Below are 57,671 nucleotides of genomic sequence, written 5' to 3' on the forward strand. Positions count from 1 at the left end.
TCGAGGTAACAGGAGAAAGCTACAGAAAGAAAACGTCGAAAGCAGTAACCCAGCAGTCAGTTAAGAAGTAACTGAAAGGCGGCCAGAATAGTTGACGCGTACCGGCCTGAGTAGTTGACGTCTAATAGCCAGCAGGTAAAGTGCGTGGCGATCAAGGATGAGATGGCAAATTCTGCGCTGGTTATGGCCCATCTGCGCAGCAGCGAACCCACCAAGCCGAGCAAACTCTTTATGGCCTACTGCCGCACCGCCGAACTATTTCCGACGGCTGAGAGCGGAGACTGACGCGCCGGCACGGCAACACGCCATCCGCGCGCCAGACGTTGGATGGCCGTCGCTATGCAGCCGCAGGGGAGACGCGTCGGTCATCCTCAGGATTTTATGCTTAGATGCTCGTTTTATAATATTTTACCTGCTGTTAACCATTTAATAACCTGCGTTCTACGACGTGCTTGCTGGTCCGTCGCCGAATATCATTCGAAGGATGCAGACATGACAACAGAAATAACCGAAATCGATACCCTGGTGGTCGGGGCCGGACAGGCGGGTATCGCGATGAGCGAGCACCTGACGAAGCAAGGTATTGCGCATCTTGTTCTGGAAAAAAGCCGCATTGCCGAAGCATGGCGCACCGGGCGCTGGGATTCACTGGTCGCCAACGGCCCGGCATGGCACGACCGCTTTCCCGGACTGGCGTTTCCCGGTCGGGATCCTGACAGCTTCGTGCCGAAAGATGAAATCGCCCACTATTTTGAAGCCTACGCAGAAAAATTCGCCGCGCCGGTGCGCACCGGCGTTGAAGTTAAAAGCGTGGTGCGCAATGTCGGTCGTCCGGGGTTTACCGTAGAAACCACCATTGGCGTGTTCAATGCTCAGCAGGTGGTTGCGGCAACCGGCCCCTTCCAGAAGCCGGTGATCCCGCCGATTGCGCCGCAGAATGAGCGCATCCATCAGATCCATTCAGCGCAGTATTTTAACCCACAGCAGCTGCCGCAGGGCGCGGTGCTGGTGGTCGGCGCCGGCTCTTCCGGCGTGCAGATTGCCGACGAATTGCAGCGCGCCGGACGCCAGGTTTATCTGTCTGTCGGACCGCACGACAGGCCGCCGCGCGCTTACCGTAATCGCGATTTTTGCTGGTGGCTGGGGGTGCTGGGGCTGTGGGATGCGCCTGCCAGCGCGCCGGGCAAAGAGCATGTCACCATCGCCGTCAGCGGCGCGCGCGGCGGGCATACCGTGGATTTTCGCGCCCTCGCCCGTCAGGGCATTACGCTGGTTGGCCTGACAAAAGACTTTAGCGCCGGCCAGGTGACCTTTCAGCCAGACCTGAGGGACAATATCCGCCGGGGTGATGAAAACTATCTGTCGCTGCTTGATGCTGCCGACCAGTACATCAAGGCAAACGGCCTGAACCTGCCGGAGGAGCCAGAGGCGCGCAGCTTCCTGCCGGACCCGGAATGCATGATCGATCCGCTGTTGTCACTGGATCTTAACGAGGCTGGCATCACCGCCATTATCTGGGCCACTGGCTACGCGGTAGATTACAGCTGGCTTAACGTCAACGCTTTTGACGAGCGCGGCCGGCCGCAGCATCAGCGCGGTGTATCCAGCGAACCAGGCATCTACTTTTTAGGCCTGCCGTGGTTATCCCGCCGTGGCTCGACCTTTATCTGGGGGGTATGGCATGACGCGAAACACATCGCCGACCACATTGCGACCCAGCGTAAATACAGCCAGTACAAAGATGCCAGCGAGCGCTAACTTACGCCCGCCGCAGATAATCAGTAAACGTGAATAACAGGACTAAACCGATGCCAACCCATACCCGCATTCGCATGTTTAACACTAAAGTCACTTACCCCAATCAGACACTGGATAACGATTTATGCCAGGCAGTACGGGCTGGCAATACCGTTTACGTCCGCGGGCAGGTGGGAACCGATTTTGACGGTAATCTGGTTGGGCTGGGCGACCCGCAGGCCCAGGCCGAACAGGCGATGAAGAACGTCAAGCAGCTGCTGGAAGAGGCGGGCAGCGATTTATCGCATATTGTGAAAACCACCACTTACATTATCGACCCGCGCTACCGCGAGCCGGTATACCGCGAAGTTGGCAAATGGCTTAAAGGGGTGTTTCCCATCTCCACCGGACTGGTCGTCTCAGCGCTGGCGCAGCCACAGTGGCTGATGGAAATTGATGTCATTGCGGTTATCCCTGACGAACTGAATAAATAAGGAGGCGGAATGACTTTTTCCGTGACAGCCCGCTGCGCTGAAACCGGCCAGCTCGGCATAGCGCTAAGCTCATCAAGCATCGCCGTCGGTTCACGCTGTCCCTGGCTGCTGGCCGGCGTCGGCGCCGTGTCCAGCCAGAATATCACCCTGCCCGCTCTCGGTCAGATTACCCTTGCGCATCTGGAGGGTGGCTCGTTGCCGGAGGCCGCGCTGTGCAAGGCGTTGGCCGAGGATAATTTTAGTCAGTATCGCCAGGTGACGGTGATCGATGCCAGCGGCAGAACCGCGTCGTTCAGCGGTGAAAAAACGCTGGGCACCCACCACGTAGCCGAAGGACGGGACTGCATCGCCGCCGGCAATATGCTGGCCAGTCGCGAAGTGGTAAGCGCCATGGTGGCAACGTTTGAGCGAAGTGAAGGCGAGCTGGCAGCCAGACTGGTCGCGGCGCTGCAAGCCGGGTTACAGGCGGGCGGCGAGGCGGGGCCGGTTCACTCAGCGGCGGTCAAGGTGGTCGATGATTATTCCTGGCCGGTGGTGGATCTGCGCATCGACTGGAGCGAAACCGATCCCATCGGCGAACTGGAAACCCTGTGGCAGGCCTGGGAGCCGCAAATGCAGGCCTATCTGGTGCGCGCGCTGGACCCGCGTGAGGCGCCGGGCTATGGCGTACCCGGCGATGAGTGAGCGCGTCGAATCGATTCTGGCAACGCTGCTGGCGTTTGATACCACCAGCCGAGAATCCAATCTGGCGCTGATTGACTACCTTGATAGCTATCTGCAGGATCTCGGTATCAGCACCCGGCGGTTTTACGATGCGGAGGGTAAAAAAGCCAACCTGTATGCTCACTCAGGCCCGGCGCGCAGCGGCGGCGTGATGCTTTCCGGCCATACCGACGTGGTGCCGGTAGACGGGCAACAGTGGACGGTTGCCCCTTTCCAGCTAACCCATAAAAACGGACGCTATTACGGTCGGGGCAGCGCGGATATGAAAGGTTTTATTGCCTGCGTGCTGGCATCGATGCCTGAATTTCTGGCGCGCCCGCTAAACCAGCCGCTGCATCTTGCGTTTTCTTATGATGAAGAGGTGGGTTGCCTGGGCGTTCGCAGCCTGGTCGACCACCTGAAGACCTCCGCGTTTAAGCCTTCACTGTGCATCATCGGGGAGCCGACGGAGATGCGCCCGGTATACGGCCACAAGGGCAAACTGGCGATGCGCTGCGATATCCACGGCCATGCTTGTCATTCAGCCTATGCGCCGCAGGGAGTGAACGCGATTGAGTACGCCGCCAGGGTTATCAGCAAGCTCGGCGCGCTGGGCGAGCGGCTGGCTGAAACCCAGGATCCCCGCTTTGACCCGCCGTACAGTACTCTGCAGGTCGGGGTGATCAACGGCGGTACGGCGCTGAATATCGTGCCTGAGCACTGCCAGTTTGATTTTGAAATTCGCCATCTGCCGGATGTCGAACTGGATACAACCCTGGCTGAGCTGACGCAATATGTTGACCACGAGCTGCTAAGCGCAATGCGCACGAAAGCGGCGCACAGCGATATCCGTTTCCGCCAGCTCAGTCAGTATCCGGGTTTATTAACCGATCCACAGTCGGAGTTTGCCGGCTGGCTGGCGCAGTGGTCAGAGAACGATGCATTTTCAACCGTGGCGTTTGGTACCGAAGGCGGTCTGTTTGATCAGGCTGGCGTCGCGACGCTTATTTGCGGACCGGGCAGCATGGAGCAGGGGCACAAGGCCGATGAATACGTCAGCGCTGAACAAATTCAGCGCTGTATGGCAATGCTTAACAAGCTGGCACAGTGGATGGCAGGGTGAGGTAAGTAGCGGCATTCACCTCCAGTAGGTATTCCGTTCGCCTGCCATACTTTGCCCTCAGAAATTATCGTGATGCATTATACGATAACGCCTTTTGGGAGAGGCTCTTAGCCTGTTAGCTCTGTTATTAGCCTCTGGGGAGCACTACGCCTTTTTATTTGCAGATGATGTGGGTTTAAGATCGCAGCAGGTTGCTGTTGCTCCTGGTAAAAAACCGGGCGCTGGTTTACCCTCGCCCGATTTACTTTTTCTACCGAACTGCGTTAGAAGCTGAAGCGATAGCCTCCATTGATCTGCCGCTGGTTGAAGCGCTTACCCGTAATACTGTCAGCTTCAAGGTAAAGCGTATGCGTATTGTTCAGGCTGGCACTTACCCCCAAACCATTGCTCCATGCGTTGCCTTTAAAGCTATGTGCTTCACGAGCGTTGTTAAGTGTATAAGCGGTATTACCCTTAAACTCTCTTATCAATCCGGTCTTCAGGTACGCATTGATTTTACTGCTGTCCATTTCAGCTTCATAGCCAAACAGCACACTGCTACGGCCAATCATTGACTCATAGCGGCTCAGATTAATGTTAAGGCCGTTGCTGGCTTTAAACCTGGCAGCATTCTGATGGGCATAACTAAGCTGCGCCTGAGGTTCAATGTACAGGCGGTTGCTGAGGGCAAACTTCTGTCCCATTTCCAGAGAGAAGCCGACTCCGGAAGTTTTACCCTGGCCTGAGACTCGATTCTCCTGGCTGTCGTGAACACTGAAGCTATTTTTCAGCCAGGAGACTTTAGCCACGCCATCCACATAGAAACCGCTTCTACCCATCCAGGTCGTATAAAGGCCCATATGATGCGACTGAACGGTACCATTGCCGCTGCGATAACCGGGCGACCCTTGGGTTAAGCCTAAAAAAGTCCCGACATAGAATGGAATTTCCGGGGTGATGCGCTTATCAAAACCGAATTGGGTGCCGCTGTAATCGAGATTAAAACCACTGAGTTTTCCACTAGCAAATGAGTCGAATCGACCACTAAACCCTCTTATCCAGGCATTACCCTGCTCGCTGCTTTGACGTAAATCGCCCATACGCTGCATTAACGTCTGGGTTTCGGCGAAATTGAGCAGATAGCCAACATTGAGGAAGTTGCCCCCCGCATCTGCCACCGGCGTTATTGGCGGTGTGGGTGTTGGGTCCGGCGCGCTTCCTGCGGAGTAAAGCTCCCAGTTGTTACCATTCTGCCGCACATCATAGAGATAACCTCCCAGCTCGACCTGAGAGGTCGCGGTAAACCGTGTGCCACGTGCTTTACCGTCTGCAGTTTCAACCACTGTCAGGACTTCATGTCCGGTTGTATTGAGGTCGCCGCGATTGAGCACCGTTAATAAATGGTTTCCTGAACTGGCTCCTGTCACCACCAGTTTGTCACCGGCGTTATTAACGCCGTTACCTTCACCGACGATATCGGTACGTAAAACAAAAGTACCCGCCCCACTGAGTGTACCCACCTGTAGAGTATAATAATCATCAGTCAGCGCGGCGCTCGAAAAATCAACGGTACTGTTGTTAAGCGCCAGATTGTCCAGGTTAGAAGCGCTCACTACATTCCACCGGCTGTTATTCATCGAGAGATTTAGTGCGCCGCCATTAACATTGTCGCTAAAGGCGTTTCCTGTCCACACCGAGCCTGAGGCCATATCGATATTGATAAGCCCCCCTTTTGACTCAATACCACCGTTTATCACCATCTTTCCGCTGGCATTAATGCGGCTTACCGCAGATCCCTCTCTGTGTTCGGTCGCGATAGCGGTCTGCCTGACGTCGGCCATGACTATCGCAAGCGTGCCGGTCAGGTCGACCTGACTTCCCGTCTCGGCATAAATACCTCGAGTGCCCTGCGCGCCATTGACCGTAATATTCTCACCGGCAATCATGGCTGAACTCTGTGCCCATAGCGCGGTCGATAATTTCCCCTGGCTGTCGACGGTAATATCGGTGTTTTTGAGGTTGATGTTGGCGCCTTTCCCTCTGGCCAAAGCCCCCCATGCTCCCCCGGAAAAGAGGCTATTGCGATTATCCTGCGTGCCGAAATAGTTAAGGGTGACGTTAGTCAAAGGATTACCGGCACCCGACGACCCCGTATTGGCAACCAGGGCACCTGCCAATTCTGAGCCGACGTGACTCCCGGCACCGATACGGGCGGTTCCTTCCAGAATTTCAATCCCGTGGGAACCTTTACCCCGGGTGAATACAGTCAATGCATCGGCGCTGACATCGCCAGAGCTCCAGATGCCAAATGCATATTCACCGTCCGTTGTTATCTGGCTGCCCTGGCCCAAATCGACGATGGAGTTTTCCTGGATATTCATGCCATAAGCACTGTTTCCCTGAGTATCAATGGTTAACCGATCGGACGTAAAAACTGCCGGACCGTAGGCGCTGTTACCGTTGAGTCCCGCCACATAAACGCCATAGCTGATGCGCCCGTTCGTTTTAATCGTACTGCCGCTGCCCAAATTAGCCTGACTGCCGTAGTCATCTATCTTCAGGCCTATACCATTTTCACCCTGTGTCTCTATCGAGAGGCGATCGGCACGTAATGTGGACCCTGTACGGAGTTGAATGCCGGCCGCTCGTCCTAAATACGACTCACCGGTTCCTGTCACCTTAATCTGGCTGCCGCTCCCCAAGTCAGCCTGTACCTTATCTCCAGATAACAACAGGCCAACAGCCCCTTCACCCTCAGCGTTAACTGCGAGACGATTAGCCGTTAATTTGCTTTCATCACTGAGAATAAGTACGCCTCGTACGTTACCTGTCGGGGCAGCGGCGGTCACCGTGACGTCATTACCCAGATCCACTGTTCCGGTATTAAAATAAGGATTCAGCACGCCATACAAAATACCATTGGCGTCGGTAGCATCAGCGATGATGTGATCGCCATTGTTAACCTTGATGGCATTTCCTTGTTGACTGCCCAGGTCAGCAGCCAGAACAGGCTGTAGAAAACAGACTGCGCTGAGCCCCAGAATACCGGCTTGCTTAAATACACGCTTTATTGGATTAAAAAGAAAATATCCCTGAGATCCCTGATTATAAAAATTAATATCCATAATTCCCTTTAATACTGCGGTCTGCTGTTCAGAAAACCGTAATTTCTATTTATGCCACGCCAGACAAAATACCATTGGCGTCGGTAGTATCAGCGATGATGTGATCGCCATTGTTAACCTTGATGGCATTCCCTTGTTGACTGCCAGGTTAGCAGCCAGAACAGGCTGCGCTGAGCCCTAAAATACCTCCTTGCTGAAATACACGCTTTATTGGATTAAAAAGAAAATATCCCTGAGTTCCCTGATTATAAAAATTAATACCCATAATTCCCTTTAATATTCCTGTCTACTGCCCAGAAAACCGTATTTTTTATTTATGCCACGCCGATAAAAATGCTATTTGCGTCGTAGTATCAGCGATGATGTGATCGGCCATTGTTAACCTTGATGACATTCCCTTGTTGACTGCCAGGTTAGCAGCCAGAACAGGCTACGCTGAGCCTCAGAATACCTGCTTGCTAAAATACACGCTTTATTGGATTAAAAAAATCTCTCTGAGATCCCTGATTATAAAAATTAATATCCATAATTCCCTTTAATACTCCTGTCTGCTGCCCAGAAAACCGTAATTTCTATTTATGCCACACCGATCAAAATGCCATTAGCGTCGGTAGTATCAGCGATCACCCGGCGCAGAAAAGCCAGGCAACGCAGGTTTGCAGCAACGTGGAAACGGCCTAGCTGGCTGGCTGGCTGGCTGGCTGGCTGGCTGGCTGGCTGGCTGGCTGGCGAAGGCTATGTTGCCAGTACTCTGTCCGGCACAGACCGGGTTTTATCTTTTTACTCACAGCGATGAAGACGTTTACAAGGGAGGAGAAGGCCCGGCTGATTTCAGCAGACTCGCGGCCAGGGATGGCCGCGCGTCAGGCCACACGGATGTGCTCGTGCCGGTGCGAAAAGCAGCCGGGCCTTCTGTGAACCGGGGGTGAGGCTGACAGCAATGAAGCATGCTCAGCCCGGCTATCAGACCACCGGTTTTGTGATCTTCGCCAGCGATAGCAGGCAACATTATTGCTACATTCATCGAGCAAACACTTTCGAATGAAAGTTAATCAATTTCATTTGAAGAAAAAACACTAATGGAGCTCGCTATGAATACCTTCACCTCGACGGTTTTACCGGCAGACTACAAGAAAAATATCGTAAATATGAAGCGCGAGCTGCGCGCGCAGATTGGCGATGTAGCGGGCTTATTCCGCCAGGTATGCGCCAAAATCGACGACGAAATTGCAGCAGCGCGCAAAGAAGAAGCCGCCAGTGGTAGCGCATGGCCGATTGTTGACTGGCAAACGCTGGCTGAATCAGAACTAAGCGCACAGCAGATTACGCACATAAAACGGCGCGGCTGCCTGGTGGTGCGCCAGACGTTTCAGCACGATGACGCCTTGGCGATGGACAAATCGATGCTTAACTATCTGGACAACAACAATTTCGATGAAGTGTATCGCGGCCCCGGCGATAATTTTTTCGGCTCGCTGGAAGCCTCCAGGCCAGAAATCTATCCCATCTACTGGTCTCAGGCACAAATGGCGGCAAGGCAAAGCCGGCAGATAAACGTAGTGCAATCGTTTCTTAACCGCCTGTGGAAGTATAAAGATGGCGACAATCGCTGGTTCGATCCGGACGTCAACATCATTTACCCCGACAGAATCCGCCGCCGCTTGCCTGGCACCACATCGAAAGGGCTTGGTGCCCATACCGATTCAGGCGCGCTTGAACGCTGGCTGCTGCCAGCCTGGCAACAGGTCTTTCATAACATTTTCACTAACCGCTTTGATGAGTACGATCCCTGGGACGCCGCCCACAGGCCGGAAATACATGAATATGACGTCGCCAACACCACAAAATGCTCGGCGTTCCGTACCTTCCAGGGATGGACAGCGCTGTCGGATATGTATGCCGGTCAGGGCATGTTACAGGTAGTGCCAGTGCCGGAAGCTATGGCTTATATTCTGCTACGTCCGCTGCTGGATGACGTGCCAGAAGACGAGTTGTGCGGTGTCGCACCGGGGCGGGTACTGCCAGTATCAGAAAAATGGCATCCACATCTGATCAACGGCCTGTGCTCCATTCCACCGCTGCAGGCCGGGGATTCCGTCTGGTGGCACTGTGACGTAATCCACTCGGTTGCCCCGGTAGAAAACCAGCAGGGCTGGAGCAACGTGATGTACATTCCCGCCGCACCGGCCTGCCAAAAAAATCTGGCCTATGCCGAAAAGGTTCGTCAGGCTTTCAACAAAGGTGAATCACCCACCGACTTCCCACCGGAACATTACGAGCAGAACTGGTCGGATCGCTTTCAGCCGGACGACCTGAATGAAAACGGCCGCCGGGCTCTGGGAATCGAACCATGATCCTTGCGTTTTAAAAGATGAACACCTCGCCCGTGCATCCTGGCAAGGCAATATGCGCTAACGTTGAAAGTTGCTAGAATCGGGCGACAGGTACAAATAACGAGACGTTTAATGAATGCAAGGCAACTACAAATAGTCGAGCTGGTCAATCAACGCGGTACCATCAGCGTCGCCGAGTTGTCACAGCTGGCCGGCGTTTCCGAAGTGACCGTGCGTCAGGATTTAAACGTTCTGGAAAAAGGCAGTTATCTGAAGCGGATACACGGTGCAGCCATCGCCACCGCAGGCGATGACGTTGGCGTGCGCATGAAAACCCGCTTTCCGCTAAAACAGCGCCTCGCCGCCTATGCAGCGTCGTTAGTTAGCAACGGCGAGTCGGTATTTATCGAAGGCGGTAGCGCCAACGCCCTGCTTGCCAGAAGCCTTGCGCAAAATGGCGATATCACCATCGTTACCGTCAGCCATTATATCGCCGGCCTGCTGAAAGAGGCCGCCTGTGAAGTCATTGTTCTCGGCGGTCTTTATCAAAAAAGCAGCGAGTCAGTGGTCGGCCCGCTCACCCGCAGCGGTATCGGGCAGGTGCATTTCCAGAAAGCCTTTATCGGCATTGATGGCTGGCATGCGGATACCGGTTTTACCGGAAGAAACATGCTGCGCTGTGATGTCGTTAACGCGGTGCTCGCCAAAGGCGTTGAAACCTGGGCACTGACCGATTCCAGCAAATTTGGCCAGATACATCCCTACGCTATTGCCAGCGGCGGCAGCCATCTACAGCGCGTTATTACCGATGATGGTATCGGCGAGGAATATCAGACCCAACTTGCGCAACGCAATATCACGCTTCGCCTCATTAACGAGGCTGACTAATCCCGGGTCTGAGGCCCGGGTCAGGAATGGACAGCGAGCGCACCGTTCGCCGTCAGGGACGCTATGCATTCAGTAAAGGAGAACACCTGCCATGAAACTAAACCTGAAACGCCGCTATATTACCTCTCTGGCGTTGGCGTTGCTGTCAGCCGGATGCCAGCAGCTGCATCCACCAGCAGCGCCGCCCCCTTATGTTGGTACGCCGGTTGAAGTGCTCCCCTGGCAAACAAAAGGGCTGCGCTTCGTCACGACGGTCACCTTTAACGGCATGTTTGCCGAGCAGCAAATTTGCGATTACGCCGCCAGTCATCACTACCGTTACTATGTTATTACCCTGAGAAAACCGGCAATGAATCATGGCGTCGATAAAACCAGCGCCATGATCTACCGTTAGTCAAAAGGTCGGAACACGGTTAACGGCTAATCGCCTGCAGGTAAACTTCAGGGTGGGCGGAAAAGCCATCGTGTACCCGCCGGGTTATCTCATCGGCCAGCACTTCGCTGGCACCTTGCTCCAGCCCCTGAAAAGTCGCGTTAACCACATCCAGCGGTGCCGCTTTGGGCACCTCCAGCTGACGCGTCAGATCGGTATCAATAAAGCCAACGTGCAAGGCAAGTACCTGGGTTTTCTGCTCAAGCAGCGCCTGACGCAGGCCGTTAGTCAGCGACCATGCCGCCGCTTTGCTGATACCGTAAGTTGCCAGAATAGGGCTGTTGATCCAGCTGGCGACCGACAGCACATTGATGATCGCCCCGCCGCCGTTGGCGCCAAGCACCGGTGCAAATGCCCGGCTAACGCGCAGTGGACCAAACAGATTAACCTCCATTTCCGCCGTGAGCGCGGCTTCAGCCTCCATTGAGAGCAGCGGGCGCGAGTCGGCGATGCCGGCGTTATTAATCAGCAAGGTCGCGTCATGACACTGCGCAGCAGCGGCGGCAATGTCCTCAGGCCGGGTGACATCCAGCCGTACCGGGATCACGCCAGGAATAGCAATCCGCTGCGGATCGCGGGCGGCGGCATAGACCTTCTTTGCGCCCAGCTCCAACGCACGCAGCGCGAACTGACGGCCAAGCCCCCGGTTTGCGCCGGTCACAAATACCACGGCATCTTTGAGTTTCATCGCTTCACCTTTATATGATAACCATCATATTTAATTGTAAAAAAATTAGCCGTGAACGTAAGCAGCAATCAGCTCACTGGCCGTTTGCTGCAGATATTCATCGGCATCGTTTCTGTCATTTAACGCTCTCGCCAGTAACAGCGCGCCGGTCAGAGTGCTATGTAGCTGAAACGCCTGCTTTTCGCTCAACCGGTACTGGCTTAACGCGCGTAAATGACGCTGAAAATTTTTAACGCTACCAGCGGCAATACCCATCGCTTCAGGCGGAAAATGTATGAAGGTGGCGCACTGTGCGGCAATGATACAACCCTCGCCGCTGTCCATCGCGGCAAGGTGTCGCAGCGAGAGATAGCCGGTAATAAATGCCTCGAGCGGTGCCATGCCCGATCGCGTCAGCGTGGTTACCTGCCGATCCTGCCGCTCGCCTGCCTTTTCCAGCGCATGGCTCAGCGCTTCTGCTATCAGCCTGTCCCGGTCGGGGAAATGGGCGTAAAAGCCGCCGTGAGTAAGTCCACAGGCTTTCATGACTTTAGCGACTGAAACCCGGTCCAGCCCATCGCGGCTCAGCTGGCTGGCCGCGACGTCCAGAATGCGCTGATGGGTAATCGCTTTTTTGGACAAAGGTTGTTTTACAGACATAGGTCGAGTTTAAATATGATAACCATAATATTTAAACTTAACTTTTTTACCCACAGTGTCAAGCTTTTTAATTCGTCGGGTAGCGCAGCTTTAAGGCGGCAACGGCAATCATCGCAAAACCCGCCGACAGCAGCGTGAAGGCAGTATACAGATTGGTGTAGTGCGCCACCCAGCCCAGCAGGGCCGGCCCACCGAGCACGCCGAAATAGCCAAGCGTGGTCACTACGGCAACCGACATGTTAACCGGCATACCTTTTTCCTGTCCGGCCAGAGTAACCAGTATCGGTACGATATTGGCGGCACCGATGCCGATAAGCGCAAAACCACCCAGCGACAGCAGCCAGTCGGGTGCCAGCACGACTAACAGATAGCCGGCCATCGCCAGCAGCCCGCCGCCGACCAGGACCGTTTTGCGTCCCAGACGCTTCACGACAGCATCACCGGTCAGGCGCAGCACGGACATCGCAATCGAGAATACCGCGAAACTCCAGCCGGCATTGCGTACGTCAAGGCCACGTTCGGTGGTCATAAAGATGCCGCTCCAGTCGATAACCGCGCCTTCGGCCATAAAGGAAAGCATGGTCATCAGCGCCAGCAAAATCAGGGTGAACCCCGGACGAAAGCGGCCGGCAGACTTTTCCGCCGCGCTGCTTTCATGGTTGCCAAACCTTAGCAGCCCAGGCGACACCAGCAGCAGCACCAGCGCGGTAATAATAATTGCCAGCACGGTGCTGGTAAGCGTTGAGAGGCCGAAGCGGAACAAAAGCGCGCCGCCGGCTGAACCGGCAATACCACCAATGCTCCACAGGCAGTGAAATCCTGACATCAGGGGCTTACCCGACATCTGTTCGACGATCGCCCCCTGTACGTTCATCGCCACGTCCGTCAGCCCGATGCCCATGCCGAAAACAAACAGCGCGAGGCCGAGCAGCCACAGCTCGTCCGCCGTTGCCAGCACCGGCAGCAGCAGACAGTAGAGCAACGTGGCAGCAAGAATGACCGCCCGGCAGCCAAAGCGTCCGATAAGCGGCCCGGAGCCGGACATAGAAACCAGCGAGCCGGCGCCGAGACACAGCAGCAGCGCACCAAGCTGATTAGCCTCTGCCCCCGTCCGCTGCTGGGCAAAGGGCACCAGCGCCGCCCACAGGCCGATCGCCGTACCGGTAATAAAAAACACGGCGCGCGTCGCCAGCGCGCCGGATATCGTTCTTTCGCCAGAGATTACTTTACTCACCGGACCCTCTCTCAAAACAGGTGAATCACTTTTTAAAACACTTTTAATAAGTAGAAATTATCATCCCTGGCGGGCAAGGTTCAAGAGAAGCAACAAAAATTAATCATCTTGCAAACGCTGCATGCTGAAACTGTGTTGCGTCAGCTCGGCAATACCGCACAGATAATCTTTATGCATGCTGGCACGATGGACCAGCGTTGGCAGATGGCGCTGCGCAATGCGCTGCGCGCACAGCACCCGGGCAGCTTCTATCGCCTCTTGCGTCAGTGCGCCGCCGGTCAGCGCCACCGTGGCAGGATTAATAATCGCTATCAGCGCGGTGAGAATGTCAGCCAGGTTTTCAGCTACCGGGATTTGCGGATAAACCGGATTAGGCAGTTTATCCACCTCGCCGGCAAAATAGCTGGCGCCCTGCAACAGCTGACCATTGACGACCAGGCCGCAGCCGGTGCATACATCGCCGGGAAAATTAATAAACGCCACCGGATCGGAGCCTGGCGGGCAATGGCGGCGGTACAATCCCCAGGCCGCAAAGTTCATATCATTGTCTGCGCGAACATAGCAGCCCGTTTGCTGGCGCAGCCTCTGCTCAATTTCAACGCCGATAAAAGAGGAAATATCACAGGTCAGCACCGCGCCGTCAGCGACTACCCCCGGCAAACCGACGCCGATGGCGCGGATATTCGGCCAGCGCTCAAGGGCTGACGCAACGCTGGCGTAAAACGTTTCCGGTCGCAGCGGCAGGAAGTCCGTTTTGTCTTCGACCAGCAGCTCGCCGGTCGCCGAGAACAAAGCGCGCACGATGCTGGCGCCGGCATCGCTGCCTTCGGCATAAATGCACAGCAGGGAGTAGCAGTCGGGATTACAGGCGTAGCGCAGTGCCGGGCGACCGCCGCGGGAGGCTTCCAGCGTCAGGGTCATGACGTCCTGACGGGCGCAAAGCGCGTTCAGGACGCTGCCGCAGGTGGCGATGCTCAGACCGGTATGCGCCGCCAGCTCCGCCTTGGTCGCAGAGCCCAATCTGCGCAGCGTTTCGATAATTTCCAGCACGTTGTGGCGCTTCATGTCACGCGTGGTGCGCGTCAGCGGTATCTGCATGAATATGTCACGTCGACGATAAAAAGTAGCTTAGTTTACCATAGCATGCGACTTAAATGATCTGATGCCAAAGGCGCTCGCAGGGATGAAATAACGCCGCTAAAGGCACAAACGCGGAAGTCTAATCAATCTTGTTTTTCTGACGGGTACCTTTTGCTTGCAGACCGCAAGATTATTCGCATTTCCTGAACACACTTAACATAATTAATGCTTTATTAAATGATTAGCTTGTTTATAATTAATTAAGCATACAAAAATGATATTTTATTGATGGATAATTAAGTTAACAAGGTCAACAAACGAAGTTAATTTCATTATGTTATGAGGAATAATGTATAAACCACTTTTTATCATACTTACTTAATGCATTGAGAATAATTTCATAGCAGAACCTGTAATAATCTTGCTACAGACTGGTTTCAAGATACTTGCTAATAGCGCCTGAAACTGCCGGATTAACGCCGCGGGCCAACAATATATTAAGAGGATTCCATGATAAAAGCTAAGAATCTCTATCTGGCCACAGATGATAGTCATATCATTAGCAAAAAAATTCATGCTATCTCTGATTTATCTCTTTGATTTTTAGAAAAATCAGCATTAAACACTCCATTGCACTATCCCCCAGTTTTATAAAATAGATATTTTTCGCGATTGCTCTTTTCATGCCACAGAAAAATCATAGAGAAACAGATCCTTTTCATAAACGCTTAAGAATCGGAACCAACCAATCTGACATCGTTATTTTATAAGCTATCTTAATACGTTAAATAAGGATAAGAAAATGACAAAAATCCAAACCTACGATATAGATTCTGCCAAGCGTCGTTTGCTGACGCCGCAAAACCTATTAGAACTGGGAATAACCGAGGACGTAATCAATAAGATTTTGGCCTCAAAGCCAGATGCGCTCAAGGCAATTGTCGCTCAAGATCCTTCAAAATCCCGCTGGCCAGATGGCCTATCGATTAACGAAAAAATATTTGGCAAGTATTCAGGACCTACCGCAGCAAATTTAGGCTGGATGGCCTACCTGGAGATTGGCGCCGCGTTAGTCGAGGAACGCACCGAGATTATCCAACCGCAAGCAGACGTCTTGTCTACGCGAGCTTATGAGAACCGAGCGGCGCTGGGTGAGCATCAATTTTCGGACACAATAACATTTACCATCGAAAATACAATTAGCTGGTCTTTGGAAGGCACTTCTCAATTAACGTTTGAGGGCCATATTAGCGGGGAATTACAATCGCAGCTGGAAAAGCGTCTGGAACAAAGTTTCGCGGAAAGTGAAAAACAATCAAAATCTGGTACGGATATCAACCATAATCATAAAGATCAAATGGGCTCCGAGAAACGGGAGCAAACCTCAAACAGCAAAACTGACCAGGAAACAAGTAAAGAGACATATAGCGGGAGAGGAACCGCTTCCGGAACGGGTGAATTATCTGCGCAGTTAATGCTTAATATCACAGGGTCCGTTAGCGGAACGCTAACAACCTCGTGGGGCTCAAGTTCTACGGTCTCAGGTACCCTACCTCCAGGTAATCGGGTAGAAACAATGGCGACACAGCGTCGACAAGTTAAGCAATATACTTATGAACTTCCGATCACATTTGGAGGGTACGTTGCTCTGCATTACGATAAGCCGGTTATTTTAGTGCCGCAAAGCACTGAACCGGATAATCCGCAGCCGGTTTCATCCTCTCCTGCCACGGTGGTCTCCCGAGGAATAGACTCTCTTGGTCTGATTGAAAAAGGAAAGACTTTCCGTCCCCAAGGGATAGCCGAGACGGTATCAACGCTCAATGTGGAACACATTATTTTTGATAGCAAGCCTATTACGGTAGATCAAACTCAAACCCTGGGTACAGTCCGACCACACAAATTCTGACCACAACGCGGTAATGATAAGGAAGCAATATTATGCTATTTGACAGTATATTCAACCTATCCCGAAGCTCTGCCGACGCAGTAAAATCGACAACGAGTACCCTGGCTGATTACATCCCCAAAAAGCCTGATGATGATATATGTACCGGGCCTCACGATCCGTGGAAAAATGAGTCGAAAGCCAAAATGCAGGATCCAAAAATAGTTCGCGAGACATCGCCGCAAGCACAGGATGTCTTTGAACTAGTAGATTTTCTGGCTGGAGATATGAAAAATTTTACTGATAAATCTGAAAAAGAAATAAAAAATCCGGCGTCTATCGTGGATGCAGCCAAATCTATCATGGCATCCGCTCAAAAAAGCAATCATGAATCTACAGACAACATGCCTTCCCCGTCCCCAAAAAAATAGTTTCACCCTGAAGCACTAACACAACAAGAGCACAGAAAGGGAGTAGGCAAATTGTCATTTCAACGCTATTCCCACCATTATTAACGAATAGTAACGCCAAGCATGAGCTATCCATCTTAATAAATAAAAAATTGGTGGCATAGAGAAAAGGCTCGCCGACAGCGGCGAGCCTTCATATTAAATGATAATTATTTTACGACATGATAAAGCAGAGACGGCCGCCATTATTTTTAATAGTCGAATTTTACCTTCGCCTTTTCGACATCGCCTTTAAATGAATGACATACGGCAAAATAGGTTTGTACCGCCGATAGCTCTGCGCCGGATGTCGGCTGGCCGCGCTTAATATCCAGGTCTATGCCGTCATAAGCGGGTTTCGTTTTTGAACATGTCAGGAGGGATTCAGCTCCGTCATGCCACACGGTAGGCTTAACGTTTTCCTCTGCCGCTGAAAAATAAAAGTTTTTCACTTTTACAGAAACAGTATCTTTATCCACAGATGAAACATCAATTGATTTAATCTTTGTCCAGGTACACATTCCCATTCTACATTCCGGGCCGATGTCCAGAGACTCCCCCTGATTAATCGGGGTGAAACCATTATTATCATTACACCCAGTCATGACGATTGAACACGCAGCAAGAAACAGAAAAGTATAAGACTTCATTTTTAAACCCGGTTAAGAATTGATTTACATAGCACGGTTACAAACATGCGAAAGGGAAAATGCTCCCATCCTTTGAAGCAAATTTGCAGGCGTTACAGATTTTATGAGGACATACTGGGTACTGACGTACCCAGTATATTTATGGTGCTTAGCGGAAACTGTACTTAATGCCCAGCATCGCGGTGGTATTGCTATAACCTTTATCACCCATTTGCTGACCAACGTTACCCCAAAGCTGCACGGATTTGCTGATCTGCCCTTCAACGCCCGCTTTAAGTTCGCCGATATCTTTCGCGCCGTTCTGCGAGATATTCACGCCATCCATATTGACTGCGAACTGTTTGGTGTTGTGGATCCAGTTCAGCTCGACAAACGGCTGGAAGCTGCGCTCCTTACCATTGTCGATTTTATTGTGCCCTTTGATAAAGAAACGCGTACCGACGCGAGTCTGCAGATTACCCTCATCGGCGCCCTGTGTACGGGTACCGTTATACTCCTGAAGATCATCCCGTCTTACATCCATCCATACGCCCTGAATATTAGGCTCGATGTAGTAATAAGTTGGGTTCTCTCCGCCACCAGAATGGCCCAGGTTAAAGGTATAGCCGGTTTCCATTGAGGCGGTAAAGCCGCTGGATTTATAACTTTCGCTGGAAAGCTGATCGCCATTGACATGGTTATTAAACCAGCCGTACTGCAGCCAGGTATCAACATAAGGCCCGGTCTGATCGATGTCGTTCGCCAGCCAGGTTGCGTAGGCGCCGACGCTGTAGCCGGTTACCGATCCCTTCGCTTTATAACCTGTGGTTTTCGCGATGGTATTGTTGTGGCTTTCGCCGTATCCGCCCATCACGCCCAGGTGCCAGCTATCACGACCGTCGGTGCTGCCGCTCGCCAGTTCGCCACCCAACTGCGCCACGTAGGTATTGCTCTGGGTTTTCAACTGATTACCCGGCCCTGAATTGAACGTGTTATGGCTTCCCACCTGACGCAGCCACAGGGTAGTCATCTCTGTCTGTCCGGTAACGGGGTTGGTATAGCGGCTTTCACCCATGCGATCGCGCAGGCGAGTAATAAACATGGTGTTAGCCGCCGCCTGGTTGGCAATATAGCTACCCGCTTCCGGGCGGTACAGCGGCGTATGGCTTATCACGAGGTCATAGGGAGACCTTTGCAGCTCGCTGGCCAGATACCACTGTTTGTTATCCGCGCTGTGCTGCAGATTGTAGTCATAAGCACCGGCGACAATACGTCCTTGCTGCTGGAAATTGCCGTTCCCGCTACCGTTAACCTGAATTAACGGAATGCCGTTCTGCGTCTGAGCGCCTTTCCCCCCCAGGTTGTTGACAGCCACCTTGCTGGTACCTGCGCTGTTACCCTGGATAATCAGCTTATCCGTCGGGCTGTCATCGCCCGCCAGCACGCTGTTAAACACCAGGGTGCCATCCTGGCCGGTATAATTGTTAACCGTTAAGCTACCGCGCGTGGCGTTATTACCCTCTGAAAGCACCACGGTACCGGCGTTGTTCAGATCGCCAGCCACCACCGATGAGCCGGTTGAGTTCCAGCTGGTGCCGGAAGCCAGAGAAACCGAACTGACATTTTGCGCGCGGCCACTCCAGACAGCACCGTTATTTAGCGCCAGCTGCGTATTGCCGCCGTTGTTAATCACGTCGCCACGGATATTGCTGCCATCAATATTAACGCTGGTGGTACTGCCGCTATCGGTCACTAATGCAGTGCCATTACTGCTGCTAACCTGACTGTTTAATAGCTTAATGGCCGCTTTGCCGTTTGCAGCGACATGCATTACTTCGGCGGTGCTACTTATCTGGCTGTTGGTTAGCGACAGGATATTTCCCAGCGAAGTAGCTTCGTCGGAGGTTGCAGCATAAATACCGTATTTTCCACCGGAGATATTGGAATTAATGAGGTTAACCTCAGTATTTCCCCTTGCGAGCACCGCAGCGCTGTTACTGCCCTGCGCGCTAATTTGCGCCCCATTAATCGTTGCAACCGGATGGCTACCCGGCGTGTGATTAACATTGGTAGATACCTGCAAGGCTGCATTGGTTACGTCATCAACCAGCGGGTCGTTTTGCCCTTCTCCGGTAGAGACGATTTGACCACCGTTAACATTGGCTCGCGAACCATCATTAACATACAGACCTATATATTCCGACTGAATGCGTGCGTTTGTCGTGTCCAGTTGAGACTGTCTAACCGTTACAACGCCAACGCGGGAACCTTCAATCGTTGCACCGTTAACCACCAGATGAGAAGTCTGATCAATCGTAACGCCGCTTAGCCGGCCAACCGTGCTAAATCCCTTGCCGGAGATAAGCGCATTTTGCGTGACCGTCGCAGTGCTGTTATCGTGAAGCGACAGCGCGCTGGCGCCATTTCCCCCGCCGGCAGAAGAAATAGTGGCATTATCAATAACCGCATTGCTCGAGCCTTCCAGCAGAAGATACTGCATACTGGCACGATGTGTCGGATCGGTTCCGACAGATAAACGCGAGCTATCCTGCATATCGAAAATAGCGCCAACGGTGCCATTAACAATCGCCTGCCCCTGGCCGGTAAGCCCGACAGATGTATCAGTATCCGGCGCCATGCCAAGCTTACCGCCATTGTCTATCCGTAGAATCCCGGAACCCAGATAGGTGTCTTGAGAATGATCGACACTCCCGTCAATCACCTGATCGCCGCTAAGAACTGCGCTAACTGCGGGCAGGCTGTAAAAGCCGGCGCTGCCAATAGCAACAGAGACCATCATAGCCAACAGATTCGGCCGGGTCAGTTTCTCTTCAGGTATTACGTTCATTCTTTAGTGTCCTTCTTTTACTGAGGCGCTTAGTAAAGGTTGTTTGTCGCTTGCCAGCAATCTGACAAGTACGAAAAACAACCTCCCTGTCATGGGTGATAGAGTTTGAATGGCGCATTACCGTTAGAGTTTTTATCAAAATTCACTTCCACTACCGGCGGCAGATCCTCACTGGCAACGCCGGTAAGGGTGCTATATTTTTTCTGCCATCTGATGGCCGGATCCGGGGAATTTCCACGCTGATAAAAGAAAGCTTCAATTGGCAGTTTGGCGACCTCAGCCGGCGTTTGATTCGGATAAGAGCGAATCATCAGTTCATTCCAGTTCAGGTAGTAATGCAGCGTACTGGCTTTTATAGCAGCAAGAAATTCATTGGCGTTTTTGGTACTGAATGAACAGCGATAGTGACCATCAATGTTGTCCCGCTGCGTATCACGCCAGGCGGCAAAAAGCGCATCAGCAGATGCCGTAGTAACATCGTTAACGCGTTGAGTCATACGGATGGAATAGCGGCAGGAACTGGGATCGCTGCCAGGCTGCATCTCCGGTTTATAATATCTAGCAATATCGCCCGGATTACGATTAGGATTAGGCTGGCACAGTGCCGCAGCCTTGTTAAATACAGGAATTTGGTCACCAATTCCCAAATTGGTATCAACATCGCTGGGATAAAGACAGGCAATATCTACGTTCTGCCGATCAATGTTTTGTTGTTCGACCGTTTTAAATATCATTCCCCACGGACCGGCCCAGCTAACGTGGAAATCATTTCCTACCGCATCGGAGCGATAATAGAAGAATGAAATGCCGGCATTGTTGCGCCGGGGAGGATAATCCCAGGGAAAAAATTGATCGTTATTCGCAGCGTGCATAATGATGCCGCTGCAATAAAGCGCAGGTTTATTACCCTGGCAGGCAGCAACCTGAGAGCGAAAACGCTCGTTCAGGCTATTTACGATATCCTCAGGCGTGTTTAATTTAACCGGTGGGTTATCGTTTACCTGATAGACAAAGGTCTTTTTATCATGGTCGAATGCCAGGATCGGCACGGTGAGATGGAAATGCCGGAACAAACCGACGCGCGCTTTCTGCACCTGACCCAGCTTTGTGCTATCACCAGCCGGATAAACTAACGCCATATTGCTGGCCTGGGGAAAAGCGCTGTCATCAATCGGACGCAGGAAGAGATAAAATAACTCGCCGGTTTTTTTATTAACGTCCATTGCCAGTTTAAAAGAAGCGCCGTGGTAAGCGCTAAAACTACAGGCGCTGTTGCGATGCTGCTTCCACTGGCTCAGCCATGAATCCACGGTTTGTGTACTGACACAGGAACTTGGGTCAGTGTCATCCCGGTGGCTATCCTGCCCTGTTGGCCTGCAGCCATATGCTGAGCGTTCACTCAGGTCAACCTGCCCGGGTGATGCACACGCCGGCGTTACCGGCGAGGGCGTCCCCTCTTTCTCCAGGGCAACAACTAATGCACCGCCGTCGCCGAGACTAAGAAATTCCAGTGGATCCCGAAGGTCCTGACGAAAATAAAATGCCCGCACGCCCTGCTGGCTGTAAAGGCTGCTGTTGCCCATGGCGACCAATCCTGAACACCATGGCGCTGCAGCTGCACCGCTGCATTCGGTCACCGTGTTCTGATATTGGCTTTGAAAAACTTTCGCTATCGCCTCACCGTTTAATGCAGCACTCGCATTTATGGCAGAAAACAACCCGGTAAATAATGCGGTAAGGCAAAAAAAAACCGATAGATAACGCTTCATGATAGATTCTCCACTGCCTGTTACTGATCTTATTTTTACAACAAGAAAACGCTTAGCCATATTGCGTCGGGACAATTTCTCAGAGACGATATTTTCACGCTGCATCAGCAGATAAACCTATAACGCTGCGCCAATCTTCTGGCGCAGCGGTTTTATCGTAATTTATTATCATCTCCGTTAGTGGCTACTAATAAGTTGCAATGGCAGATCGTCAGCCGGTTTTACAAATTTAGTGGCATCACCTTTATCGGACTGATCGATTTCAAAGGTAATTTGGTTTGTACCGTCTTCTGGCGTAAACTTCTTACCGGGAACTATCTCAAGTGCTATCCCTGATTTATCCAGAGTGGCAATTCCTCGCTCATCAGCTTTTACCACGACTGTTAAACCAGCGTCACTAATCTTAATAAGGGGATCTGGAGAAGCTGTTTTAACTACAAAATGCACAGTACCCGCGTTTTTGCTCGACAGTTCCAGTTTGAATTTAATATAAGAATAAGCAGCCGATACGACAGGTGATGAATTATCGTCCAGGGTTTCATGCCCCTTGGCCGTAATTTTAGTTGTATTGACAGATTTGATAATACTCACAGCCGAATCCCCACCTGTTTCCAGTGGGCGATGGAAAATAGTCGTAGGAATGGCGACAATTAAAACGTCAACATTGGGGCCATTCTTCGTGCCAGACTTAGTAGTAATAGTCGCCGTACCAATTTTCTTACCTGCTGTGACATCCGGCAGTGGCTGGCCGCTATTGACAGTTTTCGCAGCTAAATCAACGTGGCTGGTACCATCTTTAGCGTCAATATCAATCGGCTTGTTATTGCTGGAGGTAAGTGTGGTCGTCGGAGTAATTTTTTTACCCTGACGGATGATAAGTTTATCTGATGGTTTAATAATAATAGTTCCACCAGAGGTAATATTCAAAATATAAGAGGCGGATTTTTTACCTGTTATCGTTCTGGCCTCTGCCAGCAGTAAAACGCTACCTTCATCCGGCCCGGCTTTAAACTTAACGCTTTTCGTATTCGTCTCGCCAGAGCTAGCTGGAACCGTTACCAGCGCCCGATTTTTATTATCAAATTTCGCCGTCGCTGTGCCGGTTTTAGTGGCCGTTTGTAGCCTTGCCTCGGTAGCTTTATCATGGCGGGTTTTAGTCCCGGCTTTATAGGTAACCAACGGCACGCTGTCTATATCCGCATCCGCTTCATAATCACCACTGGGTTTAGTGAACTCCAGGTCAATGTCCTGAATTTTAAACGCGTCATCAACGGTAAGAATCACAGCCTGCGGGTGTCCGTTATCTGCCAGCACCAACTTATTCCCCGTACTGAGCATAGCCATCCCTATAATTGAAAGATCTCCACTATCCGGCCCGCCATCTGCGCTCACAGTATAATCCCTCACCAGATTACCTAACGCCGTGTAGCAGTACAGTTTATTATTTTTATTGGCGGTCCATATATATCCGGCATTGTCAACAATCAGGCGATAAGTCGTGCCCTCATCAGTTTCGGTTAATGGCTTTACTGTCCCGGGTAATGAGGTGTTATCCAGCTTATATAACTTCCCGGTTTTACTCCCGACGATAATATATTTATTCGTCGGGTCAGCAGTCATGCCGTTTGCGCCATTGATGACAAACTTTTGATCGAAACGCAACGTCCCATTATCTTCAATATTAAAATTCAACACCAGGCAATTATCTGGTTTACTATCATAAAGATAAAGCCAGATTTTTTTATCCAGAACCGCAATATCACAAAATTGCTCAGGTTTATGCCCCAGCATGTCTAGCGAAAGGCTGTGGGAGAAATCATTTATCGTATTATGCGTAGCTGCATTTGTTGGCAGCGCGCCGTCCAGGTCATCCATTTCAATACTGTAGAGAGACAGTTTATCTGCATTTCGGGAACCATCCACCACTATAACTTTTGCTTTATTACTGCCATTCTTAGGTTGCAAACCAATATCATACCATTGATAAAGCTGCTCATTACCATCATTTTTTACTGGTTTAAAAAATACAATTTCAGCGGTTGCATCCGGAGCTTCTTTTTTAAAGCGATAAATAGCACCGGTATTGAAATCTGGAACCCACACATATTTTACGCTGAGGCGCAAAAAATTAGGCTGAGCGACTACATCAACATGGATATCGGTGTCCGGATTATACGATGAGTTATCTTTACTAATTTTTGGTAGCGCAATCGTTGCCTTTAATGTTGACTTATCTTCACCATCCTTTATCTCATAGCAATATACATGACCTTCGGTAGCATCAACGTCGTCCACCATATGGTCGGCGACCCAAAAGGTAGTGACTTTTTTACTGGCATCATATTCAGATGCCGCAGCGCGGGCATTCTGTTGATGTGGTTCAGATGCCGCTAAATTTGGCACAGGCGCTGCTTTAATGGTTTGAGCTATTTCCGTCATATAAACCTCACAATTTGTAATAAACGACATTGTTTTTGCCTTCATTGCGACAAAAACGTTACTCAGTCAGTTATGATTTAATTCTTAAAACTATTATTCTTAAGTTTAAATTAATGACTGATAGATAGAGGAAAACTAGCCTTTAGTTTCTCCGCACTGCCAGCAACCGTAACGGAATAAGACAAAGTACCAGAGGAATCAGATGGCGCATTTCGTTTGAAATGAACGCCAACAGGCGGTAACTCCCCTTTTTCGCTGAGATTACCTTTGTAGGGAAACGTCATCGGCTGAATTTCAACCGGTCCGCTGAGCATGGGTTGTTGTATCACGACTGTCGCATATGGCCATGCCTGGCCAGGGTTACTGGCCGTGACCAGTCTTGCTATGCATGGCTTAGGATTTACTGCCGGCACGTCTGGCCAGGTATCTACCGGCAGTGATACTAATTTCAACCTTGCGACTTCAGGCAGCAGCGCCAGATGAAACGTAACGGAATGATTATTACAGGTTGCAGTAACGGTAAAAACGCCGGGCCGGGTTCCGCGCCGCACGCCTGCCGCCGCATGGGCTTCGGGAGAAGACGTCACGCCCTCGTTTACCGGCGTAATTTCACATCCGGTGGCGCCAAAACCCGCCACAGGCTCAGCTGCGCCAAACTTAACCACCACGCCCGGCACCGGGACGTTGTTACTCAGTGCCTGAACCACCAGTGGGACAAAATCGTCACCGCCGCTAATTAGGATGCCTTGCTTATCGCCGCTGACAATTTTCAGGTCGGTTACTTTATCCTCATCCGGATTGGTTGAGCTTTTAAGCTTCACCTGCATGACAAAAAGGTTGGTGCCACGCTCCTCCTGCGGCTCATCCCGCAGCTTAACGTACAGGTAGATATCCTGCTTTAGCTTCACGGGCAAATGAAGGTGGAAAGCAGCGAAGCCGTCTTTATCTAATGGACGAAGCGTATCGCTTTCCTCTGGATCACCCGCTTTTTCCGGCAGAATGGTGGGCGCGCCCGGTTCATCTGCCAATTTACCATTCTCATGCTGAAACCTGACTTCAATGTTTCTGTTGGTGAGAGCCTGCCCCTGCTGGTTAGTCGCCCCCACCTTCAATACCGGTTTACCTGATGTCAACGTGATGGAATTGCCATCGGCGCTAACCACCACGTCCTTTCCCTGGACAATTGAGATCCGATTAGTCACGGCCATTTTTCTACTCCTGTTAGCAGAGCTATCTTTAGTCAGGAATATTTATTCAACCGACACGGTTACCGAAGGCGAAGTATGCACATCATTACCCGACGCAATGACAGTAAATGTGTATTTACCAACGCCTTTTAAATAAATTTTCGGACATTTAGCATGGCCAGTTGTATTATTTACGGCCACCGTCTTCGTCTTGACATTCGGATCCGTATCGCTGAATGAAACGCTGCCTTGCAAGGTAAAGGTGATTTTCCCGGATTTAACGATATGCCCACCACCAGAGGTGTACTGAGCGTAGATGTTACTATCCCAACCCTCCTGATTATCCCCACTGGAAATGGGCTCTATTGTCGCAGGATGAATTTCAATTTTATCTGGCTTAACCGCTGCGCTAACTTTAAAGCTCAGTGCTTTTTCCAGATATTTATTGCCGCCTGGTAACATTGCTCTCAAATAAAAAGTACCGAGCGAATTACTTGTGGTCGTCATTTCGGGCACTTTAGCTCTGCCGTTTTCGCCATGAACTGTCTCCACCTTTTTATTACCGTCAATGAAATGTGCTGAGATACCGTCTCTGGCGTCATCAATATGCAGCTCCAGAATAAAATTAGGTATCTGTTTTCCTTGTTTATCATATGCTCTGACGTAAATATTCAGATTGGTGTCCTCACCGGCAGTAAGTTCCACCGGCTCAGAAGTGGTGCTCCAGTCAACATGGTCTACCAGAACGACATGAACCGTCAGAGTCGCCTCAGCATAGCCCCCTGTATCCCCTTCAACATAGAAGCGGATGTTTGCATCGCCGTTAGCATCAGCATCAACCTCAATTTCCGGTTGTATAATCCAGGTGCCGTTCTGTCGTGTCGCCTGTAATTTTCCTTTGGAACGTTTTTCATTATTGATATCCCGGATAGTTAACTTATCACCAACGCTACCGGTAATTTCAAACGTTACTATCGGCGGCGAACCGCTATCAATATCCGGTTCGAAAGTAACTTCTACATCTTTGGTTGATTTTGCTCCCGGCGCCAGGCTTATTTCTCCTGGCGTCACGATAAGCCTCCGCTGACCGATATTGTCTGAATTTATATTAATTACCTTCGGTTCAGTATCATCTGCAGTCAGGGTGATAGTACCCTGCCCACCATTAACTGTGGTTTGTACATAAACCAGCTTGTAGGGAGACGCCGATTTAAATTTTTTATACTGGGCTTCCAGATCTTTCAGCCCAGGGCCGGAAACAGCCATGTTGATGTCTATTCCGCTGATGACCTGTCCGGTCGAATCAACCAGTTTTACATACATCTGCTCTTGCTTATCTTCTTTCCAGTGAATGACACCGTCGGGTAATGGATGCTGAAGATAATCTTCCACAATAAAATGATAACGATAGCTTTGTGCAGACGTTTTAATGTCGTGTTGATAAGTCTGACCGCTAAGTTTATGGGACAACTTAACGGTGGTGGTGCCGTTAACGCCGGTTTTGGGCGCCAGATGCAGGGTAATCTTACCTTCACCGTTGGTTTTATCCTGCAATAACTGCGCGGTGAGATAGGTATCAGGAGTGAACGTCAAGCTGATAGTTTCGCCGGGGGCTGGCTTGCCATTTTTTGATAGGGTGAACTCGAAATCCTGCGCTTTTTGCAGTGTGTCAGGCAGTGAACCTGTTAGCGTCCATTTATTCTCGCCATCCGAATCTTGTTTTATATGAATGATATAGGGTGACTCTTTTTTAAATTCATCGTTATTAAGGAAACCAGTATTAGTAATTTCCTGATAAGCCTCATTATCACCTTTAATATAAACGTGAAGATTGCGCGTGGTGTTAGTGAGATTATGGGCGACAATGCTACCGGCCTGGATCATCACAGTCGACTCGCCCTCATCTTTAGTGATTTTCCAGTACGTTGTCGGCGGGTTAAACTGAATGCCATCGCCGCCATCCAGCTTAAAGTAAAGGGCGGTTTCGCTTTGATCCGCGACCCATTGTCCGTCAGTCAAATGATAAAGCGTGAACGTCCAGTCTTTGTCTGTCACAACATGTTCACTGTCGCTGTCATTATTTAATTTCAGCGTGGCGGGAACGCAGGTGATACGCAGCTTACTGACGTCTTTGTTATCTACGTCTTCCGCATTAAGTGCGCTAATAATCGCACCCCGGTCCCTGGTCGTATCGACATGAGAAGGCCCCTGGAACGATATAAAATAAACACCATCCACAGTTGGCTGAAAAGTGATTGTTTTTTTATCCCAGTACACGTTCAACGCTCTCTGGGGATAAGACTGGCCATAGACGGAGGTATTATCACTGACAGGTTCGCTTCCCCGTCCACCGTTGCCGGGGTCTTCTTTGTTTAAATCAATATGAACGGTATAATCCTGATTAATGAAGTAAGTCTTATGGTCATCTCCGACATAGGGGTCCGCTAAGTCATACCAGCTGAAAGTATACTTGTGTCCCTTCTTCAGTGACATACTATGCCAGATATTGCCACGTACTTTCTTATAAACAAGCCTGACAGCCGTTTGAACATTTTTTATTTTGCTTGAAGGATTGCTATTTGCTTCACTTATTGCCTGATTCGTTGGTGCAAGAATACCGACGGCATGTCCAACTTTCCATCCCTGCACGAATGTACCGTCAGCACCCCGGTACTCGTCATGTTCATAATTTGGTAGTCCACCAAGAGGGATATTATTAAGACTGTTTTTTTCAAAACCGGGAATGTTTGACATGAAGGCGCTCCACCAGGTAATAAATTATGCGAAGGTTTACCGTCTCACCGCCTTAATTCAGGCTCGTTTAAAACAGGCATAACCTTCAATGATAAAAAATTCGCTATTGCTAAAAGAGATGAAATTAGAAATTTTCAGATTTTGTAATGATAATAATTAAATAAAGGTCATCATGTTCAGGGCAAGCGCGCTGAGCGAATTCATTTTCATTACCTTATAGGTTTATTTTCAATCAACCTATATATAATGCTTAATAGAATAGTTCCCCACGTAATTACGTGTTTTTTAAACGCCACACCAATTAATCATCAAAAAATAACACTGATGAGGATTCGGTGTTCTAAAGATATTTTTTACATAAGCTGCCTGCTATTTATCATAAATAGTCAACACAACTGTTCAATTTATTTTAGCGACAAACTTTCAACTTAATTACAGTCTAGCCCCGTTCTTTATTAAATAAAGCCAAATTCCTGATAACTGTGTACAGAAAATCCGAACAATGCTACAAAAAATTACCAATAGATTCCAAATATTATTTATGTTGCTGATTTTTTTTGTGGCGTGTCGTTCTGTAGATAGATGAATGAACAAACGCAGCTCTGGCTGGCTGCGGAGCAAGCAGTCAAAAAATAATTGCTGAGTTTTAAACGAAAAATCCTCGGAGAAATAGCAGAATAAATTGGATCTTATCAGCACTAACGACACCACGTTCGTCTGATTATTTAATCAACGCCCGTCACATTTTAAGTCTGTAAAGGATGGCTTACAATGTGATCCAGCGCATGACTTTAGTTAAAAATTTCTAATCTGACTTCAAAATATTACTTTTCGTTTCTCAATAATGTCATCCATTAATCCTCTCGTTAATGCGGGTAGTAAATAGCAAAACTGAATATTTAAAGTTATTTTCTAGCAATATTGGAAACTAACTCCTGCCATTTTCACCATAAACTAGCGAAATGACATTATATATATGCTTGTTCATTTAAAAACGGTGGTGCGATATTCTACTTTCCCGCGTTCAGGGTTTCGTTGGAATTTCTCGCTACCGGCTATTCAGCTATTACAACGCCTGCGCGCACGCCCAGGCCGAACTCCATGCCCACTGGAAATTGTAGCCGCCCAGCCAGCCGGTGACGTCGACCACCTCACCGATAAAATACAGGCCAGGGACGCTAATCGCTTCCATGGTTTTTGAGGAAAGCCCCCTGGTATCCACCCCGCCGAGGGTCACTTCCGCCGTGCGGTAGCCTTCGGTGCCGTTAGGCTGGATGCGCCACTGATGCAGCGTTTCCGTCAGCGCTGCCTGCTGCTTGCTATTAAGCTGCTTCAGGCTCACATCCGGCACAATTTCCAGCTGCTGTAGCACTTCGACCAGACGCCTCGGCAACGCTTTCGCCAGGCAGTTTTTCAGGCTGAGATTGCGCTGCGTCAGACGTTCGCTATCAATCAGTTCGTCCAGGGACAGCTGGGGGCAGAGGTCGATGCTGATATGCTCGCCCGGCTGCCAGTAGCTGGAAAGCTGGAGTATGGCGGGCCCGGAAAGACCGCGATGGGTAAATAGCAGCGCTTCGTTGAACACCGTGCCGTCTTCTGCCGTCAGGCGCGACGGCAGCGAAACGCCGGACAGCGTTTGCAACTGCTCCAGCAGCGGTTTATGCAGGGTAAAAGGCACCAGCGCGGCGCGCGTGGGTAGCACGTTCAGGCCGAACTGTTCCGCCAGGCGGTAGCCGAACGGCGAAGCGCCCAGACCAGGCATCGACAGGCCGCCGCAGGCAACCACCAGCTGCGGCGCACAGACCTGGCCGCCGTTCAGCGTCAGCTCAAAGCCCCCGGCGGTTTTCGCCACGGCGGAAATCTCGCTGCGCAGGCGCAGAGTCACCTGGCCGGTTGCGCATTCGCTCAGCAGCAGATCGACAATTTGCTGCGCTGAGTCATCACAGAACAGCTGACCGAGGGTTTTTTCATGCCATGGGATCTGGTAGCGATTAACCAGATCGATAAAATCCCACTGGGTATAGCGCGCCAGCGCCGATTTGCAGAAATGCGGGTTAGCGGAGAGGTAGGCGCCAGGCTGCGCATGCAGATTGGTGAAATTACAGCGGCCGCCGCCGGACATCAGGATCTTGCGTCCGGCCTTCTTGCCGTTATCGAGGAGCAAAACGCGCAATCCTTTCTGCCCCGCCTGCGCGGCACAAAACAGACCTGCGGCGCCTGCTCCGATAATAATGACATCAAACTTCTGCACGCAATCATCTGCCCGACGGTAAAAAGAGGCTGATTGTAAGGGGTTGAGGCTGCGGTTACCAGCCATAATGATGTCATTCCCGGACCGACGAAATAATATTCTGTTTCATAACCGCTTTATGGCGCCTGGACGATATAAATATCAAAACATGACAAAAATAAGTCCACATTTTCCTTTCCCAATGGGGCTTTGTCACCGATAATGCGCCGCGTTCATGTCCTCCAAAATGGCTTAACGTTATGCTTCATCTTTTTGCTGGTCTTGATTTTCATACTGGTCTGTTGCTGGTACTTGCCCTACTTTTTGTCCTCATGTACGAAGCAATCAACGGCTTCCATGATACGGCTAACGCAGTTGCGACGGTGATTTACACCCGTGCCATGCGCGCGCGACTGGCGGTCGGCATGGCCGGGTTGTTTAACTTCCTCGGCGTGCTGCTCGGCGGTTTGAGCGTTGCCTACGCCATCGTGCACTTACTGCCAACCGATTTGCTGTTGAACGTCAGTTCGGCGCAGGGGCTGGCAATGGTGTTCTCGATGTTGTTGGCGGCGATTATCTGGAACCTCAGTACCTGGTATCTTGGTCTGCCCGCCTCCAGTTCTCATACGCTGATCGGTTCAATCATCGGTATTGGCCTCACCAATGCCTTCGTTAGCCACAGTTCGATCATTGATGCGTTGAACATCCCCAAAATGATTGAAATCTTTCTGGCGCTGGTCATTTCACCGATAGTGGGTCTGGTGATCGCGGGTTTGCTGATCTTCCTGCTGCGGCGCTACTGGAGCGGTACCAAAAAACGCGCGCGTATCCATATGACGCCAGCGGACCGCGAAAAGATTGATGGTAAAAAGAAACCGCCGTTCTGGACGCGTATCGCGCTGATCGTTTCGGCGATTGGCGTCAGCTACTCCCATGGCGCCAATGACGGGCAGAAAGGGATTGGCTTGATCATGCTGGTGCTGATCGGCGTTGCGCCGGCGGGCTTCGTGGTTAATATGAACGCCTCAGGCTACGACATCATGCGTACCCGGGATGCGGTAAACCATCTGCAGCAGTTTTATCTGCAAAACGATAACGTGCTGAAGCAGCTGGTAGCGCTAACGCCGCCTGCGGTTCCGACGCCGGAAGAGACCCCAACCGGCCCGCACAGTTTTCACTGCAACACGGCTAACGCCATGCACTCCATTGAGCGCGCTCAGCAGCTGCTCACTAATCTGAAAAACTTTGATCAGCTTAACGTCGATCAGCGTAGCCAGATGCGTCGCATCATGATGTGTATTTCCGATGCTACCGAGAAAACCACCAAGCTGTCCGGCCTCGACAGCGATGATGTGCGCTATCTGAAGAAGCTGAAGGGCGATCTGCTCAACACCGTTGAATACGCACCGGTATGGATTATCGTCGCCGTTGCCCTGGCGCTCTCCCTCGGTACGCTGATCGGTTGGCGCCGGGTAGCGACCACCATTGGTGAAAAAATCGGTAAGAACGGCATGACCTATGCGCAAGGTATGTCGGCGCAGATGACGTCCGCGCTGTCGATAGGCATCGCCAGCTATACCGGCATGCCGGTGTCCACCACCCACGTGCTTTCCTCTTCTGTGGCGGGAACCATGCTGGTAGATGGCGGGGGTTTGCAGGGCAAAACGGTAAAAAATATCCTGATGGCCTGGATACTGACCCTGCCGGCCTGCATCGTGCTGTCAAGCGTGCTTTACTGGCTGGCTCTCAAGCTGGTGTAATACGCAGGCCGGGTCTTACCCGGCCTCGCTTTTTTAGCGGTATCAGTGCCATATCGCCAGCGCAATGGCGCTGACCATAATCAGGCCACAGAGCGCACTGGTCAGGATGAACTGCCCGCGAACCCGCTCACAGCGCCGGATGAATTCTTCATCATGGTGGTCACGATAGCGCTGCAGCCAGATGTAGCGCACCAACCGTACCTGCTTGCCCGGCTGGCCGTGGGCGGTGAAGAAACCACCGCCGTCTACGTACTGATACAGCAGCGGATCGCAACCGCGTAATACGATAAGCAACGCTCGCAAAGAAGAGAAGTACCGCGCCATATTCACCAGACAAACCACACACAAAGCCCAGAACAGTGCGATAGTGCTGATCATATATCCCTCCCGGCTGAAGACCGCAGAGGCGGATGCAGCGCAGCAGCGCCAGATACGCCCTACAGGTGTAGCCAACCACCAGATAGCCATAAATTGTTTTTGTTAATGCAGAAGAGAAAGGCGCCTGCCGTCAGTTACAAGCGTCTTTAAATAGTGTAGGAGATCTGAACTAAAATTTTCCACCAATGTTTTCTGCATGACATCGTCATGGAAAAAAAACCGGGAAAACGCCCATAAAAAAGTTAAACAATGCGTTGCACCACAGTGCACAAGTCATTGAAGGTCTATACTGTTTGTCATTAAAATAATTGTCATGCCGGACGGCGAATCATCAGGCCGGTAACAAAGAAATTCATACATTGCGCCGGGTTTTAAAACGCTGTTAGTTAATTGTGGTGCAACCGAGGATTATATATTCGCGACTGACCCCGCGTGTCTTATGGAAGGAGTTTTATCATGGCTTACAAACACATCCTGATAGCAGTAGACCTTTCTCCCGAAAGCAAAGTGTTGGTAGAAAAGGCGATTTCTATCGCTCAGCCGCATAACGCTAAAGTTTCCCTGATCCATGTAGATGTAAACTATTCCGACCTTTATACCGGCCTGATTGACGTTAATCTCGGCGATATGCAACAGCGTCTTTCTGAAGAAACGCAGAATGCCCTGACCGAACTCTCCACCAATGCCGGCTACCCGATTACCGAGACGCTGAGCGGCAGCGGCGATTTAGGACAGGTGCTGGTTGATGCCATCAGAAAGTACGATGCCGACCTCGTGGTCTGTGGTCATCATCAGGACTTCTGGAGCAAGCTGATGTCCTCGGCACGCCAGCTGATCAACACCGTTCACGTTGATATGCTGATCGTCCCGCTGCGGGACGAAGAAGAAGAGTAAAAAGATAAAGGCTCTGCGCAAGCAGGGCCTTTTTATCAGGACGTTAGCGGTGGATAAATATCAAAGCGATGGCTTTTAGTGACCACCGCTGAACGGGTTGCGACTTCCGCCAGTGGCGGCGCGTAGTCAGGACGCTTCACCACCACCCTTTTCGTCGCCAGTCGTCGCGCCGGCAGCAGCAGGCCATCGGCGTCCAGATCTGCGCCGACTAAGGTCTGAAAAACGCGCATCTCTTTCTTGACCAGCGCGCTTTTCTGGCGATAGGGATACATCGGATCGAGATAAACCACTGCCGGACGCGGACTCAGCTCGTCGAGGGCCGCCAGGCTTGAGGCGTGCAGCAGCGTCAGGCGTTCGCGCAGCCAGACGCCGATTTCCGCGTCCTGATAGCCGCGCTGCAGGCCGTCATCCAACAGCGCCGCCACCACCGGATGGCGTTCCAGCATTCTGACCCGGCAGCCGATGGCGGCCAGTACAAACGCATCGCGTCCCAACCCGGCGGTGGCATCGACCACATCAGGCAAATAACTGCCTTTAACGCCCACCGCTTTGGCTACGGCCTCGCCCCGGCCGCCGCCAAAACGGCGTCGGTGGGCGAGCGCGCCGGCGACAAAGTCGACGCGGATCCCGCCGAGCTTCGGCTCATCCTGCTTACGCAACTCAAGGCCAGCGGGCGTCATCGCCAGCGCCATCAGCCGGTTTTCATCCTGCTCCAGCCCCCAGCGCGCGGCCAAAACAGACAGGGCGCCGTCACCGGCGCCCATTTCATCGATCAGGCAGATTTTCACGCCGCGGAGGCTTCCTGAATGCCGTAGTGTTTCAACATGGCGTCAAGCTGCGGCTCGCGGCCACGGAAGCGTTTAAACAGCGCCATCGGCTCTTCGGAACCACCGCGAGTCAGGATGCTATCGAGGAACGCCTGGCCGGTAGCGCGGTTGAAAATACCGTCTTCTTCAAAGCGCGAATACGCATCCGCAGCCAGCACGTCGGCCCACAGATAGCTGTAATATCCCGCTGCGTAGCCGCCGGCGAAGATATGGCTGAAAGCGTGTGGGAAACGGCCCCAGGACGGGCCTGGCACCACGGCCACCTGCTTTTTAATCTCGGCCAGGGTCTCGAGAATGCGCGCGCCGTTTGCCGGGTTGAACTCGGCATGCAAACGGAAATCGAACATGCCGAACTCCAGCTGGCGCAGGATAAACAAGGCCGCCTGATAGTTCTTCGCCGCCAGCATCTTATCCAGCAGCGACTTCGGCAGCGGTTCGCCGGTTTCATAGTGACCGGAGATAAACGCCAGCGCTTCAGGCTCCCAGCACCAGTTTTCCATAAACTGGCTTGGCAATTCGACGGCGTCCCACGGCACACCGCTAATACCGGAAACGCCCGGCACGTCTATCTTCGTCAGCATGTGATGCAGACCATGGCCGAACTCATGGAACAGCGTGGTCACTTCATCATGGGTGAACAGCGCTGGTTTGCCACTGACCGGGCGGTTAAAGTTGCAGGTCAGGTAGGCAACGGGCTTCTGGAGCGAACCGTCCGCTTTACGCATCTGGCCAACACAATCATCCATCCAGGCGCCGCCGCGCTTATGTTCGCGGGCATAAAGATCCAGATAAAAGCTGCCGCGCAGCTCGCCGCTTTCATCAAACAGATCGAAAAAGCGCACGTCAGGATGATACACATCGACGTCTTTGCGCTCTTTCGCGCTGATGCCGTAAATACGTTTTACCACTTCAAACAGACCGTTAACCGCGCGCTCTTCCGGGAAATAAGGCCGCAGCTGCTCGTCGCTGATGGTATACAAATGCTGCTTTTGCTTCTCGCCGTAATAGGTCAGATCCCAGGGTTGCAGCTCATCAACGCCGAACTGTTTTTTGGCAAACGCACGTAGCTGCGCCAGCTCCTTTTCCGCCTGCGGACGGGCGCGTTTCGCCAGATCGCCGAGAAATTCCAGCACCTGCGCCGGACTTTGCGCCATTTTGGTCGCCAGCGATTTATCTGCATAGGAGTCAAAGCCCAACAGCTGGGCCAGCTCGTGACGCAGCGCCAGCTCTTCGGCCATCACCTCGCTGTTATCCCACTTACCGGCGTTCGGCCCCTGATCGGAGGCGCGGGTAGAATAGGCGCGGTACATTTCTTCGCGCAGCGCGGCGTTATCGCAGTAAGTCATCACGGGCAGATAGCTGGGGATATCCAGCGTCAACAGCCAGCCCGGCTGCTGTTTGGCCTCAGCCTGCGCTTTGGCGGCCGCTAATGCGCTTTCCGGCATGCCTGCCAGCGCGCTTTCGTCGCTAATCAGCTTGCTCCAGCCCATGGTGGCATCAAGCACGTTGTTGCTGTACTTCGATCCCAGCTCGGAGAGGCGGGCGGCAATTTCGCCGTAGCGCTTTTGTTTCTCTTTAGAGAGGCCGATACCGGACAGCTCAAAATCACGCAGGGCGTTATCCACCGCTTTCTTTTGCGCCAGCGTCAGCGAATCGTAGCTACCGTTGTCTTTCAGATTACGATAAGCCTGATACAGGCCTTCATGCTGGCCGACCCAGGTGCCATATTCTGACAGCAGCGGCAGCACCTGTTCGTAGACTTCGCGCAGTTCGGGGCTGTTTTTAACCGAATTCAGGTGACTGACCGGCGAAAACAGCCGGCTGAGACGGTCGTCCACTTCCGCCAGCGGCTGTACCAGATTATCCCAGCTCCAGGGCGCGCCCTGCGCTACCGCTTTTTCAACTGCGGCGCGGCAGTCGTCCAGTGCCTGCTGCACGGCGGGAACCACGTGTTCAGGCTTAATGGCGGAGAAAGGCGGAAGGGTGAAATTACTCAGAAGCGGATTCGTCATAGCACGGTCCTTTTTATCGTGTATGGGAGGCAGCTGTGCTGCGCGCGATAACCAGTAACATGGGGCCAAACGTAATAGAAATCAATGCCTGTCACCGCCGGCAGGGCATTTCCGCGGCTAACAGGTTATACTGACGCCAACCTTGTCGCAGAAACGGAGTGATGACGGCCTACGGGTACGTTGTCATCAATCTTATCAACGCGGCATTCACGCTTTTCCCATCGGATAAATCTTCAGACATGCTTAGCTATCGCCACAGTTTTCACGCCGGCAACCACGCCGATGTCCTCAAGCACACCGTTCAGAGCCTGATAATCGAAGGGCTAAAAGAGAAAGAGAAACCGTTTCTCTATCTTGATACCCACGCGGGAGCCGGACGTTACCAGCTGAGCGGTGAGCACGCCGAGCGTACCGGAGAATATCTTGAGGGCATTGCCCGCATCTGGCAGCAGGATGACTTGCCGGAGCTGCTGAAGCCTTACATCGGTGCGGTACGCGCCTTTAATCAGGGCAGCACGCTGCGTTTTTACCCCGGTTCGCCGCTGATCGCCCGCCACCTGCTGCGTAGCGACGATAAGCTACATCTGACCGAACTGCACTCCAGCGATTTCCCGCTGCTGCGCAATGAGTTTCAGAAAGAGAGCCGCGCCCGGGTTGAGCGGGCCGACGGCTACCAGCAGCTAAAATCCCGCTTGCCGCCGCCGTCGCGTCGCGGGCTGATCCTCATTGACCCGCCCTATGAGCTGAAAAGCGATTATCACGCCGTGGTCAGCGGCATTCACGAAGGCTACAAGCGTTTTGCCACCGGGGTATTCGCCCTTTGGTATCCGGTGGTGTTGCGTCAGCAGGTGAAAAGGATGTGCAACGAGCTGCAAGCTACCGGTATTCGCCGCATTTTGCAGATAGAGCTGGCGGTTCGCCCCGACAGCGATCAGCGTGGCATGACCGCTTCCGGCATGCTGGTGGTCAATCCGCCCTGGCGGCTGGAACAGCAGATGAAATCGCTGTTACCCTGGCTGCATGAAAAGCTGGTACCTGCCGGCATCGGTCACACCAGCGTCAGCTGGCTGGTGCCGGAGTGATCACAGATTAAACAGCGAAAAATCATGGGCCATCTCCGTTGCCGGAAAAATGGCCCGGCACTCCGCCAGCAGGCGCGGGCACGCTTCGCGCTGATAGCGTGAGCTGAGATGGGTAATAATCAGCCGCCGCGCGCCAGCCTGCTGCGCGACGCGCGCCGCCTGCACGGTAGAGGAGTGACCGCGGCTATTCGCCTTTTGCTCCATTGCCGCCTCCAGCGTGGCCTCATGCACCATCAGATCCGCCTCCTTCGCTAGCATTAACCCTGCATCGGTGGGCGAGGTATCGCCGAAAATCGTCAGCGTTTTGCCCTTTATTGCCGGCTGCACGTAATCCCAGCCGTTAATAATCCGTCCGTCCGCCAGAGTAACCTGCCGCCCCTGTTTGAGATCGTAAAACCAGGGACCGCGCGGCACGCCATCGGCAGTAAGCCGGTCAGCGTCCAGTGCGCCGGGCTTATCTTTTTGTTCAATGCGATAGCCATAGCATTCAACAGGATGGTTCATCGGTGCGGCGATAACCCGGTGGCTGTGGTCCTCGCAAACCGTTCCGGCGCCGACCTCAACAATCTCCATGGGAAAAGAGACCCATGAACCGCTAAGCGAGAGTGTCGTTTCAACAAAGTGCCGGATCCCTGGGGGGCCGTACAGGGTTAAAGGGCCTTTGCTATCGCTCATTGAGCGGCTGGTAAGAAAGCCAGGCAGGCCAAAAATATGATCGCCGTGTAAATGGGTAATAAAGATCTTCTCGATCCGTCCGGGTTTGATCGCGGTGCGCAGGATCTGATGCTGGGTGCCCTCGCCGCAATCAAACAACCAGCTAACCGGTCGCTCCGACAGGTTCAGGGCGATGCTGGTGACGTTACGCTCCCGGCTGGGCATGCCCGCGCCGGTGCCAAGAAATTGAAGTTGCATGCCATCTCCCAGGTTGCCAACTGCGCTGAGTGTAACGTTTTTACCGGCCTTTGCCACAGGCGGAAATGCCGCTGCCCTTCCCCTATTGCAATCATTGGTGCAAACTTTACGGAATCGCCGACGCAGGCGTTACACTTAGGGCCATTATTATCAGGCCAACCTCATTTACCAGATGGAACGCTTTAATGACCAGACATTATGATTATCTCGCCATTGGTGGCGGCAGCGGAGGAATCGCATCGATTAACCGTGCCGCCATGTACGGACAGAAATGCGCGCTGATTGAAGCAAAAGATCTTGGCGGCACCTGCGTAAACGTTGGCTGCGTGCCGAAAAAAGTGATGTGGCACGCTGCGCAAATCGCCGAGGCTATTAAAAATTACGGGCCGGATTATGGCTTTGACGCCACCGTTAATCAGTTTAACTGGGATACGCTGGTTAAAAACCGCAGCGCCTATATTGACCGCATCCACACCTCGTATGACAACGTACTGGGTAAAAATAACGTGGACGTTATTCGCGGCTTCGCGCGCTTTGTCGATGCCCATACCGTCGAGGTCAACGGCGAGAAAATTAGCGCCGACCATATTTTGATCGCCACCGGCGGACGACCGACGCACCCGACTATCCCAGGCGCGGAGTATGGTATTGATTCCGATGGTTTCTTTGAACTGAATGCGCTGCCGAAGCGTTCGGCTGTGGTCGGTGCCGGCTATATCGCCGTGGAAATTGCCGGGGTGCTTAACGCGCTGGGTTCAGAAACGCACCTGTTTGTACGCAAGCATTCGCCGCTGCGCAGCTTCGACCCGCTGCTGTCAGAAACGCTGGTTGAAGTGATGAACGCTGAAGGCCCGACGCTGCACACCAACGCGGTGCCGAAAGCGGTGAGCAAAAACGCCGATGGCAGCCTGACGCTGACGCTGGAAAACGGCCAGCAGCAGACCGTTGACTGCCTGATCTGGGCCATCGGCCGTGAGCCGTCTACCGATAACCTGAATATTGAAGCCGCCGGCGTCGCCCGCGATGAAAAAGGCTACATCCCGGTCGATAAGTTCCAGAATACTAACGTTGCTGGCATCTACGCCGTTGGCGATAACACCGGTAACGTCGAGCTGACGCCGGTCGCCGTCGCCGCCGGCCGTCGCCTCTCCGAGCGCCTGTTTAACAACAAGCCGGATGAGCATCTGGATTACAGTAACGTACCAACCGTGGTGTTTAGCCATCCGCCAATCGGCACCGTCGGCCTGACCGAACCGCAGGCGCGCGAAAAGTACGGCGACCAGAATGTGAAGGTGTATAAATCCGCGTTTACCGCCATGTACACCGCCGTTACCCAGCATCGCCAGCCCTGCCGTATGAAGTTGGTATGCGCAGGTGAAGAGGAAAAAATCGTCGGCATTCACGGCATTGGTTACGGCATGGACGAAATGCTACAGGGCTTCGCCGTCGCGTTAAAAATGGGCGCCACTAAGCAGGACTTTGATAACACCGTCGCCATTCACCCGACCGGTTCGGAAGAGTTTGTTACCATGAGGTAACGCTGAAGACGCCAGCGTGACAGATAAACGGCCCTGAGGGCCGTTTTTTTTGCGACGATTGCGCCTGAACCTGTATTTTCCTGGTTATGCCGCGCCAATCGGTCCGCGTTGGTTCAGGCTACGGCCTGAAGCCAGCACCTGCCGGTGGTGGTGGAGGCAACGGAATGCCGTTAGCATCACGCGGTAAGTTAGCGGCTGCCCTGGCGCTCTTCTCAGCCTGGGAGCGCGCTTCGGCGGCGGCCTGTGCTTTTTCATCTGCTTCCGCTTTGCGTGCTGTCGCGACCCTCAACGCTTCTTTTTCTTCCGCCGCCTGGCGTAAGGGCGCTGAGCTGACGTACTCGGCCTGTGCTTTGCGCAGGGCCTGCTGCCACGGTTTCAGCTCTTCATCAGCACGGTGATTATTCATCGCCCGGTTGGCTAATTGCTCCCGTTTAGACAGGATGTCAGCGAAAATACTCGCAGGCAGCTTGATAGTTACCAGGCTATCGCTCTTCCTGGTCTCTACGGCGACAGTCTGGCTGGCAGCATCCCGATAGCTTTTTAGCGTACCCGGCGGCGGTGGAGGCGGGGGCGGCATTGGAATACCGCTTTTATCCAGCGTTAAATTAGCGACGGCGGCGGCAGCGTTTTCGGCTATCTCTTTCGCTGCCGCCGCCAGTCGTGCCGCAGCCTGCGCTTCAGCGGCACAGGCTGCGGCAACCCTTTCATTCTCTTTTTTTTCCGCAGCGATTCGCGCCGGCTCCGCGAGTTTGAATGCCTCTCGCTGGCGGGCAAGCTCCTGTTGCCAGGGCTTGAGGGGGCTACCGGCCTCCTTTGATCCCGTTCCATCTGCGTTTTTCTGCGCCCGGGCTGTTGAATTATCAGCAGGTAACGTCAGCGACATGGTTATATTCGCCGTTACCTGAGCCCTTTTGCTAAGCTGCGCTTTTAGCTCGTCAATAATGGCCGCCTGGCAATCTTTAATCGACTTATCCTGGTCCGGAGAGCCACGCTGCTTTACTGGCGGCTCAGACACAACGCTGTACGAGCCGGTTAGATTAACGTCGTTTCTGTGGCTATTGTCTGGCTGGCTGCCAGACCGTTTGCCGCCTGGCAGTGACGCTGTCGGCCCGTCCAGACAATCGTCTGAATTGGCGACCTTCACCAGATGGTTAGTAAAAGTGACTGATATCTCAGCCTTTTGTAACTGTACGGCGCAATCTTCTGGTACTGAACCCTGGAAGCTCACAAAACTATCAATTTTAAGCACGCTAACTACCTCTTTTTTTGAGGCGTCATTTTCTTCTCTGCCAGCGCGCTGAACTTTCAAAAAAAGATTAAATTTTTAAATACGGCCGGTTTTTAGCAACGCCGCCTTCAGCCGCGATGATGCGACAGGTTTGCCGGGTATCAGCATGCCGCCGCGCGCAGACATCCACCTCAATCCCCTCCCGCACCGACCAGATAGCCAGAGCCTGACCAAATCCACGGCCTTAGCCGGTAATAACGGCTGTTGTAGCTCTCATTTAGTGATGAGCCTATGTTGACTCAGGTGATGCAACGGCCCTTCCTCTACCTCACCGGGCGTGACTGCTATCGACATCACCGTGGGATGACGCCCGCCAGTGAATATGCGCATGCAGCAGGGTAACGCTCGGCGGCTCCTGCGGCTTTTCCAGCCGGGCCAGCAGCCGGTCGACAATATGTTCGGCCAACACGGCAATCTGCACTTCGGCGGTGGTCAGCGACGGTAGCCAGCCTTCGGCGTCGCTCAGACCGTCAAAGCCGGTTACCGCAATCTCGCCGCCGACCGTTTTACCCATATAGTGCAGGGCGTTCATGGCGCCAAACGCCACAATATCCTGATAGCAAACCAGCGCCGTAACGTCGCTGGTTTGTTGAAAAAGCTGCATCACTGCCGCTGAACCGGCACTCATACTGGATGAGCAGTACAAAATGTGCGCATCATTCCAGCTAATCCCCGCATCCTCATGAGCATCTTTCCAGCCCTGCAAACGCTGGCGGCGCAGCCGGGAGCTTTGGCTGCCGCCGATAAACGCCAGCTGCCGGTGTCCATCGGCGATCAGCTGGCGGGTGAGATCGTAGGCCGCCTGATAGTTATCGATGCCAATAAAGTCACTTTCATGACTGCCGACCGGGCGCAAAAAGGTAATCGTTGGGCTTAAATCATGCCAGGCGGCGAGATGCTCCCCGCTGGTATCCCAGGTCGGACATAGCAGAACCGCCAGCGCGTTATGGCGCTGCATAAGGTGCAGATAACTTTGCTGGCTTTCGAGGTTTTCATCGGAGCAGGCAAGGATGGTCGCGTAGCCTTTTTTTGCCAGCTGACGATTAATTTTAGCGATCAGTTCGGTGTAATAAGGGTTGCTCAGGTCGTGAATAACCAGGCCAATGATATTGGATTTATTGCTGCGCAGCGTCGCGGCGTTTTCATTGTAGGTATAATTAAGCGCGCTAATGGCCTCTAAAACCCGCTGGCGGGTTCGCGTCGATACCTTGCCAGACCTGTTGCCGATTACGTTGGAAACCGTAGCTGACGAGACTTTCGCCAGTGCCGCAACATCGGCCACCGTTGCGCGCTTTGCCATGCCTTTACTCCATCAGAAGATGCCTATGAACGCGCCGACACCGGACACAGCGAGGGTAACCAACATCGTTTTAACCACGGATAACCTGAACCTTGTTAGCAGCATCCAGACGCCGAGAACGGCCAGTAACGGTAGCAAATGGGGGAAAATACCGTCAAGAATATTCTGCGCGTTAATGTTTACCTTACCGGAGTTAAACGTTAACGGCGTCGACAGCGTAATATAAGTTGAGGCGATACCACCAATCACCGTCACGCCAATAATAGACATACATTCACGTAACTTATTCGCGTTGTCGCTGACAAACAGATCGACTGCTTTTACCCCCATGCGATAGCCCGAATGGAAAACGCGATAGCTCAGGCCGACAATCAGTAAGTTAAACGCCAGAATATAAAAAATCGGCCCCAGCACCGAACCGCCCTGCGATAGCGAAATCGCAATGCTCAATAGCACCGGGATCAGCGTCCCCTGGATTGACGAATCGCCAATACCTGCCAGCGGTCCCATCAGCGAGTTTTTAATCGTCTGAATGGTATTCGCATCGATAGGCTCGCCGCGCGCGCGCTGTTCCTCCATGCCAATAACAATGCCGGGGATCATCGCGCCGAGCTGCGGCTCAGTATTGAAATAGGCTACGTGGGGGGTTAATACTTCGGCCTGGCGGGCTTTATCATCGGGGTAAAACTTTTCCACGGCCGGCATCAGAGACTTAACAAAACCGTGCCCTTCCATGCGGTCATAAGACGCCACGGTAATATTATGCATCGCCCAGTTTAGCCAGCTTTTTCTTAAGATTGCAGCATCAAGCATGACGGGCTTATTTTCAGCCTGCCCATGATTTCCGCTGACGTCATCAATATTATTATGCTGTGACATTAGAATTCATCCTCAGAATCACTGACGGTGGAGGTTTGCTTAACCGGTTTATATTTGTAATGAATTAACGCTAACAGCAGGCTGATAATGACCAGGGCTATCATATTAACTTTCATAAATACCACGCAGACAAATCCAAACAGGAAATAGATCAGCATGGTTTTCTCAATAATCGCCTGACGCATTAGCATGGCAATACCCACCGCGGGCAGCACGCCGCCAAATACGCTGACAACGTGCATTAACGATGCCGGCATCAGGTTAACCAGCAGCTCAATGTATTTCGGACCATACAGGCAGGCAAAAAATACCGGAAAAAAGCGCACAATAAAGTTGCTGATCTGCGGAAACCAAATCGCATTGCGCTGCCAGGCGGCTTTATTCTGCGATGCCAGCGCCCGGTCAGCGCGGGTATTCCAGTAGACGTTAGACAGCATGGTAAAGTTAAAAATGATCGTTCCGGCGACGCCAATCGTCGCCGCCAGCGTTACCGCAACCCTGGCATCCTGCCCGGAGAGGATCGCCAGCGGCAGTGCCAGCCAGGCGACAAAGTTAAGATCCTGCGGCATCGCGTTGCCGGGAGAGACGAAGGCGATATACACCGTCTGCACCGCAACGCCGATAATAATCGCGTGTCCGACATCACCGACGATAAGCCCGGTAATAAAGGCCGCGACCAGCGGTCGTGACAGCGTGTACCAGCCGCCAGTCAGGCCGAGCAGCCAGGGCGTGGTTAGCGCGCCAAGGTAACAACCAATACCAATCAGCGCCGCCTGGAAAACGTTAATTTCAATCATCGCATCACCCGGCTAATTTTTTCGCCACGCTTTCCCAGCTTACCGCAACGGTATCCGGCAGCAGGCGAAACTCAATGGAAAACCCCAGCCCGGCGAGCTGCCGGAACGCCGGGATCTCTTCAGGAACGATACTTTGTCCTTTATTGACAGCAATGGCGTCCGCCCGCTTTGACAACGGGCCAACGTTAACCTTACTGCGGGCTTTCAGCAGCTGTGGGATCTGCCCGGCAAGACGGTTCAGCGCCGAAGCGCTGCGAACCACCACGTAATATTGCTTCTGCGATTCAATAACTTTGGGCAATTTTTCCGTGGCTTCGCTAATGGAAAACACCCAGGTTTTTACCGAAGGCAAAATAGACAACAGCACTTTCTTTTGTATCTCGTTCGCGGCCGCATCATCGTCGACCACCACGATACCGTCGCAGGGGCTGGAGCCGATCCAACTGGCGGCCATCTGCCCGTGGATCAGCCGATCATCAATACGTAAAAAGGAAATGGCCATATCAAAAATCGTCCTCCGTCGCGGTCACTTCCTGAAACCTGGCGATAGCGCTGCGCCCGGTTTCAATGACCTGATGGGTTAGCTCGTCGAGCGAATCGTCGGCCTGCTCCAGCGCGGTCAGCACCATTGGGAAATTAGCGCCGGAAAGCACAGCGATATCCGGCAGTTCAAGCGCCAGCTGCACGCTGAGGTTATAGGGCGTCCCGGCTGGCATATCGGTAAGAATTAAGATCTGCTGGCCGCCATCGCTTCGGAGGCGATTAACTAGCCCGGTAAGCGCGGCCTTAAAGGGGGCAATGCCTTCTTCCTGTGACAGCATCAGCGTATAAAAATGCGTCTGCGGGCCGACCACCATCTCGACGCTGTCTTTCATGCCGGGGGCGGACAAACCGTGTGCGGCAAAAATTATCGCGGTCATAAAGCGTTCCCAAGTTTGCTAACGATTTCAGCGTTATCAATATTTTTTAGCGCCTGCGCACAGGCCTGCGCGCTGTCTGGCTGCTGGCTTGCCCAGCTGGTAATTAATTGATTAAGAAAGGGGATAGCGGCATCAATATTTATCCCACGCTGCTGCAACTGGATAAGAGGGTAAATAAAGCGTTCTGTCGGGCGGATTTTTTCCAGAAAGTTACGCGCAACGCTTGCCAGATCGCGCTTAATCGCCCCATTACTCAAATGTCGGCGATGCATTTGCGCCATGCGCTCAAGGTAGGCATCGTCCAGCCCGCACTCCAGCTGCAACCCGCGTTTCATTAATTGCATATAGTCCGAGATTGCGGCATTGATGCGCTCGTCCGCCGCCGCCTCAAACAGATAATGAAAGCCTGCAGCCGCGCCAAGAAAGGCGATGCCATCAGCATAGGTATTCACCAGAATGCGCTTTTCCTGGAAGCGGTGCTCAATATGCGGGGTGGTTTCAAATTTATCCGGTACCACTGCGCCCGCCAGCGCCTGCACGCAAACGGAGCCCCAGCTCTCGGTTTCCACCCGCAGCGAATCCGGCCAGCGGGCGGCGCAGATGCGATCCACCATGCAGTCCGGCAGATGCCAGCCCTGTGGGTTTATCCCCGCCTGCACCATTTGCGCGGCAAAGAAATCGCCGCTGTACTCAATGTTTTCACAGCAAATAACGCTCGACGGCGCGATGCCTTTTAACCGCGCCGCCACGTGATGCAGATTTTCTTTGCGCACCGAGGTGGTAATCACGCTGGCCTGCTTAAGCCAGTCGTCCAGGCGTTCATCCCGCGCGTACGCCACATCCGCTAACGCAATATGCTGAATTTCGCTGGTGTCGGTCAGTAAAATATCGTAGCCGCCATGCTGTCTGAGGCTGTCAATCAGCGCCCGATCGTTATCAACAGCAACCACCCGGTAGCCACTTTGGCATAAAAACGGAATAACCAATCCTCTCCCTAACGCGCCAGCGCCGAAATGAACTGCGAGTGGCTTCATCATCGTAACTCCATAGTGAATTAACGAAAGGTTATTCGATTTACCTTTTTTCTGTCTAATAAACAAACATCATTTTCTGATAGCGATCACGAATTTGTGATGCGCTTAAAATTCGATCGAAATTAATTATTTTAATATCAATTAATTAATATTAATGTCGTTTTTTACCCTCTTTCTTTGCGATTTTTTTTGGTCTACCTTTTAATCAATTTAAAGGTTAATCGATTAACTTACGGAGTGAAGAATGGGCTACCTGAAACATCCGGCGAACTATGACAAATTTCCGACAGTCAACGTCCAGGGTCGCGGCGAAACCTGCCGGGGCTGGCAGGATATAGCCGGGAAAATCGTGGCGGCCCTGGCCGGCGCTGACGGCAAATGCGTGGTCATTGACTGCTATCCGGGCGTTGATAAAGCAGCCATCCGTCAGGCCCTGAGTGGCGTTGCCGAATTATCCGCGGCCCGCTGGCTGGATGCCGATGATTGCTATCTGCGCGACAGCGCGTTAGATAATCGCCTGGCGGACACGCTAACCGACGATCGGGTTTTTGGCGTGATGAGCTGCGCCCGGCTGAGCGATTACCTGCTGCCTGAGGCCGTTGCAGCGTTGCAGCATGCGCTCTCGGACGACAGTGAAACGCGGATTGTTATCGGCACCGGCGCCGCGCTGTTAGCCCAGGGCGATCTGCTGATTTATGCCGACTATCCCCGTTGGCAGCGCCAGCTTGACTGGCGAGCAGGCGCCAGCAACTGGCTGACAGTAAACCCGCAGGAAGACATTTTGCGTAAGTACAAACGTGGCTTCTTCTGGGAGTGGCGCATCGCCGACCGCCATAAGCGCACGCTATTTGACCCGCTGGATTTTTATCTCGATACCCTGTCCCAGCCGGTCACAATGGTTGATAACGCAGCCTTCCACGCCGGGCTTGATGCCTGCCTGAAGACCCCTTTTCGCCTCAACCCGTTCTTTGATCCCGGCGTCTGGGGTGGCAAATGGATGGAAGAGGTCTGCGATCTGCCGCCGACCGCGAAAAATTACGCCTGGTGCTTTGACGGCGTGCCGGAAGAAAACAGCCTGACGCTGCGCTATAACGGCACCACGCTAACCATGCCCGCCATCAATCTGGTGCTGGCGCGTCCAGCGGGCCTGCTGGGAGAGCGCAACTATGCGCGCTTCGGCGCGGAGTTCCCCATTCGTTTTGACTTTCTGGATACCATGGGTGGCGGCAACCTCAGCCTGCAGGTACATCCGTCCACCGATTATATCCAGCAGCACTTTGGCATGCATTACACCCAGGATGAAAGCTATTACATTCTGGATGCCGGAGAGGATGCCAGCGTCTGGCTCGGTTTCCGCACCGGCGTTGGTAAACAGCAGCTGGTGGAAGCGATTGAAGCGGCCCAGCAAAGCGGCGAGCTGGCGGCGGAAAAATACGTCAATTGCTTTCCGGTGAAAAAGCACGACCACGTGCTGATCCCCGCCGGAACGGTACACTGCTCCGGCAAAAATGCCATGATCCTTGAGATCTCTGCCACGCCCTACATTTTCACATTTAAGCTCTGGGACTGGGGCCGGCTGGGGCTGGATAATAAACCGCGCCCGGTTCACCTTGATCATGGCCGCCGGGTGATGCTGGCAGAACGCGATACCGACTGGTGCCGCGAGCAGCTGATTCATCGCGTGGTGCCCGGTGAGAAAGCCGCGGGGTGGCGCAGTGAACGTACCGGCCTGCATGAGCTGGAGTTTATCGATACCCACCGCTACTGGATAACACAATCGGCGGAGATAGATACCGGCGGCGAATTCCAGATGCTCAACCTGGTTGAGGGTCAGCAGGCCGTGATCGAAAGCCCGGATGAACGCTTCCCCCCCTTTCCTATCCACTATGCCGAAACGGTGATTATTCCGGCCGCCCTCGGACGCTATCGTATCCGCTGCCAGCAGCCGCAGGAAATTGGCATTATCGTGGCAAGCGTGCGTCAGGCGGGGGTGGCATGATGCTGACCAGCGCCCGTCAGTTTGTCGACTGGATGCAGCAAACGGCCCTGCCGCGCTTTCTGCATCAGGGAGTGATAAGCCTGGCCGACGGCACGCGTTGCTTCGCCGAGTCATTACCCAACGTCACGCCGGTTATTCGCAGCCGCGTGCAAAATCGCCAGCTGTATGTTTACGCCCACGCGACCCGCAGCGGCTGGCTGGATGCCGGTAACACGCTGTCTAAGGTGCTGGAGCACGGGCTGGCGCCCTTTCGCGATGCCGCTGGAATTTTTTACTTTTCCAACGCCGATGATGAAAACGCCCGCCAGCAAAACGCCTACGAACAGGCATTTGCTCTGCTGGCGCTCAGCGAGCTGTTTGCGCTGACCGGCGAGTCCCGCTTTCTTCAACGGGCGCACCGGATTCACGACTGGATGCAGCAGCATCTTGCGCTGGCTGAGGGCGGCTATGCGCTAAACGCCCGGCGTCCGCCCTTACTCAGCCAGAATCCTAATATGCATCTGTTTGAAGCCATGATCGGCTGGTGGCAATTGACGGGCGACAAGCGCTGGGAACAGGAGGCTCATCGCCTGTTTACCCTGTTTCACCAGCATCTATTTGATACGCAGCGCCAGTGCCTGATGGAGTTTTTCGCTGCCGGCTGGCGACCCGATTTGCCACAATCACAGCACCTTGATCCCGGCCATCACCATGAATGGACCTGGCTTTTATACCAGTATCAAACCATCGCCGGCGTCGATACCCGGCCATGGCGGTCAGCGCTGCAGCGCTTCGCCATAAGCTACGGCGAAAATAAAACCAGCGGCGCGGTGATGAATGAAATTAACGCTGACGGTACGGCTTATCGCGCTGAATGTCGCCTGTGGTGCCAGACTGAACGTCTGAAGGCCGATGTCGTCGCCTGCCTGGAGACCGAAGATAGTGCCGCGCCTGAACGGCTTGAGCATCACTGCGAACAGCTGATGGCACATTATGTAACCGGTGAGACCGGGCGACCCTATTGTGACGAGATAAACGCGCACGGCCAACGCTCAGCGCAGCCCGCGCCGGCATCGACGCTGTATCACCTGTATGTTGCCGCACGCCAGGTTGAGCGATTACTGCCGTCATCAGACGCTAAGTAAAAACGTGGAGGCTCATGATGCATTTACCGGATAGCCAGCTTTGCTGGATTTATCGCGGCCAGGGGATGGCAACCTTCGGCGCAGACTCGCAGCCGGAAGCGTGCCCGCTGCCGCAGCCCGGGCCAGGAGAGGTGCTGGCGCGCGTCGATGCGGTGTCGATCTGCGCCTCGGATGTGAAAATGATCGAAATGGCTAACGATTATCCGCTGTTCAAAGATCGTGATTTTAGCCGCCACCCGGCGGTACTGGGGCATGAGCTTGCGCTGACGGTTGTTGCCTGCGGCGCCGACAGGCTGCGCGACTGGCCGCCTGGTAAGCGCTTTGGCGTACAGCCTGACGTCTGGCTCAACGGCGAGCGCTTTTGCATCGGCGTCAACGTTGCGGGCGGCATGGCGCAATACGTTCTGTTAGGAAAAGAGGTGTTTACCTCGGATAACGGCTGCTGCGCTTTTGCCGCCGACCCGGCGATTAGCGACGCGGCGCTGGCGCAAACCGAGCCGCTGGCCTGCGTTGAAGCAGCATTTGTGCAGCACTCCCGCTCTGACATGAAAGCACAGGGCGACCTGCTTATCTGGCTGGCAGAAGACAGCCAGCAGCCCTTTATACTGGATATGCCGCTTACCGCGAGCCGTATCACGCTAGTCGGCGACGCTGAAGCCTTTCGCCGCAGCGTCAGCGGCCTGCCCGATCGGCACTACGATTATCAGCCGCAGCTGCCGGCGCGGCAGTTTGATGACATTATCATTCTCGGCAACCCCGATGGCGCAACGCTTAGCCGGCTGACGGCAGGGATGGCGGTTAACGGCCTGCTGTGCTGGCTGCCGGACAGCGAACCGCAGGCAATGGTCGCGGCAGATATTGCCCAAATTCACTACCACAACCTCAGCCTGCTGGGCGCTCGCTCGCGTCGCCTGTCGGATGCCTTCTCCCGCCAGCGCTATCGTTACGACTATCAGCCAGGGGGAACGCTGATCCTCTCCGGCGGCGGCGGCACCATGGGACGCATTCATCTGCAGCGCGCGCTGAAAAGCGCCCGCGCACCGGCAAAGATCATCGTTACTGGCAACAGCCCTCACCGCCTTGAGCGTATGGCCAGCGATTTCGCCGGGCTGATAAACGCCGCCGGCATCGAGGTTTACTATCTGGCGCTGCAAACCACCCCTGACTTTGCCGCAGAGATGGCCCGGCTAGTCGGCTCGCAGGGAGCGACCGACATCGTGGTCTGCGCGCCGGGCATTGAGCCGCTCAGCGAAGTTGTTGATTTTCTCGCCGATGACGGCCTGCTGGTGCTGTTCTCCGGCACCCGCTACGGCCAGCATGGCCCGCTGCCGCTTGGTCAGGTCGCCTGGCAGCAGGTAACCATCAGCGCCAGCAGCGGCTCCTCGGTGCAGGACCAGCTGCGGGTACTGGAGAAAATAGCCAGCGGCGAAGCGCTTCCCGACTTTAACGTTGCGGCAATTGGCGGCTTGATGACCCTGAAAGAGGGGCTACAGGCGGTGAAGACCGGGCGTTTTACCGGCAAGGTGGTGATTTATCCCCAGCTGACCTCGCTGCCTCTGCTGGCGCTGGACCAGCTCGATAGCTGGGATCGGCGTCTCGCCGCGACGGTCAATGAAAGCGGCTGGTCGCTACTGGCCGAACGGCTGCTGCGCGAGAGCTATCCGCAGCCGGGTGATTCGCCCGGGTAAGTTAACCCTGACCTGATGGCTGCAAGGACGCAACTCGCGCCTGAAGCCCTGAATTCACCTTCTGTACCACCAGGAGAGCCTGCAAATGACATTATCAGAACTACTGACCCCGGCGCAGATTGTTTTAGATTTCGCCGCCACGGACAAACAGCAGCTGTTTCGCCTGTGTGCCGAAAAAATGACGGCAGCGGGAAAAATTGCCGCTGATCGGCAGGCAGCGCTCATCGACCTGCTGAATGAAAGGGAAAGGCTTTCAACCACCGCCGTGGGTGAAGGCGTGGCGATTCCTCACGCGCAGGGCGATTTTATTCACGCCCCATGCCTGCTGTTTGTTCGCAGCCTGCAGCCAATGCAATGGGATGAGCAGGACGATGAGCCGGTCTCGCTGATATTCGTCATTGCGGTGCCTGAAAAGTCAGAGGACCAGCACCTGGAAATTATCACCCGCCTGTGTCGCTGGCTGATGGATGATAACTTTCGTCAGGCGCTGCTGGATGCCCCTGATGCTGAACGAGTAATGCAGCTATTACAGCAGCAGGAGCCGCCGACGGACGCGCCGGCGGATAAACCCGCCGTAACAGGCAACGACCACGCACAACCAGCAGCATCTGCGCAATTTCTGGTGGCGGTAACCGCCTGCCCGACCGGCATTGCCCATACCTTTATGGCCGCAGAGAACCTGGAAAAAGCCGCCGTCAGCATGGGCTATAAGATTAAGGTGGAAACCAACGGCGCCGCGGGAACCGGTAACGGCCTGACGGCGCAGGATATCGCACGGGCGAAGGCGGTGATTATCGCCGCCGATACCAAAGTGGAAATGGCGCGCTTCGCCGGTAAACCGCTGCATTACGGCAGCGTTTCCCAGGGAATACGCGATGCGCAACAAATGATTAATCAGGCGCTGGAAGCGGCAGAATATCGCCCACAAACCGGCTCGCAGCCCGCCAGCGGTAAAACCACCCCTGGCGTATACGGTTCGCTGATGAACGGCGTATCTAACATGCTGCCATTCGTTATCGCCGGCGGGATACTGATCGCCCTGTCATTTCTCTGGGGAATAAATTCCGCCGATCCGCAGGATGCCAGCTACAGCTATCTGGCGCAGGTCATCAAGCAGATCGGCGGCGCCGCCTTTACCCTGTTCATTCCGGTCATGAGTGGCTATATCGCCTACGCCATTGGCGACCGGCCCGGCTTTGCGCCCGGCATGGTCGGTGGCCTGCTGGCTAACACTGGCGGCAGCGGTTTTCTTGGCGCCATCGTCGCCGGGTTTATCGCCGGCTATCTGATCAAAGCACTGCGCCGCCTGCTTAGCCCGCTGCCCGCCTCATTTGAAGGCTTAAAGCCGGTGCTGCTTTATCCCCTGCTCAGCGTATTTATCGTTGGTTTTATTACCGTGGCATTAATCAATCCTTTTATGGGCGAGGTAAATAACGCCGTTATTCATTTCCTGAATGATATTGGATCGACAAATAAAGTTTTACTGGGCTTTATTATTGGCGCCATGCTGGCAGCTGACTTAGGCGGGCCAATAAACAAAGCCGCTTATTTATTTAGCGTCGGCGTACTGGCAAGCGGTAATTATTATGTTATGGCCGCCGCCGTTGCCAGCGGCATGGTGCCTTCACTTGCCGTGGCATTGGCTGCTAATATCGCTAAAAATAAATTTACTGCCAGCCAGTGCGAAGCAGCCAAGGCTAATTATATTCTCGGGCTCTCCTTTATTGCTGAAGGCGCGATACCTTTCGCCGCCAGCAACCCATTGGTGATATTACCTTCTCTGATGGTGGGGTCGGGCATCGCTGGCTCGCTGGCCATGCTGTTTAGCGTCACCTATCCTGCACCGCACGGCGGGGTATTTGTTATTCCGTTGGTGGGGCACCCACTGCTGTTTTTACTGTCGACGCTGGTGGGGGTCATCATTTCCACCGCCTTGATTTTACTGATGAAGAAAAATCTTTCCGCCGAAGAGCGACTGAGCTGATCGCCGGCAGGCGGGCGCATAAATACCCGGCTCAGGGCATAAACCAGCGCACAGGCTGGTTTATTGCTTTGCGCTATTCGCCAAGGCCGCTGGCGATTTCGCTGCGAAGCGCGGCGACCGCGGCGTCGGCATCCTCGCCGGTGACCGAAAAGCGCAGGCGATGGCCCTTTTTAACTCCCAGAGAAACCAGCTTCATCATGCTACGGCCGTTAACCGCCTGCCCGCTCCCGTCAAGATTGCTGACCATAATGTCGCTCTGGAAAGACTTTATTAGCTTCACCAATACCGCAGCCGGACGAGCATGTAATCCATGTTCATTTCTTATCGCTAACTCTATGGTTATTTCTTCAGACATTTCATCTCTCTTTATTTTTCTGGCGGGGGATATTTAAATTTTAATCATAAAAATAAATTACGCATAAAATATACTCCCATAGAATAATACTCAGCGCCATTAACAAAAATAAGAAACATGATAGCAGACATAAAAAATGTATCGCCATAAAAGCACGCTGGCGCTTACGATTTTCTATTAATATGGCGGCGAAAAAGATAATCAACACCCATAAAGATAACGGGCAGAAATACGCTTTCTGCCCGCAGAAACCCGCCTATTCGAAAAAGGTTTCCGGGTTATCTGACAATAAGACAAAGCGCTCGGACTTATGCTCCAGCGCGTGGATAACGCCGGTTTCGATATCGTATACCCAGCCGTGCAGCCGGATGGTGCGGTTACGCAGGGCTACCGATACCGACGGATGGGTGCGAATGTTGTAAAGCTGGGCAATGACGTTCTCCTGCACCATGGCATTCACTTTATCTTCTTCGCTGGAATAGGACTTCTCATCCACTACCGATTTCGCCGCGTCCGAGTAGCGCAGCCAGTGGGATACTGCCGGCATATTGTCGAGACACTGGCAGGTGGCAATGGCTTTCATCGCGCCGCAGTTTGAATGGCCGCAGATGATGATATCGCTGACGCCCAGCGCCAGCACCGCATATTCAATGGTGGCGGAAACCCCGCCGGGCTCCGGTCCGAACGGCGGAATGATGTTGCCCGCGTTGCGAATAACAAACAGCTGGCCCGGCTCCTGCTGGGTCACCAATTCCGGCACCAGACGGCTGTCAGAACAGGAAATAAACAGCGCCTTCGGACTTTGGCTGGAAGCAAGCCCCCTGAACAGCTCGCGTCTTTCAGGAAACACGTTTTCCTGAAAACTCAGGAATCCATTGATGATCTCTTTCATGTCCACCTCTAAATGGATCAAATTGCAGGCAAAGTTAGTCAAAAGTATAAGCAGCTATGCCGTGACTGTTAACATGATTATGCCGTATTTACCGGCATTTACCTCTTATCTTTGTTTCATCACTCACCTTGCAACGCCGGCAAAGGTGTCGCGTGACCGGACCGGCGGCACAGCGCAACCGCTACGGCAGCAATTTAACGCACCTCAACCACCACCGGCTGCGGTTTTATCCGCATCGCCGCGATGACGCCCGCCATCAGGCAAACAATGCCGCACAGCGTCAGCATCGGCGGCCAGCTTTGCCGCCAGACAAAGGTCCACAGCAGGCCAAACAGGATTTCGAATACGATCAGCGGCCCGACAATCACCGTCGGCAGGCGCTGGCAGGCGGTGTTCCAGCACATGGCCCCCAGCCAGGAGCACAGCAGGCCGATTGCCAGCATCAGGCTGAGAAACGTTGCTGGCCGCGGGCCGAAAGGCAGCGAAAATGCCGGCTGCGTCAGCATCAGCTGGGCGCAGGCCAGCCCCCATGCCAGCAGCGCCAGCGGCAGCGTCATCAGCCCCTGCGCCGTCGCCCACGTTGCCGGCCGCGCCTGTGGATGCATACGCAGCCAGCGGGCGTTGCGCAGTGGATACCAGGTCCAGCAAACTACAGCCAGCAGCGCCAGCCCGATCCCCATCAGATAGCCTGGCAGGTCAACCGGTCCCTGGCGCGCATCAAGCTCGGCAAAATTAACGCACAGCAAGCCAGCCAGTATCAGCAGCAGCGCCGGCGTCAGGCTTCGCCAGGAAAGCCGCCCTTCCAGATGACCGTAGAAAAAGTTGGCGCTGATCGAGATAACCACCGGCAGTGTACCGATCAGCATAGTGGAAACCGGCGCGCCAGTGCGCTGAATAGCACTGGCCAGAAACGCATAATAGAGCAGATTTCCCACCAGGCTCAGCTTTAACGCTTCCATCCAGTCGCCGCTATTCAGCTGCCGCAGCCGGCGTTGATCGTGCCATGCCAGCGGTACGGCGATCAGTCCGAAAGCAACATAGCGCCCGGCTGACTGCATAATGCCCGGATAGTCGGGCACCACCAGCGGTCCGACAAAAATCAATCCCCATAAGCAGCCCGCCGCCATGGCAAACAACACTCCCGCTAACACTACCACCTCCCTGGCCGGCATAGCTCTACGCCAGCCGCAGTTAAATAAGCACGGATCATCGCAGCAGACTAATCACACCACGGCTCGCTGCCCTCACGGGCAATGCGCAGGCTGGTTTCAATCTCTATCGGTACGATGCGCGTCAGCGACAGCGGCGGCAGTTCGTCAGGATCAAAGAAGCCGATATCCAGCGATTCATGGCTGATTGCCAGCTCGCCGCCCAGCTCCTCACACAAAAAAATCAGCTTATAGATGTGAAACGGATGTGGCGGATGACCGTGCTGGTTGCGATCCCATACGCCGAGCAGACGCGTAGCCCGTACATGCAGGCCGGTTTCCTCCTGTACTTCACGCTCGGCAGCCTGCCTTGGCGCATCGCCGACATCCACCCAGCCGCCGGGTAAGCACCAGCCGCCATCCTCTGCTTCCCGGACCATTAGCACTTTGCCATCGCGCACGATCAGCGCCCGACTGTCCACCTTCGGCGTGGCGTATCCTTGCTGCTGAGAAAAGCTTGTCAGTACCTGCCGGGGATCGGTAGAAAACTGTTGCGCCATCAGCTGTGCGGCCAGCGCGCGCAGCTGTTCATAGCGTTCAATATCAAATTTATCTTTGCTGAAGGTAAGGCCAGACTGGGCAAGCGCCTGAAGCTTTTGTGCCAACGCTATCGGGTTCATTGATTATCCTCCCTTGTGATACGCAAAGCACTGAGGATAACAGTTCAACGTTGCCATGAGGCGGCGGCGATGAAAAATAGCGCACGGGTTGTTGCGCAGCCGGCGCGCTGAGCGGAACGCGAGCCAACCCGGCGCCGGCTTTTCGGCATAGTCTGATGCGTCGGCGCTGCCAACTCAGGTGTGCGTTTGCAGCCACGAAGCATAAGCTTCATCCCAGATAGCGGCGGGAGTGCCGGCTTTGCCCAGGCCGAAACCATGACCACCGCGGGTAATTTTAATCAGTTGCACCGGGACTTTTTGCTTACGGCAGGCGTCCTGCATGATCAGCAGATTATGGGGACTGGAAATGTTGTCGTCATCCGCCTGGGCCAGGAAAGTCGGCGGAAAATGGCGGCTGACGTAATTCTGCACTGACCAGTTGGCTTCTTCGGTGGATGAGGCATTGTCACCCACCAGCATACGATGGGTATTGGTATGAGTATAAGGCTCTTCCAGCGTTACCACCGCGTAGATAAGCCCGATAGTATCAGCGCTCGGTACGATTTGATCGAGGCTATCGACCGGCGGATAGGAGGCATAATCCGGTCTGGCCGCCGCCATGCCCAGCAAGTGACCACCGGCGGAAAAGCCCAGCAGGTGAACTTTGCGCTCCATCGAACGGACCAGGCGAATCGCCCGCTGCGCGTCCTGTAGCGGCGCGTAGCTACCGGCCTGCCAGCCTTCATGCGGCAGCCGATAGCTAAGAACATAGGCGGTATAACCCAGCTTATTCAGCCAGCTGGCAACCGGCCAGGCTTCACCGCCCATGCCAATCCAGCGATAGCCGCCGCCGGCAGCAATCAGCACCGCTTCGCCGTTAGGATTTGCCGGCACCAGGCGCCGCAAACCGGGGATGGCGATATTCGACCATGATCCATTAAGCGAAATATTCACCTTGCCGGAGGGACCGCCGCCGCCGGGCGGCTCATCAGGCCATAATGGGATCATATCTTCGGTTGCCATCAGCTTACCTGCGCTCATTGATAATATGAAAGCACCGGCCCCCTGTAATAACCGGCGTCGACTAAGCATCCAGAATTCCTGTTGTTATGTTTATCCCGTTTGCGGTCTTTGCCGCCTGGGTCTAATAGCGTGCTAAACGACGCCGATCTCAGTAGCAACCTGCCAGGTCAAAGCCTGGTTATTAAGCCGTTAATCCGGGCGCGGGGAGCGCGCTCAGGCGATAAAAAAGCCAGCGTCAGTACCGTAGCGGCTATCGCTTTGGCTTACAAGCGGTGAACCACTCTACGCCTTGTAAAATCCCCTTCCAGTAAAACCAGGGTAAAAAGCGTGCCTTAAGAAACCATCCGAACCAGTGCGGTTTTAGCGGGTTAACGGGGAAGGTCGGCAACAAACGCCCATTGTAACCAAATTCCGCCAGTACAACTTTACCACGCGCAACCGTCAGCGGGCAGGAGCTGTAACCATCATAATCGGCCGTGAGCGGCTGCTGGCGCAAAAAACTCACCACATTACGCGCCACGATAACCATC

At 53.3% G+C, this 57,671-nt stretch carries 46 protein-coding genes and 2 pseudogenes (1 of these 48 running past the window's edge); 18 read left to right on the forward strand and 30 right to left on the reverse strand.

Annotation, left to right across the window (positions count from 1 at the left end):
• Positions 1 to 144 precede the first annotated feature (144 nt).
• The 5 genes from BTJ39_RS19270 (at position 145) to argE (ending at position 4,056) form a co-directional block, all read left to right on the forward strand.
• Entirely contained in the window at positions 145 to 285 is a 141-nt protein-coding gene (locus BTJ39_RS19270) for a hypothetical protein (protein WP_241825948.1), read from the forward strand.
• Between the two features lie 207 nt (positions 286 to 492).
• Entirely contained in the window at positions 493 to 1,758 is a 1,266-nt protein-coding gene (locus BTJ39_RS19275) for a flavin-containing monooxygenase (RefSeq protein ID WP_078004347.1), read from the forward strand.
• A 50-nt stretch (positions 1,759 to 1,808) separates the two neighbouring features.
• Entirely contained in the window at positions 1,809 to 2,231 is a 423-nt protein-coding gene (locus BTJ39_RS19280; RefSeq protein WP_078004348.1) for a RidA family protein, read from the forward strand.
• A gap of 9 nt (positions 2,232 to 2,240) precedes the next feature.
• Positions 2,241 to 2,915, forward strand: coding sequence for a DUF1028 domain-containing protein (locus BTJ39_RS19285; protein WP_078004349.1), 675 nt, complete (start codon positions 2,241 to 2,243; stop codon positions 2,913 to 2,915).
• Complete coding sequence (argE, locus tag BTJ39_RS19290) at positions 2,908 to 4,056, forward strand: acetylornithine deacetylase (protein WP_078004407.1); 1,149 nt, start codon at positions 2,908 to 2,910, stop codon at positions 4,054 to 4,056. The genes BTJ39_RS19285 and argE overlap by 8 nt, the downstream gene beginning before the upstream one ends.
• A 263-nt stretch (positions 4,057 to 4,319) precedes the next feature.
• Here the strand turns inward: argE and BTJ39_RS19295 are convergent, their stop codons facing one another.
• The gene (locus tag BTJ39_RS19295; protein ID WP_078004350.1) at positions 4,320 to 7,160 is read right to left on the reverse strand and encodes an autotransporter outer membrane beta-barrel domain-containing protein; all 2,841 of its coding nucleotides are present in this window, start codon (positions 7,158 to 7,160) and stop codon (positions 4,320 to 4,322) included.
• A gap of 1,091 nt (positions 7,161 to 8,251) precedes the next feature.
• On the opposite strand from BTJ39_RS19295, the gene BTJ39_RS19305 reads away from it, so the two are divergent.
• The 3 genes from BTJ39_RS19305 (at position 8,252) to BTJ39_RS19315 (ending at position 10,775) form a co-directional block, all read left to right on the forward strand.
• Positions 8,252 to 9,514: a YbiU family protein gene (locus tag BTJ39_RS19305; RefSeq protein WP_078004352.1), complete on the forward strand. Its 1,263-nt coding sequence runs from the start codon at positions 8,252 to 8,254 to the stop codon at positions 9,512 to 9,514.
• Between the two features lie 111 nt (positions 9,515 to 9,625).
• On the forward strand, positions 9,626 to 10,381 hold the full coding sequence (locus BTJ39_RS19310; protein WP_078004353.1) for a DeoR/GlpR family DNA-binding transcription regulator: 756 nt from the start codon (positions 9,626 to 9,628) through the stop codon (positions 10,379 to 10,381).
• A gap of 91 nt (positions 10,382 to 10,472) precedes the next feature.
• Complete coding sequence (locus BTJ39_RS19315; protein WP_078004354.1) at positions 10,473 to 10,775, forward strand: YdgH/BhsA/McbA family protein; 303 nt, start codon at positions 10,473 to 10,475, stop codon at positions 10,773 to 10,775.
• Between the two features lie 19 nt (positions 10,776 to 10,794).
• Here the strand turns inward: BTJ39_RS19315 and BTJ39_RS19320 are convergent, their stop codons facing one another.
• From BTJ39_RS19320 to BTJ39_RS19335, 4 genes are all read right to left on the reverse strand, one after another.
• A complete protein-coding gene (locus BTJ39_RS19320; protein ID WP_078004355.1) occupies positions 10,795 to 11,502 on the reverse strand; it encodes an SDR family oxidoreductase in 708 nt (235 codons plus the stop codon).
• A gap of 45 nt (positions 11,503 to 11,547) precedes the next feature.
• Complete coding sequence (locus tag BTJ39_RS19325; protein ID WP_176110382.1) at positions 11,548 to 12,123, reverse strand: TetR/AcrR family transcriptional regulator; 576 nt, start codon at positions 12,121 to 12,123, stop codon at positions 11,548 to 11,550.
• 85 nt (positions 12,124 to 12,208) lie between these two features.
• Positions 12,209 to 13,375, reverse strand: coding sequence for an MFS transporter (locus BTJ39_RS19330; protein WP_241825949.1), 1,167 nt, complete (start codon positions 13,373 to 13,375; stop codon positions 12,209 to 12,211).
• A 99-nt stretch (positions 13,376 to 13,474) separates the two neighbouring features.
• Positions 13,475 to 14,473: an ROK family transcriptional regulator gene (locus BTJ39_RS19335; RefSeq protein WP_078004357.1), complete on the reverse strand. Its 999-nt coding sequence runs from the start codon at positions 14,471 to 14,473 to the stop codon at positions 13,475 to 13,477.
• Positions 14,474 to 15,257: 784 nt separating this feature from the next.
• Between BTJ39_RS19335 and BTJ39_RS19345 the strand changes: the two genes are divergently transcribed.
• Together BTJ39_RS19345 and BTJ39_RS19350 are read left to right on the forward strand one after the other, a co-directional pair.
• The gene (locus BTJ39_RS19345; protein WP_078004359.1) at positions 15,258 to 16,364 is read left to right on the forward strand and encodes a hypothetical protein; all 1,107 of its coding nucleotides are present in this window, start codon (positions 15,258 to 15,260) and stop codon (positions 16,362 to 16,364) included.
• Positions 16,365 to 16,396: 32 nt separating this feature from the next.
• Positions 16,397 to 16,774, forward strand: a complete 378-nt coding sequence (locus BTJ39_RS19350) for a hypothetical protein (protein ID WP_078004360.1) — start codon at positions 16,397 to 16,399, stop codon at positions 16,772 to 16,774.
• Positions 16,775 to 17,004: 230 nt separating this feature from the next.
• On the opposite strand, the gene BTJ39_RS19355 is transcribed toward BTJ39_RS19350, so the two are convergent.
• The 7 genes from BTJ39_RS19355 to BTJ39_RS19385 form a co-directional block, all read right to left on the reverse strand.
• The gene (locus BTJ39_RS19355; RefSeq protein WP_139356386.1) at positions 17,005 to 17,442 is read right to left on the reverse strand and encodes a hypothetical protein; all 438 of its coding nucleotides are present in this window, start codon (positions 17,440 to 17,442) and stop codon (positions 17,005 to 17,007) included.
• Between the two features lie 148 nt (positions 17,443 to 17,590).
• Entirely contained in the window at positions 17,591 to 20,269 is a 2,679-nt protein-coding gene (locus BTJ39_RS19360; RefSeq protein ID WP_078004362.1) for an autotransporter outer membrane beta-barrel domain-containing protein, read from the reverse strand.
• Between the two features lie 89 nt (positions 20,270 to 20,358).
• Positions 20,359 to 21,852, reverse strand: a complete 1,494-nt coding sequence (locus tag BTJ39_RS19365) for a hypothetical protein (RefSeq protein ID WP_078004363.1) — start codon at positions 21,850 to 21,852, stop codon at positions 20,359 to 20,361.
• Positions 21,853 to 22,215: 363 nt separating this feature from the next.
• A complete protein-coding gene (locus BTJ39_RS19370; RefSeq protein WP_078004364.1) occupies positions 22,216 to 24,507 on the reverse strand; it encodes a hypothetical protein in 2,292 nt (763 codons plus the stop codon).
• 80 nt (positions 24,508 to 24,587) lie between these two features.
• Complete coding sequence (locus BTJ39_RS19375) at positions 24,588 to 25,685, reverse strand: hypothetical protein (RefSeq protein ID WP_078004365.1); 1,098 nt, start codon at positions 25,683 to 25,685, stop codon at positions 24,588 to 24,590.
• A 42-nt stretch (positions 25,686 to 25,727) separates the two neighbouring features.
• Positions 25,728 to 28,418: a hypothetical protein gene (locus BTJ39_RS19380; protein ID WP_078004366.1), complete on the reverse strand. Its 2,691-nt coding sequence runs from the start codon at positions 28,416 to 28,418 to the stop codon at positions 25,728 to 25,730.
• Positions 28,419 to 29,484: 1,066 nt separating this feature from the next.
• Positions 29,485 to 30,669, reverse strand: a complete 1,185-nt coding sequence (locus BTJ39_RS19385; protein WP_078004409.1) for a BaiN/RdsA family NAD(P)/FAD-dependent oxidoreductase — start codon at positions 30,667 to 30,669, stop codon at positions 29,485 to 29,487.
• A 239-nt stretch (positions 30,670 to 30,908) separates the two neighbouring features.
• Here BTJ39_RS19385 and pitA point away from each other — a divergent pair, with 239 nt between their 5' ends.
• Entirely contained in the window at positions 30,909 to 32,408 is a 1,500-nt protein-coding gene (gene pitA, locus BTJ39_RS19390; protein WP_078004367.1) for an inorganic phosphate transporter PitA, read from the forward strand.
• A gap of 42 nt (positions 32,409 to 32,450) precedes the next feature.
• On the opposite strand, the gene uspB is transcribed toward pitA, so the two are convergent.
• Positions 32,451 to 32,786, reverse strand: coding sequence for a universal stress protein UspB (gene uspB / locus BTJ39_RS19395; RefSeq protein ID WP_078004368.1), 336 nt, complete (start codon positions 32,784 to 32,786; stop codon positions 32,451 to 32,453).
• A 456-nt stretch (positions 32,787 to 33,242) separates the two neighbouring features.
• On the opposite strand from uspB, the gene uspA reads away from it, so the two are divergent.
• On the forward strand, positions 33,243 to 33,680 hold the full coding sequence (gene uspA, locus BTJ39_RS19400) for a universal stress protein UspA (RefSeq protein WP_078004369.1): 438 nt from the start codon (positions 33,243 to 33,245) through the stop codon (positions 33,678 to 33,680).
• Between the two features lie 35 nt (positions 33,681 to 33,715).
• Here uspA and rsmJ read toward each other — a convergent pair whose 3' ends face one another.
• Entirely contained in the window at positions 33,716 to 34,468 is a 753-nt protein-coding gene (rsmJ, locus tag BTJ39_RS19405; RefSeq protein ID WP_078004370.1) for a 16S rRNA (guanine(1516)-N(2))-methyltransferase RsmJ, read from the reverse strand.
• Positions 34,465 to 36,519, reverse strand: a complete 2,055-nt coding sequence (prlC, locus tag BTJ39_RS19410; protein ID WP_078004371.1) for an oligopeptidase A — start codon at positions 36,517 to 36,519, stop codon at positions 34,465 to 34,467. Before prlC ends, rsmJ begins: the two co-directional genes overlap by 4 nt.
• 239 nt (positions 36,520 to 36,758) lie before the next feature.
• On the opposite strand from prlC, the gene BTJ39_RS19415 reads away from it, so the two are divergent.
• Positions 36,759 to 37,601: a 23S rRNA (adenine(2030)-N(6))-methyltransferase RlmJ gene (locus tag BTJ39_RS19415; protein ID WP_078004410.1), complete on the forward strand. Its 843-nt coding sequence runs from the start codon at positions 36,759 to 36,761 to the stop codon at positions 37,599 to 37,601.
• Here BTJ39_RS19415 and rnz read toward each other — a convergent pair whose 3' ends face one another.
• Positions 37,602 to 38,513, reverse strand: coding sequence for a ribonuclease Z (gene rnz / locus BTJ39_RS19420; protein WP_078004372.1), 912 nt, complete (start codon positions 38,511 to 38,513; stop codon positions 37,602 to 37,604).
• Positions 38,514 to 38,698: 185 nt separating this feature from the next.
• Here rnz and gorA point away from each other — a divergent pair, with 185 nt between their 5' ends.
• Positions 38,699 to 40,051: a glutathione-disulfide reductase gene (gene gorA, locus BTJ39_RS19425; RefSeq protein WP_078004373.1), complete on the forward strand. Its 1,353-nt coding sequence runs from the start codon at positions 38,699 to 38,701 to the stop codon at positions 40,049 to 40,051.
• A 118-nt stretch (positions 40,052 to 40,169) separates the two neighbouring features.
• Here gorA and BTJ39_RS19430 read toward each other — a convergent pair whose 3' ends face one another.
• The 8 genes and pseudogenes from BTJ39_RS19430 to BTJ39_RS19460 form a co-directional block, all read right to left on the reverse strand.
• Entirely contained in the window at positions 40,170 to 41,300 is a 1,131-nt protein-coding gene (locus tag BTJ39_RS19430; protein ID WP_139356387.1) for a hypothetical protein, read from the reverse strand.
• 91 nt (positions 41,301 to 41,391) lie between these two features.
• Positions 41,392 to 41,502: pseudogene (locus BTJ39_RS25195) on the reverse strand (deoxygluconate dehydrogenase); the annotation flags it as partial.
• A gap of 105 nt (positions 41,503 to 41,607) precedes the next feature.
• Positions 41,608 to 42,639 (reverse strand): LacI family DNA-binding transcriptional regulator, encoded by a 1,032-nt coding sequence (locus BTJ39_RS19435; RefSeq protein WP_078004375.1) that lies wholly within the window; start codon positions 42,637 to 42,639, stop codon positions 41,608 to 41,610.
• 12 nt (positions 42,640 to 42,651) lie between these two features.
• Positions 42,652 to 43,518: a PTS system mannose/fructose/sorbose family transporter subunit IID gene (locus BTJ39_RS19440; RefSeq protein ID WP_078004376.1), complete on the reverse strand. Its 867-nt coding sequence runs from the start codon at positions 43,516 to 43,518 to the stop codon at positions 42,652 to 42,654.
• Entirely contained in the window at positions 43,518 to 44,315 is a 798-nt protein-coding gene (locus BTJ39_RS19445) for a PTS mannose/fructose/sorbose/N-acetylgalactosamine transporter subunit IIC (protein WP_078004377.1), read from the reverse strand. The genes BTJ39_RS19440 and BTJ39_RS19445 overlap by 1 nt, the downstream gene beginning before the upstream one ends.
• A gap of 4 nt (positions 44,316 to 44,319) precedes the next feature.
• Positions 44,320 to 44,817: a PTS sugar transporter subunit IIB gene (locus tag BTJ39_RS19450; protein WP_078004378.1), complete on the reverse strand. Its 498-nt coding sequence runs from the start codon at positions 44,815 to 44,817 to the stop codon at positions 44,320 to 44,322.
• A 1-nt stretch (position 44,818) separates the two neighbouring features.
• Positions 44,819 to 45,235 carry a PTS sugar transporter subunit IIA gene (locus BTJ39_RS19455; protein ID WP_078004379.1) on the reverse strand — a complete coding sequence of 139 codons (417 nt, stop codon included), beginning with the start codon at positions 45,233 to 45,235 and terminating at the stop codon, positions 44,819 to 44,821.
• A complete protein-coding gene (locus BTJ39_RS19460; protein ID WP_241825950.1) occupies positions 45,232 to 46,272 on the reverse strand; it encodes a mannitol dehydrogenase family protein in 1,041 nt (346 codons plus the stop codon). Before BTJ39_RS19460 ends, BTJ39_RS19455 begins: the two co-directional genes overlap by 4 nt.
• A 241-nt stretch (positions 46,273 to 46,513) precedes the next feature.
• Here BTJ39_RS19460 and BTJ39_RS19465 point away from each other — a divergent pair, with 241 nt between their 5' ends.
• From BTJ39_RS19465 to BTJ39_RS19480, 4 genes are all read left to right on the forward strand, one after another.
• Positions 46,514 to 48,268 (forward strand): class I mannose-6-phosphate isomerase, encoded by a 1,755-nt coding sequence (locus BTJ39_RS19465; protein WP_078004380.1) that lies wholly within the window; start codon positions 46,514 to 46,516, stop codon positions 48,266 to 48,268.
• Complete coding sequence (locus BTJ39_RS19470; RefSeq protein ID WP_241825951.1) at positions 48,265 to 49,392, forward strand: AGE family epimerase/isomerase; 1,128 nt, start codon at positions 48,265 to 48,267, stop codon at positions 49,390 to 49,392. The genes BTJ39_RS19465 and BTJ39_RS19470 overlap by 4 nt, the downstream gene beginning before the upstream one ends.
• Before the next feature lie 14 nt (positions 49,393 to 49,406).
• Positions 49,407 to 51,080, forward strand: coding sequence for an alcohol dehydrogenase catalytic domain-containing protein (locus BTJ39_RS19475; protein ID WP_241825952.1), 1,674 nt, complete (start codon positions 49,407 to 49,409; stop codon positions 51,078 to 51,080).
• A gap of 85 nt (positions 51,081 to 51,165) precedes the next feature.
• On the forward strand, positions 51,166 to 53,064 hold the full coding sequence (locus BTJ39_RS19480) for a PTS fructose transporter subunit IIABC (protein ID WP_078004381.1): 1,899 nt from the start codon (positions 51,166 to 51,168) through the stop codon (positions 53,062 to 53,064).
• 73 nt (positions 53,065 to 53,137) lie between these two features.
• On the opposite strand, the pseudogene BTJ39_RS19485 reads toward BTJ39_RS19480, so the two are convergent.
• The 6 genes and pseudogenes from BTJ39_RS19485 to BTJ39_RS19510 form a co-directional block, all read right to left on the reverse strand.
• Positions 53,138 to 53,425: pseudogene (locus BTJ39_RS19485) on the reverse strand (HPr family phosphocarrier protein); the annotation flags it as partial.
• Between the two features lie 250 nt (positions 53,426 to 53,675).
• On the reverse strand, positions 53,676 to 54,311 hold the full coding sequence (locus tag BTJ39_RS19490) for a carbonic anhydrase (protein ID WP_078004383.1): 636 nt from the start codon (positions 54,309 to 54,311) through the stop codon (positions 53,676 to 53,678).
• 194 nt (positions 54,312 to 54,505) lie between these two features.
• A complete protein-coding gene (locus tag BTJ39_RS19495; RefSeq protein WP_078004414.1) occupies positions 54,506 to 55,462 on the reverse strand; it encodes a DMT family transporter in 957 nt (318 codons plus the stop codon).
• Between the two features lie 68 nt (positions 55,463 to 55,530).
• Positions 55,531 to 56,139, reverse strand: a complete 609-nt coding sequence (locus BTJ39_RS19500) for an NUDIX hydrolase (protein ID WP_078004384.1) — start codon at positions 56,137 to 56,139, stop codon at positions 55,531 to 55,533.
• Positions 56,140 to 56,313: 174 nt separating this feature from the next.
• The gene (locus BTJ39_RS19505) at positions 56,314 to 57,210 is read right to left on the reverse strand and encodes an alpha/beta hydrolase (protein WP_078004385.1); all 897 of its coding nucleotides are present in this window, start codon (positions 57,208 to 57,210) and stop codon (positions 56,314 to 56,316) included.
• A gap of 181 nt (positions 57,211 to 57,391) precedes the next feature.
• Positions 57,392 to 57,671 carry the 3' end of an NAD(P)/FAD-dependent oxidoreductase gene (locus BTJ39_RS19510; protein WP_078004386.1) on the reverse strand. 941 nt of this gene lie beyond the right edge of the window, so only the last 280 of its 1,221 coding nucleotides appear in the window; its start codon lies beyond the right edge, outside the window; it ends in the stop codon at positions 57,392 to 57,394.

This window comes from Izhakiella australiensis (assembly GCF_002006995.1).
Lineage (GTDB): Bacteria > Pseudomonadota > Gammaproteobacteria > Enterobacterales > Enterobacteriaceae > Izhakiella > Izhakiella australiensis.

What these genes read in the sequence shown, in the direction of transcription:
- BTJ39_RS19440 (WP_078004376.1), bottom strand. Translation starts at nt 43,518, where the DNA reads ATGTCACAGCATAATAATATTGATGACGTCAGCGGAAATCATGGGCAG.
- uspB (WP_078004368.1), bottom strand. Translation starts at nt 32,786, where the DNA reads ATGATCAGCACTATCGCACTGTTCTGGGCTTTGTGTGTGGTTTGTCTG.
- BTJ39_RS19450 (WP_078004378.1), bottom strand. Translation starts at nt 44,817, where the DNA reads ATGGCCATTTCCTTTTTACGTATTGATGATCGGCTGATCCACGGGCAG.
- BTJ39_RS19275 (WP_078004347.1), top strand. Translation starts at nt 493, where the DNA reads ATGACAACAGAAATAACCGAAATCGATACCCTGGTGGTCGGGGCCGGA.
- BTJ39_RS19320 (WP_078004355.1), bottom strand. Translation starts at nt 11,502, where the DNA reads ATGAAACTCAAAGATGCCGTGGTATTTGTGACCGGCGCAAACCGGGGG.
- BTJ39_RS19505 (WP_078004385.1), bottom strand. Translation starts at nt 57,210, where the DNA reads ATGCTTAGTCGACGCCGGTTATTACAGGGGGCCGGTGCTTTCATATTA.
- BTJ39_RS19475 (WP_241825952.1), top strand. Translation starts at nt 49,407, where the DNA reads ATGATGCATTTACCGGATAGCCAGCTTTGCTGGATTTATCGCGGCCAG.
- rnz (WP_078004372.1), bottom strand. Translation starts at nt 38,513, where the DNA reads ATGCAACTTCAATTTCTTGGCACCGGCGCGGGCATGCCCAGCCGGGAG.
- BTJ39_RS19455 (WP_078004379.1), bottom strand. Translation starts at nt 45,235, where the DNA reads ATGACCGCGATAATTTTTGCCGCACACGGTTTGTCCGCCCCCGGCATG.
- BTJ39_RS19460 (WP_241825950.1), bottom strand. Translation starts at nt 46,272, where the DNA reads ATGATGAAGCCACTCGCAGTTCATTTCGGCGCTGGCGCGTTAGGGAGA.
- BTJ39_RS19445 (WP_078004377.1), bottom strand. Translation starts at nt 44,315, where the DNA reads ATGATTGAAATTAACGTTTTCCAGGCGGCGCTGATTGGTATTGGTTGT.
- BTJ39_RS19350 (WP_078004360.1), top strand. Translation starts at nt 16,397, where the DNA reads ATGCTATTTGACAGTATATTCAACCTATCCCGAAGCTCTGCCGACGCA.
- BTJ39_RS19465 (WP_078004380.1), top strand. Translation starts at nt 46,514, where the DNA reads ATGGGCTACCTGAAACATCCGGCGAACTATGACAAATTTCCGACAGTC.
- BTJ39_RS19370 (WP_078004364.1), bottom strand. Translation starts at nt 24,507, where the DNA reads ATGTCGTTTATTACAAATTGTGAGGTTTATATGACGGAAATAGCTCAA.
- BTJ39_RS19345 (WP_078004359.1), top strand. Translation starts at nt 15,258, where the DNA reads ATGACAAAAATCCAAACCTACGATATAGATTCTGCCAAGCGTCGTTTG.
- BTJ39_RS19305 (WP_078004352.1), top strand. Translation starts at nt 8,252, where the DNA reads ATGAATACCTTCACCTCGACGGTTTTACCGGCAGACTACAAGAAAAAT.
- prlC (WP_078004371.1), bottom strand. Translation starts at nt 36,519, where the DNA reads ATGACGAATCCGCTTCTGAGTAATTTCACCCTTCCGCCTTTCTCCGCC.
- uspA (WP_078004369.1), top strand. Translation starts at nt 33,243, where the DNA reads ATGGCTTACAAACACATCCTGATAGCAGTAGACCTTTCTCCCGAAAGC.
- BTJ39_RS19315 (WP_078004354.1), top strand. Translation starts at nt 10,473, where the DNA reads ATGAAACTAAACCTGAAACGCCGCTATATTACCTCTCTGGCGTTGGCG.
- BTJ39_RS19295 (WP_078004350.1), bottom strand. Translation starts at nt 7,160, where the DNA reads ATGGATATTAATTTTTATAATCAGGGATCTCAGGGATATTTTCTTTTT.
- BTJ39_RS19380 (WP_078004366.1), bottom strand. Translation starts at nt 28,418, where the DNA reads ATGTCAAACATTCCCGGTTTTGAAAAAAACAGTCTTAATAATATCCCT.
- argE (WP_078004407.1), top strand. Translation starts at nt 2,908, where the DNA reads ATGAGTGAGCGCGTCGAATCGATTCTGGCAACGCTGCTGGCGTTTGAT.
- pitA (WP_078004367.1), top strand. Translation starts at nt 30,909, where the DNA reads ATGCTTCATCTTTTTGCTGGTCTTGATTTTCATACTGGTCTGTTGCTG.
- BTJ39_RS19360 (WP_078004362.1), bottom strand. Translation starts at nt 20,269, where the DNA reads ATGAACGTAATACCTGAAGAGAAACTGACCCGGCCGAATCTGTTGGCT.
- BTJ39_RS19415 (WP_078004410.1), top strand. Translation starts at nt 36,759, where the DNA reads ATGCTTAGCTATCGCCACAGTTTTCACGCCGGCAACCACGCCGATGTC.
- BTJ39_RS19490 (WP_078004383.1), bottom strand. Translation starts at nt 54,311, where the DNA reads ATGAAAGAGATCATCAATGGATTCCTGAGTTTTCAGGAAAACGTGTTT.
- BTJ39_RS19470 (WP_241825951.1), top strand. Translation starts at nt 48,265, where the DNA reads ATGATGCTGACCAGCGCCCGTCAGTTTGTCGACTGGATGCAGCAAACG.
- BTJ39_RS19355 (WP_139356386.1), bottom strand. Translation starts at nt 17,442, where the DNA reads ATGAAGTCTTATACTTTTCTGTTTCTTGCTGCGTGTTCAATCGTCATG.
- BTJ39_RS19435 (WP_078004375.1), bottom strand. Translation starts at nt 42,639, where the DNA reads ATGGCAAAGCGCGCAACGGTGGCCGATGTTGCGGCACTGGCGAAAGTC.
- BTJ39_RS19480 (WP_078004381.1), top strand. Translation starts at nt 51,166, where the DNA reads ATGACATTATCAGAACTACTGACCCCGGCGCAGATTGTTTTAGATTTC.
- BTJ39_RS19310 (WP_078004353.1), top strand. Translation starts at nt 9,626, where the DNA reads ATGAATGCAAGGCAACTACAAATAGTCGAGCTGGTCAATCAACGCGGT.
- BTJ39_RS19280 (WP_078004348.1), top strand. Translation starts at nt 1,809, where the DNA reads ATGCCAACCCATACCCGCATTCGCATGTTTAACACTAAAGTCACTTAC.
- BTJ39_RS19285 (WP_078004349.1), top strand. Translation starts at nt 2,241, where the DNA reads ATGACTTTTTCCGTGACAGCCCGCTGCGCTGAAACCGGCCAGCTCGGC.
- gorA (WP_078004373.1), top strand. Translation starts at nt 38,699, where the DNA reads ATGACCAGACATTATGATTATCTCGCCATTGGTGGCGGCAGCGGAGGA.
- BTJ39_RS19500 (WP_078004384.1), bottom strand. Translation starts at nt 56,139, where the DNA reads ATGAACCCGATAGCGTTGGCACAAAAGCTTCAGGCGCTTGCCCAGTCT.
- BTJ39_RS19335 (WP_078004357.1), bottom strand. Translation starts at nt 14,473, where the DNA reads ATGCAGATACCGCTGACGCGCACCACGCGTGACATGAAGCGCCACAAC.
- BTJ39_RS19365 (WP_078004363.1), bottom strand. Translation starts at nt 21,852, where the DNA reads ATGGGCAACAGCAGCCTTTACAGCCAGCAGGGCGTGCGGGCATTTTAT.
- BTJ39_RS19375 (WP_078004365.1), bottom strand. Translation starts at nt 25,685, where the DNA reads ATGGCCGTGACTAATCGGATCTCAATTGTCCAGGGAAAGGACGTGGTG.